General features: G+C 57.4%; 60 protein-coding genes, 1 tRNA gene and 1 pseudogene (2 of these 62 cut by a window edge). 34 read left to right on the plus strand and 28 right to left on the minus strand.

The window, feature by feature from the left end; genetic code table 11:
• Positions 1-267, minus strand: the 5' end (the start) of a protein-coding gene (locus PPTH39_RS20845; protein ID WP_095002045.1) for a cysteine hydrolase family protein. 324 nt of this gene lie to the left of the window's left edge; 267 of the gene's 591 nt are visible here — the first part of the coding sequence; it begins with the start codon at positions 265-267; its stop codon lies off the left edge, out of view.
• A 273-nt stretch (positions 268-540) separates the two neighbouring features.
• On the opposite strand from PPTH39_RS20845, the gene prmB reads away from it, so the two are divergent.
• Together prmB and PPTH39_RS20855 are read left to right on the plus strand one after the other, a co-directional pair.
• Positions 541-1,449, plus strand: a complete 909-nt coding sequence (gene prmB / locus PPTH39_RS20850; protein WP_095021341.1) for a 50S ribosomal protein L3 N(5)-glutamine methyltransferase — start codon at positions 541-543, stop codon at positions 1,447-1,449.
• Between the two features lie 167 nt (positions 1,450-1,616).
• The gene (locus PPTH39_RS20855; protein WP_095032290.1) at positions 1,617-3,497 is read left to right on the plus strand and encodes a glycoside hydrolase family 3 protein; all 1,881 of its coding nucleotides are present in this window, start codon (positions 1,617-1,619) and stop codon (positions 3,495-3,497) included.
• 33 nt (positions 3,498-3,530) lie between these two features.
• Here the strand turns inward: PPTH39_RS20855 and PPTH39_RS20860 are convergent, their stop codons facing one another.
• Both PPTH39_RS20860 and PPTH39_RS20865 read right to left on the minus strand, forming a co-directional pair.
• Positions 3,531-4,322: a hypothetical protein gene (locus PPTH39_RS20860; RefSeq protein WP_095021343.1), complete on the minus strand. Its 792-nt coding sequence runs from the start codon at positions 4,320-4,322 to the stop codon at positions 3,531-3,533.
• A gap of 53 nt (positions 4,323-4,375) precedes the next feature.
• Entirely contained in the window at positions 4,376-5,380 is a 1,005-nt protein-coding gene (locus tag PPTH39_RS20865; RefSeq protein ID WP_130872383.1) for an alpha/beta hydrolase, read from the minus strand.
• A gap of 192 nt (positions 5,381-5,572) precedes the next feature.
• Here PPTH39_RS20865 and aroC point away from each other — a divergent pair, with 192 nt between their 5' ends.
• The 5 genes and pseudogenes from aroC to mtnC all read left to right on the plus strand — a co-directional run bounded on the left by aroC (position 5,573) and on the right by mtnC (position 9,813).
• Positions 5,573-6,664 (plus strand): chorismate synthase, encoded by a 1,092-nt coding sequence (aroC, locus tag PPTH39_RS20870; RefSeq protein ID WP_095019567.1) that lies wholly within the window; start codon positions 5,573-5,575, stop codon positions 6,662-6,664.
• Between the two features lie 34 nt (positions 6,665-6,698).
• Positions 6,699-7,857: pseudogene (locus tag PPTH39_RS20875) on the plus strand (MFS transporter).
• Positions 7,854-8,474, plus strand: a complete 621-nt coding sequence (locus PPTH39_RS20880) for a methylthioribulose 1-phosphate dehydratase (protein ID WP_095027152.1) — start codon at positions 7,854-7,856, stop codon at positions 8,472-8,474. Before PPTH39_RS20875 ends, PPTH39_RS20880 begins: the two are co-directional and overlap by 4 nt.
• Positions 8,475-8,574: 100 nt before the next feature.
• On the plus strand, positions 8,575-9,120 hold the full coding sequence (locus tag PPTH39_RS20885; RefSeq protein ID WP_095002038.1) for a 1,2-dihydroxy-3-keto-5-methylthiopentene dioxygenase: 546 nt from the start codon (positions 8,575-8,577) through the stop codon (positions 9,118-9,120).
• Between the two features lie 9 nt (positions 9,121-9,129).
• Positions 9,130-9,813 carry an acireductone synthase gene (mtnC, locus tag PPTH39_RS20890; RefSeq protein WP_095021345.1) on the plus strand — a complete coding sequence of 228 codons (684 nt, stop codon included), beginning with the start codon at positions 9,130-9,132 and terminating at the stop codon, positions 9,811-9,813.
• A gap of 83 nt (positions 9,814-9,896) precedes the next feature.
• Here mtnC and PPTH39_RS20895 read toward each other — a convergent pair whose 3' ends face one another.
• Entirely contained in the window at positions 9,897-10,175 is a 279-nt protein-coding gene (locus PPTH39_RS20895; protein ID WP_095002036.1) for a DUF3509 domain-containing protein, read from the minus strand.
• Positions 10,176-10,467: 292 nt separating this feature from the next.
• On the opposite strand from PPTH39_RS20895, the gene PPTH39_RS20900 reads away from it, so the two are divergent.
• The 5 genes from PPTH39_RS20900 to PPTH39_RS20920 all read left to right on the plus strand — a co-directional run bounded on the left by PPTH39_RS20900 (position 10,468) and on the right by PPTH39_RS20920 (position 15,386).
• Entirely contained in the window at positions 10,468-11,001 is a 534-nt protein-coding gene (locus PPTH39_RS20900) for an ankyrin repeat domain-containing protein (protein ID WP_095002035.1), read from the plus strand.
• Between the two features lie 68 nt (positions 11,002-11,069).
• On the plus strand, positions 11,070-11,600 hold the full coding sequence (locus PPTH39_RS20905) for a hypothetical protein (protein ID WP_130872384.1): 531 nt from the start codon (positions 11,070-11,072) through the stop codon (positions 11,598-11,600).
• Positions 11,601-11,684: 84 nt separating this feature from the next.
• On the plus strand, positions 11,685-11,876 hold the full coding sequence (locus tag PPTH39_RS20910) for a PLDc N-terminal domain-containing protein (protein WP_016781476.1): 192 nt from the start codon (positions 11,685-11,687) through the stop codon (positions 11,874-11,876).
• Positions 11,877-12,079: 203 nt separating this feature from the next.
• Positions 12,080-12,955, plus strand: a complete 876-nt coding sequence (gene speE / locus PPTH39_RS20915; RefSeq protein ID WP_095019564.1) for a polyamine aminopropyltransferase — start codon at positions 12,080-12,082, stop codon at positions 12,953-12,955.
• Between the two features lie 352 nt (positions 12,956-13,307).
• Positions 13,308-15,386 carry an LTA synthase family protein gene (locus PPTH39_RS20920; RefSeq protein WP_095019563.1) on the plus strand — a complete coding sequence of 693 codons (2,079 nt, stop codon included), beginning with the start codon at positions 13,308-13,310 and terminating at the stop codon, positions 15,384-15,386.
• A 48-nt stretch (positions 15,387-15,434) separates the two neighbouring features.
• On the opposite strand, the gene PPTH39_RS20925 is transcribed toward PPTH39_RS20920, so the two are convergent.
• Positions 15,435-15,593, minus strand: coding sequence for a DUF3309 family protein (locus tag PPTH39_RS20925; protein ID WP_095002031.1), 159 nt, complete (start codon positions 15,591-15,593; stop codon positions 15,435-15,437).
• Between the two features lie 201 nt (positions 15,594-15,794).
• Here PPTH39_RS20925 and PPTH39_RS20930 point away from each other — a divergent pair, with 201 nt between their 5' ends.
• Positions 15,795-16,127, plus strand: a complete 333-nt coding sequence (locus PPTH39_RS20930) for a YnfA family protein (protein ID WP_095002030.1) — start codon at positions 15,795-15,797, stop codon at positions 16,125-16,127.
• 135 nt (positions 16,128-16,262) lie between these two features.
• Positions 16,263-16,466 (plus strand): carbon storage regulator CsrA, encoded by a 204-nt coding sequence (gene csrA / locus PPTH39_RS20935; RefSeq protein ID WP_095019562.1) that lies wholly within the window; start codon positions 16,263-16,265, stop codon positions 16,464-16,466.
• On the opposite strand, the gene PPTH39_RS20940 is transcribed toward csrA, so the two are convergent.
• The 7 genes from PPTH39_RS20940 to PPTH39_RS20970 all read right to left on the minus strand — a co-directional run bounded on the left by PPTH39_RS20940 (position 16,463) and on the right by PPTH39_RS20970 (position 19,891).
• Positions 16,463-16,690 carry a YheU family protein gene (locus tag PPTH39_RS20940; RefSeq protein WP_095002028.1) on the minus strand — a complete coding sequence of 76 codons (228 nt, stop codon included), beginning with the start codon at positions 16,688-16,690 and terminating at the stop codon, positions 16,463-16,465. The two genes, csrA and PPTH39_RS20940, sit on opposite strands and share 4 nt — an antisense overlap.
• A 45-nt stretch (positions 16,691-16,735) precedes the next feature.
• Positions 16,736-17,737, minus strand: coding sequence for a glycosyl transferase family protein (locus tag PPTH39_RS20945; protein WP_095021346.1), 1,002 nt, complete (start codon positions 17,735-17,737; stop codon positions 16,736-16,738).
• Positions 17,734-18,069 carry a TusE/DsrC/DsvC family sulfur relay protein gene (locus tag PPTH39_RS20950; protein ID WP_130872385.1) on the minus strand — a complete coding sequence of 112 codons (336 nt, stop codon included), beginning with the start codon at positions 18,067-18,069 and terminating at the stop codon, positions 17,734-17,736. Before PPTH39_RS20950 ends, PPTH39_RS20945 begins: the two co-directional genes overlap by 4 nt.
• Positions 18,066-18,353, minus strand: coding sequence for a sulfurtransferase complex subunit TusB (gene tusB, locus PPTH39_RS20955; RefSeq protein WP_095002025.1), 288 nt, complete (start codon positions 18,351-18,353; stop codon positions 18,066-18,068). The genes PPTH39_RS20950 and tusB overlap by 4 nt, the downstream gene beginning before the upstream one ends.
• Complete coding sequence (gene tusC, locus PPTH39_RS20960; protein WP_095002024.1) at positions 18,353-18,715, minus strand: sulfurtransferase complex subunit TusC; 363 nt, start codon at positions 18,713-18,715, stop codon at positions 18,353-18,355. The genes tusB and tusC overlap by 1 nt, the downstream gene beginning before the upstream one ends.
• Before the next feature lies 1 nt (position 18,716).
• On the minus strand, positions 18,717-19,109 hold the full coding sequence (gene tusD / locus PPTH39_RS20965; RefSeq protein WP_130872386.1) for a sulfurtransferase complex subunit TusD: 393 nt from the start codon (positions 19,107-19,109) through the stop codon (positions 18,717-18,719).
• 110 nt (positions 19,110-19,219) lie between these two features.
• Positions 19,220-19,891 carry a Bax inhibitor-1/YccA family protein gene (locus PPTH39_RS20970; RefSeq protein WP_095002022.1) on the minus strand — a complete coding sequence of 224 codons (672 nt, stop codon included), beginning with the start codon at positions 19,889-19,891 and terminating at the stop codon, positions 19,220-19,222.
• A gap of 124 nt (positions 19,892-20,015) precedes the next feature.
• Between PPTH39_RS20970 and PPTH39_RS20975 the strand changes: the two genes are divergently transcribed.
• From PPTH39_RS20975 to PPTH39_RS20985, 3 genes are all read left to right on the plus strand, one after another.
• A tRNA-Ser gene (locus tag PPTH39_RS20975) sits at positions 20,016-20,103 on the plus strand.
• Positions 20,104-20,594: 491 nt separating this feature from the next.
• Complete coding sequence (locus tag PPTH39_RS23760) at positions 20,595-21,596, plus strand: polymorphic toxin type 44 domain-containing protein (RefSeq protein ID WP_232527676.1); 1,002 nt, start codon at positions 20,595-20,597, stop codon at positions 21,594-21,596.
• Between the two features lie 55 nt (positions 21,597-21,651).
• Positions 21,652-22,002, plus strand: a complete 351-nt coding sequence (locus PPTH39_RS20985; protein WP_130872387.1) for a hypothetical protein — start codon at positions 21,652-21,654, stop codon at positions 22,000-22,002.
• Positions 22,003-22,200: 198 nt separating this feature from the next.
• Here the strand turns inward: PPTH39_RS20985 and PPTH39_RS20990 are convergent, their stop codons facing one another.
• Entirely contained in the window at positions 22,201-22,719 is a 519-nt protein-coding gene (locus PPTH39_RS20990; RefSeq protein ID WP_130872388.1) for a cysteine hydrolase family protein, read from the minus strand.
• 685 nt (positions 22,720-23,404) lie between these two features.
• On the opposite strand from PPTH39_RS20990, the gene PPTH39_RS20995 reads away from it, so the two are divergent.
• From PPTH39_RS20995 to PPTH39_RS21010, 4 genes are all read left to right on the plus strand, one after another.
• A complete protein-coding gene (locus PPTH39_RS20995) occupies positions 23,405-24,028 on the plus strand; it encodes a hypothetical protein (RefSeq protein WP_130872389.1) in 624 nt (207 codons plus the stop codon).
• Positions 24,029-24,174: 146 nt separating this feature from the next.
• Positions 24,175-24,528 carry a hypothetical protein gene (locus PPTH39_RS21000; RefSeq protein ID WP_130872390.1) on the plus strand — a complete coding sequence of 118 codons (354 nt, stop codon included), beginning with the start codon at positions 24,175-24,177 and terminating at the stop codon, positions 24,526-24,528.
• A gap of 720 nt (positions 24,529-25,248) precedes the next feature.
• Positions 25,249-26,850, plus strand: coding sequence for an ABC transporter substrate-binding protein (locus PPTH39_RS21005; protein WP_130872391.1), 1,602 nt, complete (start codon positions 25,249-25,251; stop codon positions 26,848-26,850).
• 277 nt (positions 26,851-27,127) lie between these two features.
• Positions 27,128-27,487: a hypothetical protein gene (locus PPTH39_RS21010; RefSeq protein WP_095019516.1), complete on the plus strand. Its 360-nt coding sequence runs from the start codon at positions 27,128-27,130 to the stop codon at positions 27,485-27,487.
• A gap of 152 nt (positions 27,488-27,639) precedes the next feature.
• Here the strand turns inward: PPTH39_RS21010 and PPTH39_RS21015 are convergent, their stop codons facing one another.
• On the minus strand, positions 27,640-28,032 hold the full coding sequence (locus PPTH39_RS21015) for a cupin domain-containing protein (RefSeq protein ID WP_095025816.1): 393 nt from the start codon (positions 28,030-28,032) through the stop codon (positions 27,640-27,642).
• A 623-nt stretch (positions 28,033-28,655) separates the two neighbouring features.
• On the opposite strand from PPTH39_RS21015, the gene PPTH39_RS21020 reads away from it, so the two are divergent.
• Entirely contained in the window at positions 28,656-29,744 is a 1,089-nt protein-coding gene (locus tag PPTH39_RS21020) for a YkvI family membrane protein (protein ID WP_095002014.1), read from the plus strand.
• Between the two features lie 39 nt (positions 29,745-29,783).
• On the opposite strand, the gene PPTH39_RS21025 is transcribed toward PPTH39_RS21020, so the two are convergent.
• Both PPTH39_RS21025 and PPTH39_RS21030 read right to left on the minus strand, forming a co-directional pair.
• A complete protein-coding gene (locus tag PPTH39_RS21025) occupies positions 29,784-30,347 on the minus strand; it encodes a cysteine hydrolase family protein (protein ID WP_095002013.1) in 564 nt (187 codons plus the stop codon).
• Positions 30,348-30,413: 66 nt separating this feature from the next.
• Positions 30,414-30,671 (minus strand): hypothetical protein, encoded by a 258-nt coding sequence (locus tag PPTH39_RS21030; protein WP_095002012.1) that lies wholly within the window; start codon positions 30,669-30,671, stop codon positions 30,414-30,416.
• 171 nt (positions 30,672-30,842) lie between these two features.
• On the opposite strand from PPTH39_RS21030, the gene PPTH39_RS21035 reads away from it, so the two are divergent.
• Both PPTH39_RS21035 and PPTH39_RS21040 read left to right on the plus strand, forming a co-directional pair.
• Complete coding sequence (locus tag PPTH39_RS21035; protein WP_095002098.1) at positions 30,843-31,553, plus strand: response regulator; 711 nt, start codon at positions 30,843-30,845, stop codon at positions 31,551-31,553.
• Positions 31,550-32,905 carry a sensor histidine kinase gene (locus tag PPTH39_RS21040; RefSeq protein ID WP_095024352.1) on the plus strand — a complete coding sequence of 452 codons (1,356 nt, stop codon included), beginning with the start codon at positions 31,550-31,552 and terminating at the stop codon, positions 32,903-32,905. The genes PPTH39_RS21035 and PPTH39_RS21040 overlap by 4 nt, the downstream gene beginning before the upstream one ends.
• 54 nt (positions 32,906-32,959) lie before the next feature.
• Here the strand turns inward: PPTH39_RS21040 and PPTH39_RS21045 are convergent, their stop codons facing one another.
• Both PPTH39_RS21045 and PPTH39_RS21050 read right to left on the minus strand, forming a co-directional pair.
• A complete protein-coding gene (locus PPTH39_RS21045; RefSeq protein ID WP_095002010.1) occupies positions 32,960-34,297 on the minus strand; it encodes an MFS transporter in 1,338 nt (445 codons plus the stop codon).
• A gap of 125 nt (positions 34,298-34,422) precedes the next feature.
• Positions 34,423-35,319 (minus strand): DMT family transporter, encoded by an 897-nt coding sequence (locus PPTH39_RS21050; RefSeq protein WP_130872392.1) that lies wholly within the window; start codon positions 35,317-35,319, stop codon positions 34,423-34,425.
• Between the two features lie 97 nt (positions 35,320-35,416).
• On the opposite strand from PPTH39_RS21050, the gene PPTH39_RS21055 reads away from it, so the two are divergent.
• Positions 35,417-36,748, plus strand: coding sequence for an aminotransferase-like domain-containing protein (locus tag PPTH39_RS21055; RefSeq protein WP_130872393.1), 1,332 nt, complete (start codon positions 35,417-35,419; stop codon positions 36,746-36,748).
• 12 nt (positions 36,749-36,760) lie between these two features.
• Here the strand turns inward: PPTH39_RS21055 and PPTH39_RS21060 are convergent, their stop codons facing one another.
• Positions 36,761-37,198 (minus strand): Lrp/AsnC family transcriptional regulator, encoded by a 438-nt coding sequence (locus PPTH39_RS21060; RefSeq protein ID WP_095002007.1) that lies wholly within the window; start codon positions 37,196-37,198, stop codon positions 36,761-36,763.
• A 130-nt stretch (positions 37,199-37,328) separates the two neighbouring features.
• On the opposite strand from PPTH39_RS21060, the gene PPTH39_RS21065 reads away from it, so the two are divergent.
• The gene (locus tag PPTH39_RS21065) at positions 37,329-38,225 is read left to right on the plus strand and encodes a DMT family transporter (protein ID WP_130872394.1); all 897 of its coding nucleotides are present in this window, start codon (positions 37,329-37,331) and stop codon (positions 38,223-38,225) included.
• A 63-nt stretch (positions 38,226-38,288) separates the two neighbouring features.
• On the opposite strand, the gene PPTH39_RS21070 is transcribed toward PPTH39_RS21065, so the two are convergent.
• Positions 38,289-38,780: a hypothetical protein gene (locus tag PPTH39_RS21070; protein WP_095002005.1), complete on the minus strand. Its 492-nt coding sequence runs from the start codon at positions 38,778-38,780 to the stop codon at positions 38,289-38,291.
• Positions 38,781-39,021: 241 nt separating this feature from the next.
• On the opposite strand from PPTH39_RS21070, the gene PPTH39_RS21075 reads away from it, so the two are divergent.
• Genes PPTH39_RS21075 through PPTH39_RS21095 form a run of 5 tightly spaced genes read left to right on the plus strand, consistent with a single transcriptional unit; the run spans position 39,022 to position 43,744 of the window.
• Positions 39,022-40,602: an ABC transporter substrate-binding protein gene (locus PPTH39_RS21075; RefSeq protein ID WP_095018563.1), complete on the plus strand. Its 1,581-nt coding sequence runs from the start codon at positions 39,022-39,024 to the stop codon at positions 40,600-40,602.
• The gene (locus PPTH39_RS21080; protein ID WP_232527677.1) at positions 40,599-41,570 is read left to right on the plus strand and encodes an ABC transporter permease; all 972 of its coding nucleotides are present in this window, start codon (positions 40,599-40,601) and stop codon (positions 41,568-41,570) included. Before PPTH39_RS21075 ends, PPTH39_RS21080 begins: the two co-directional genes overlap by 4 nt.
• Positions 41,567-42,373, plus strand: a complete 807-nt coding sequence (locus tag PPTH39_RS21085) for an ABC transporter permease (RefSeq protein ID WP_130872395.1) — start codon at positions 41,567-41,569, stop codon at positions 42,371-42,373. Before PPTH39_RS21080 ends, PPTH39_RS21085 begins: the two co-directional genes overlap by 4 nt.
• Complete coding sequence (locus PPTH39_RS21090; RefSeq protein ID WP_095002002.1) at positions 42,373-43,164, plus strand: ATP-binding cassette domain-containing protein; 792 nt, start codon at positions 42,373-42,375, stop codon at positions 43,162-43,164. Before PPTH39_RS21085 ends, PPTH39_RS21090 begins: the two co-directional genes overlap by 1 nt.
• Complete coding sequence (locus tag PPTH39_RS21095; protein ID WP_095002001.1) at positions 43,157-43,744, plus strand: ATP-binding cassette domain-containing protein; 588 nt, start codon at positions 43,157-43,159, stop codon at positions 43,742-43,744. Before PPTH39_RS21090 ends, PPTH39_RS21095 begins: the two co-directional genes overlap by 8 nt.
• 14 nt (positions 43,745-43,758) lie before the next feature.
• Here the strand turns inward: PPTH39_RS21095 and PPTH39_RS21100 are convergent, their stop codons facing one another.
• The 7 genes from PPTH39_RS21100 to PPTH39_RS21130 all read right to left on the minus strand — a co-directional run bounded on the left by PPTH39_RS21100 (position 43,759) and on the right by PPTH39_RS21130 (position 50,996).
• Positions 43,759-44,094, minus strand: a complete 336-nt coding sequence (locus PPTH39_RS21100) for a DUF6388 family protein (protein ID WP_130872396.1) — start codon at positions 44,092-44,094, stop codon at positions 43,759-43,761.
• The gene (locus PPTH39_RS21105) at positions 44,057-44,320 is read right to left on the minus strand and encodes a helix-turn-helix domain-containing protein (RefSeq protein WP_095001999.1); all 264 of its coding nucleotides are present in this window, start codon (positions 44,318-44,320) and stop codon (positions 44,057-44,059) included. The genes PPTH39_RS21100 and PPTH39_RS21105 overlap by 38 nt, the downstream gene beginning before the upstream one ends.
• A 142-nt stretch (positions 44,321-44,462) precedes the next feature.
• Positions 44,463-45,848, minus strand: coding sequence for a nucleobase:cation symporter-2 family protein (locus PPTH39_RS21110; protein ID WP_130872397.1), 1,386 nt, complete (start codon positions 45,846-45,848; stop codon positions 44,463-44,465).
• 183 nt (positions 45,849-46,031) lie between these two features.
• On the minus strand, positions 46,032-47,420 hold the full coding sequence (gene lpdA, locus PPTH39_RS21115; protein ID WP_130872398.1) for a dihydrolipoyl dehydrogenase: 1,389 nt from the start codon (positions 47,418-47,420) through the stop codon (positions 46,032-46,034).
• Positions 47,421-47,422: 2 nt separating this feature from the next.
• The gene (locus PPTH39_RS21120) at positions 47,423-48,703 is read right to left on the minus strand and encodes a dihydrolipoamide acetyltransferase family protein (RefSeq protein WP_130872399.1); all 1,281 of its coding nucleotides are present in this window, start codon (positions 48,701-48,703) and stop codon (positions 47,423-47,425) included.
• Complete coding sequence (locus PPTH39_RS21125; RefSeq protein ID WP_016781432.1) at positions 48,704-49,759, minus strand: alpha-ketoacid dehydrogenase subunit beta; 1,056 nt, start codon at positions 49,757-49,759, stop codon at positions 48,704-48,706.
• Between the two features lie 4 nt (positions 49,760-49,763).
• Entirely contained in the window at positions 49,764-50,996 is a 1,233-nt protein-coding gene (locus tag PPTH39_RS21130; RefSeq protein ID WP_095018567.1) for a 3-methyl-2-oxobutanoate dehydrogenase (2-methylpropanoyl-transferring) subunit alpha, read from the minus strand.
• A 205-nt stretch (positions 50,997-51,201) separates the two neighbouring features.
• Between PPTH39_RS21130 and bkdR the strand changes: the two genes are divergently transcribed.
• Positions 51,202-51,690 carry a Bkd operon transcriptional regulator BkdR gene (gene bkdR, locus PPTH39_RS21135; RefSeq protein ID WP_016781430.1) on the plus strand — a complete coding sequence of 163 codons (489 nt, stop codon included), beginning with the start codon at positions 51,202-51,204 and terminating at the stop codon, positions 51,688-51,690.
• Position 51,691: 1 nt separating this feature from the next.
• Here the strand turns inward: bkdR and PPTH39_RS21140 are convergent, their stop codons facing one another.
• Entirely contained in the window at positions 51,692-52,237 is a 546-nt protein-coding gene (locus PPTH39_RS21140) for a histidine phosphatase family protein (protein WP_130872400.1), read from the minus strand.
• 109 nt (positions 52,238-52,346) lie between these two features.
• Here PPTH39_RS21140 and copC point away from each other — a divergent pair, with 109 nt between their 5' ends.
• Both copC and copD read left to right on the plus strand, forming a co-directional pair.
• Positions 52,347-52,721, plus strand: coding sequence for a copper homeostasis periplasmic binding protein CopC (copC, locus tag PPTH39_RS21145; protein WP_095001993.1), 375 nt, complete (start codon positions 52,347-52,349; stop codon positions 52,719-52,721).
• Positions 52,722-52,725: 4 nt separating this feature from the next.
• Positions 52,726-53,537, plus strand: partial view of a copper homeostasis membrane protein CopD gene (copD, locus tag PPTH39_RS21150; protein ID WP_095018569.1) — the 5' portion only. It continues 37 nt past the right edge of the window; only the first 812 of its 849 coding nucleotides appear in the window; the start codon lies at positions 52,726-52,728; its stop codon lies beyond the right edge, outside the window.

Genomic DNA, 53,537 nt, shown 5'->3' on the forward strand with positions numbered 1-53,537 from the left:
CTTGATGAAGGCGCCACGCTCGCCCTGAGGGTCGAACATACCGCCAACGGTGCCCAGGTGACGGATATGGATGACCGGGCGCTTTGCCTTGCGGGCAGCTTCAAGCAGACGGGCAATGTTGGCGGTGGCCGCGTCCATGCCGGAAAGGGCCAATGGCCCGCTCAAGTACTCATTTTGCGCATCGATGATCAGCAGGCTGGCGTTGCTCAGATTGGCTGCGGCATAGCCACGTCCTGTGAGTTGAAACATCGTCTTTAAAGCGGGCATTCGGGGGCTCCTTTGAATGGGGCTTTTGCGACATTCTCCACTGGCGGAGCGTTTATGTGAATGACTAGTCGTGCAGGCCTTGTGGTTGCTGGCCTGTAGCGATGTCAAGCAAATATGTTGTAGCCATAAAATGTACAAAATGGAGCGATTTCAGTTTTTTATTGTACACGGTCTTACTTTTTGAAACGCCGTCACGTGTAGTCGTCCGGCTCACCTTTGGCGCGTTGGAGTTTGGCTGTTAGAATCGCCAATCGATTTTGAGGAGTAAGACCATTGATCACTTCCCGCCTGCGCACTTTGCGCGACCATATTCGCTGGGCCGTTAGCCACTTTCATGGGGAAGAGTTGTTCTTTGGTCATGGTACCGACAATGCCTGGGACGAAGCCCGTCAATTGGTGTTGGGTGCGCTGAACCTGCCGTGGGAAATTGCCGATAGTTATCTCGACTGCCGCCTTGAAGACGATGAGCTGGTGAACCTGCAGCATCTGCTCAAGCGCCGTATCGAAGAACGCGTGCCCACGGCCTATCTGTTGGGTGAGGCCTGGTTCTGCGGCATGTCGTTTATCGTTGATGAGCGCGTGCTGATCCCGCGTTCGCCGATTGGCGAGTTGATCGAAAAACGTTTTGAGCCGTGGCTGGCTGCCGAGCCCGCGCGCATTCTTGACCTGTGTACCGGTTCGGGCTGTATCGGCATTGCCTGTGCCTATGAGTTCCAGAGCGCTGAAGTGGTGCTGGCCGACCTGTCCTTCGAGGCCCTTGAAGTGGCCAACCAGAACATCGAGCGCCACGGTGTCGACGCACGGGTTTACACCGTGCAGGGCGACGGCTTTGATGGCTTGCCGGGGCAGCGTTTCGACCTGATTGTGTCCAACCCGCCGTATGTGGATGCCGAAGATTTCGCCGACATGCCGGCCGAGTATCAGCACGAGCCGGAATTGGGGCTGGCCTGCGGTGACGACGGCCTGAACCTGGTACGCCGGATGCTGGCCGAAGCGGCTGATCATCTGACCGAAAAAGGCTTGCTGATCGTTGAGGTAGGCAACAGCCAGATACACGTTGAGTCGCTGTACCCGGAAGTCGACTTCGCCTGGCTTGATTTTGAGCGCGGGGGGCACGGTGTATTCATGTTGACCGCCGAACAGTGCCGTGCCCATCAGGGGCTGTTTGCTTCTCGAATCTGATCAGGCAAGAGCATTACAAACGCTGCAATACCTCTTCGCTTTTTGTTCGTCCGCAACTCGATACATTCGACAACGGCTGGGCATCAAGCGAAGCGGTTTTGGCACGCATCTCCCTGAAGTGGCTGCCTGCTTGATGCCCGTATTGGTTTGTATACGAGGATCAAAGCATGACACAAGCGTCCCGGTTTCCTTTGGCTCCCAGCGACACTGATCTCGACACGCGCGCCCGATGCCTCCTTGAGGGCTTGACCCTGCGCGAAAAAATCGGGCAGAAGTTGCTCGTGGCCTTTCGTTATTGGTGTCCTGACGACCAGCCAGCGTGCACCCTGAGTACCACCCGGTTCAATTCCGCCATGGGCGATGCCCTGCGTAACAACGCCATTGGCGGGGTGATTTTGTTTGGTAACAATTTGAGTTCGCTTGAGCAGGGCAGAACCCTTCTGGATGATCTGCGCGCTGTGCCCCCGGTCGCGGGTGAACTCGGCCTGTTGCTGGGGGTGGACGAGGAGGGGGGGTCAGTGTTTCGCCTGCCGCGCAGGGCGGCCACGGTTTTCCCGGGCAACATGGCATTGGCTGCGGCCTGGCACGGCGGTGGTGACGAGCGGATGGCTTATGACCAGGGTGTGGTGTTGGCCGCCGAGATTGCGGCTCTGGGGTTTAACTTGAATTTTGCCCCGGTGGTGGACGTCAACAGCAACCCGTTCAACCCCGTCATCAATGTGCGCGCTTTTGGTGATGATGTACGCACGGTTAGCCTGTTGGCCCGACGCATGATGCAAGGTATGGCTGCACAGGGCGTGATCGCGGCGTACAAGCATTTCCCGGGGCATGGGGATACGGAAACGGACTCGCATATCGGGCTGCCGGTGGTGAACAAGTCCCGTGAAGATGCCTGGGCAATTGATCTGGCGCCCTATCGTTTGGCCATTGAAGCGGGTGAAGCGCCAGAAATGGTCATGACCGCCCATATTCAATATCCTGCGCTCGATAGCACCCTGGTTCAGACGCGCACCGGTGAACCGATTATTGCACCTGCGACCATGTCGCGGAAAATTCAGCACAATATTCTACGGGGTGAGCTTGGCTTTCAGGGCGTGAGCATCACGGATGCGATGGATATGAAGGCCATTGCCGGTTTTTTCGGTCAGGCCGACGCCGTGATAAAGGCTTTTCAGGCGGATGTGGATATCGCCCTGATGCCCATTGAATTTCGTACCGCTCGCCAGGCCGGGCTCCTGTCCGGGTTGGTTGATCAGGTGGTAGCGGCTGTCGAGGCGGGCGATATTGATCGACAGGAACTGGATCAGTCGGTATTGCGGATTGTGCGAATGAAGTTGCGCAACGGGATTACCGCCGAGCAGGGCGCCAGGCCTCGACCTGAGTTGAATATAATTGGCAGCCCGGCACATCGTGCGCTCGAGCAACGTATTACCGCGCAATCCATTACATTGATTCGTAATCAGTGCGCCGCGTTGCCTCTGAAGAACCAGTGCGCGCGGATCTTGATCCTGACCCCGAGGAATGAGCAGGCCGAAGCCTTGCGCCGCAGGTTCGAGGAGGCCGGCTATCCTGCGCTCCTGTTGACAGGCAAGGCGCTGAGAGGCGTTGGCTGGGTTGAGATAAAGCGGGCGATCAACGCCGCAGAAACGGTGATTCTCGGTACCTCTTCAATCGGTGTCAGTGCTGTCGTGCGAAATGCGCATGCCGATCAGTTGTTGTCAGGAGCAACCGTGCAGAGCAGTTTGCAATGGCTGCGCTGTGCCATGGAATACGCCACGTCCCGCGGCAAGCTGGCTATTCATCTGACGATGAACTCGCCCTACGATGTGGTGGAATTTGACGATATCGCCGGCGCCACATTGGCGACCTACTCGTCCAGGGGGTATGACCGAGGTCTGCTGGGGCCAGCCTTGCCGGCTGCTGTGGATGTCATGCTGGGGCGGAGCGTCCCCGTGGGGCGTTTGCCGGTTGATATTTTTGCCCTGGCCGATGGCAGCCAGCCGGGGGCGTTGCGCTACCCCAGGGGAACAGGTCTTGGCTATCCGTAACCCATAGTGACCCTGTGCAGCGGGTGGGTACCATCAGCGGTGCGTCGCAATCCAGATCAACAACCCTGCCTGGAACACCGAAAAGGCTACCAGGCAGGTGATGGTAAAGCGCAGGCCCATTTCTTCGCGCTGGTACCTGCCGAGTTTTTCTTCTTTTTCCCGCAGTTTTACCTCTTGTTCCTGCAAGTTCTGTTCGGCTTGCTGGAGCATTTGCGCAGTCTCAAGAATGTCGAGGAACTGAAGCTTTTCGCCATTCCAGCTGTCCAGCAACTCGCCCACTTGCACGTCTTCGATCCGTGCCTTGAGAAACTGGGCGTCGGCATACACCACATCAAAGCCCTGTACCCGCAAAACATGATCGCGGCGCAGGCGGCTGTCTTCATTCAGGGCGTCCCGGCTGGCCAGGTCGGTGCCGTCAACGCGGTAGTGCGACCATTTTTTCTGCGCCCACAACGCGGCCTGAGCCAGCAGAAAACGGCCGATCCCGCGGTTCGCCGGTTCAACTTGCAAACCGCGCTCAGGGCTGAAACGCACGCGGTGGGTGCTATGGTCGACCCACAGGTCAAGCTGGTTCTGTTCGCTGCGCACGCGCTGGCCCGGCAGGGTGATGGTCATGCGCAGCAGGCTGAGGTCTTTGCTGTGGCGTGTGGCGTGGCCAAACTGCACAAAGCGTAACGGCCGTGCCCCGGTGTTGCGGTCAGTGGGCAGGGGGGCGAGGCGCAGCATGCGCAAATGCTCGGGCTGCACATCGGCCCAAGGCAGCGGCGGGGCCTCGGGCACTTCCGGTGCCTCGGGCCCGGCGGGTTGTGTTGGGGTGTCGCTCATAACGGCTCGATCCTGTGCTGGATGTCAGCCAAGCAAAGACGGCCGACACCGGTTTATCGGCCGTTGTGCGCAGTACTGTAGGGCTGGCCCGCATTGACTTTCGTGATAAAGCGCACAGTTCGGTCGCCCAGTTCGCCTGCCAGACGCTGATTGGGGTCGTTATAGGACTGCACCTGGCGCTTCATGTCCATTGGCACGATGCGCATTACGTGGTTCATGCCATTGATCAGTGTCAGTACGGCATCGGGCTTGGCGGCCTTGAGCAGGCGGGCATCCTTGACCTCTACCTGAATGTCGTGGGTGCCCTGAATGATCATGGCCGGCATTTTCAGTGCGGCGAAAGCGGCTGCCGGGTCATGGCGCAGCAGGCTGGTCATGTACGGCTGCACGCTGGGGCGGAAGATCACTTGCAGATCCTTGGGCACCTTGTCGTCGGTCTTGCCGGCTTCCAGGCTGCTGATCAGCTCAAAACTGCGCTTGAGCAGGGCAGGTGGCAGGTGATTGCGTTGCAGTTGCTCGCGCAACAGCACGCCCACCGGGCGCCCTGTACCGGCAATCGAAACCACGCCGGCAGCACCGATTTGTGGGGCTGCCAGGCTGGCGATCATTGCGCCTTCACTGTGCCCGAGTACAAACACCTTGCCAAAGCGCGGGTCGCTTTTGAGTTTCTCGCCCCAGGCCACGGCGTCGGACACATACTGATCGAAGTTGAGCTTTTGCTCGTCAGGCCCGGCAGGCTGGCTCTGGGCGATGCCGCGTTTGTCGAAGCGGACGCTGGCAATATTGCTCTGGGCCAGGCGCCAGGCCAGTTTTTTCAGGGCGTCATTGCGCCCGCCGATAGGGTTGTTGCCGTCGCGGTCAGTCGGGCCGGAACCGGCAATAATCAGCACCACGGGTACGGGCTTGTCGCTCTTGGGCAAAACCAGCGAGCCATACAACGTGCCGGAGCCGGTATCGAGCTCAATGGGCCGCAGCAAGACATTGGAGGGCGGGGCCGCCAGGGCCTGGGTGCCAAAGCCAAACAGGGTCAGTGCTAATAAAAGTATTCGCAGCATCATAGCGCCATCATTGTCTAGTGTGCCGGTTGGACAAACCCGGATGAGTAAGGTTCGAGGATGAACTACAGAGGTAGCCTGCGTATACTGGCGCTTTTGGTTATCTGGGATCTGTTCAACATCTGTTGTGTTGCAACAAGACTTGAACTGATCCCGGGCTGAACTTTATCGGCTGATTTTCGCGGAGCGCCCTGCATGTCCGGCAATACCTACGGCAAGCTGTTCACTGTCACCACCGCTGGCGAAAGCCATGGTCCGGCGTTGGTCGCCATTGTTGATGGCTGCCCGCCAGGGCTGGAGCTGTCCCTTGAAGATTTGCAACGTGATCTGGATCGACGCAAGCCCGGCACCAGCCGCCACACCACCCAGCGTCAGGAGGCCGACGAAGTTGAAATCCTCTCCGGGGTGTTTGAAGGCCGCACCACTGGCTGCGCCATTGGCCTGCTGATCCGTAACACTGACCAGAAGTCCAAGGATTACTCGGCGATCAAGGATCTGTTCCGCCCGGCCCACGCTGATTACACCTATCACCACAAGTACGGCGAGCGCGATTATCGCGGCGGCGGGCGCAGTTCGGCGCGTGAAACGGCCATGCGTGTGGCCGCCGGTGCCATCGCGAAAAAGTACCTGGCCACCCAAGGCATCGTGATTCGCGGTTATATGAGCCAGCTGGGCCCGATTGAAATCCCGTTCAAGACCTGGGACTCGGTTGAACAAAACGCCTTTTTCAGCCCTGACCCGGACAAAGTGCCGGAGCTTGAGGCCTATATGGATCAACTGCGCCGTGACCAGGACTCGGTTGGCGCCAAAATCACCGTGGTCGCCGAAGGCGTGATCCCGGGGTTGGGCGAGCCGATTTTCGACCGTCTGGATGCCGAGCTGGCCCATGCGCTGATGAGCATTAATGCCGTAAAAGGTATTGAAATCGGCGCCGGTTTTGCCAGTGTTGCCCAGCGCGGCACCGAGCATCGCGACGAGATGACCCCTGAAGGTTTCCTGAGCAACAACGCCGGCGGCATCCTGGGCGGTATTTCGTCTGGCCAGCCGATCGTTGCCCACCTGGCGCTCAAGCCAACCTCGAGCATCACCACCCCGGGCCGCTCGATCGATGTGCATGGCAATCCGGTGGACGTGATTACCAAGGGTCGTCATGACCCGTGCGTGGGTATCCGTGCCACGCCGATTGCCGAAGCCATGATGGCCATTGTGCTGATGGATCACCTGTTGCGTCATCGCGGCCAGAACGCCGACGTACGCGTCAGCACGCCCGTACTGGGCCAGTTGTAATGCAAGGATTGTTGAGCGTCACGGTCTGACGGCCGTGGCGACACTTCCTTACTGGCGTCTGTCAGGCTTCTATCTTTTCTATTTCGCCTTGCTGGGTGCCACAGCGCCGTTTCTGGCGCTGTACTTCAATCACCTGGGGTTTTCCAGTGCGCGCATTGGCGAACTGGTGGCCATCCCGATGCTGATGCGCTGCGTTGCGCCCAACCTGTGGGGCTGGTTGGGGGACTACAGCGGTCAGCGTCTGCTGATCGTGCGTCTGGGTGCGCTCTGCACCTTGTGCAGTTTTGCCCTGATCTTTGTCAGCCAGAGCTATGCCTGGCTGGCGCTGGTGATGGCGCTGCATGCGTTCTTCTGGCATGCGGTGTTGCCGCAGTTTGAAGTCATTACCTTTGCCCACTTGCGTGAGCAGCCTGAACGTTACAGTCAGATTCGTTTGTGGGGCTCGATCGGTTTTATCCTTGCCGTGGTGATCCTGGGTCGCCTGTTCGAATGGCTGAGCCTGGATATCTACCCGGTGGCGCTGCTCGTGATCATGGCTGGCATTGTGCTGTGCAGCCTGTGGGTGCCCAATGCGCAGCCCTCCAGCCTGGGCCGCAAGCAGGTGGAAGGCGGGTTCTTGAAGCAACTGTTCAGCCCGGGCGTGCTGGCGTTCTATGCCTGTGTGGCGCTGATGCAAATGAGCCACGGCCCGTACTACACATTTCTGACTCTGCATCTGGAACACCTCGGCTATAGCCGTGGTGTGATCGGCTTGCTCTGGGCCCTGGGAGTGGTGGCCGAAGTGCTGATGTTTTTGGCCATGCGCCGTATCCTGCTGAAATTTTCTGTGCGCCGGGTGCTGATGTTCAGTTTTATCCTCGCTGCCTTGCGCTGCCTTGCGCTGGCTGTTGCTGGGGTCTTTTGCCGAGCACCTGTGGGTGTTGCTGTTGGCGCAGCTGCTGCACGCCGCCACCTTTGGCAGTTTTCATGCCTCGGCCATGGCCTTTGTGCAACGCAGTTTCGGTCCCGGCCAGCAAGGCCAGGGCCAGGCCCTGTACGCCACGCTGGCCGGTATCGGTGGCGCCGTGGGGGCGCTGTACTCCGGTTACAGCTGGAACACCCTGGGCCCCGCTTTCACCTTTAGTATGGCGAGCGTCGCAGCGCTGGCTGCAGCCGTTATCATTGCCACCCGACTGCAAGAGGACAGGCCATGAGCCTTACCCGTGAACACCTGAGCCTGGAAATCATTGAAGCCGGGCGCTTTTTATATGCGCGTGGCTGGTCACCGGCTACCAGCAGCAACTATTCCACCCGGCTGTCGGCCAGCCAGGCGCTGCTGACGGTGTCGGGCAAGCACAAGGGCCAGCTGGGACCTGATGATGTGCTTGCCACTGACCTGGCAGGCAACAGCCTGGAACCAGGCAAGAAACCCTCCGCTGAAACCCTGCTGCATACCCAGTTGTACAGCTGGCGCCCCGAAATTGGCGCGGTGCTGCACACCCATTCGGTCAATGCCACGGTGCTGTCGCGCCTGACGCCGGGCGACAGCATTGAATTTGAAGACTACGAACTGCAAAAGGCTTTCAGTGGCGTCTCGACCCATGAGTCCAGGGTGCTGGTGCCGATTTTTGACAATGATCAAGACATCGCGCGGCTGGCGGCCAAGGTTCAGCCATGGCTTGAAGCCCACCCGGACTGTGTGGGCTATCTGATTCGCGGGCATGGCCTTTACACGTGGGGCGCGCGCATGAGCGACGCCTTGCGCCAGATCGAAGCCTTCGAGTTTTTGTTTGAATGCGAACTGAAAGCTCGCGCAATACTCAATCGTTAACGCTGACTTCACCGTGAAGAAGCTCACACCCTGATTTGAACGGTCTGCCTGAACGGCCTGTAAAAGCCGAATGCGCGCCGAAGCCGAGGAACCACGCCCCATGAGCAGTTTGTCCGTTTATCACGTATCGAGCCCGGAACTCCCCAACAAGGTGCTCACCCATTTTGATGATATCGCTTCAACACTGGCCGAGCAGGGCGTGCGCTTTGACCGCTGGCAGGCCGCCACGCAGATCCAGCCGGGGGCCAGTCAGGATGAAGTGATCAACGCCTATCGCGTGCAGATTGACCGGCTGATGAGCGAGGGTGGTTATGTCACCGTGGACGTGATCAGTCTCAACAGCGATCACCCACAAAAAGCCGAATTGCGCGCCAAATTCCTCGACGAGCACCGCCATGGCGAAGATGAAGTGCGTTTTTTCGTCGCCGGTCGTGGCTTGTTTACGCTACATATTGGCGACTATGTGTATGCGGTGTTGTGCGAAAAGAACGATCTAATTTCTGTACCCGCAGGCACGCCGCACTGGTTCGACATGGGTGAGCATCCGCATTTTGTCGCCATCCGCCTGTTCAACAACCCGGAAGGCTGGGTTGCCAACTTTACCGGCGAAGACATCGCTGAACGCTTCCCGCGCCTCGAAGACTAAGGATCTCCCATGCCGATCAAAGCCATCCTGACCGATATCGAAGGCACCACCAGCGCTGTCAGCTTCGTATTTGACGTGTTGTTTCCGTATGCGGCCAAACATCTGCCCGGGTTTGTGCGCGAGCATGCCGAAGACCCTGAAGTGGCCATGCAGCTGGGCGCAGTACGCCTGGATAGCGGCGAGCCTGAGGCCGATGTCGAACGGGTCATCGAGATCCTCCAGCAATGGCTGGCCGAAGACCGCAAGGCCACACCACTCAAGGCCTTGCAAGGGATGATCTGGAAGCAGGGATACGCCGCGGGTGAGCTTAAGGGCCATGTTTACCCGGACGCGGTCGAAGCGCTGCGCGAGTGGCATGCCAAAGGGTATGACCTGTATGTCTACTCGTCAGGCTCGATACAGGCGCAAAAGCTGATTTTTGGCTGTTCCGAGGCGGGTGACCTGACGCCACTGTTCAGTGGCTACTTTGACACCACCTCCGGGCCCAAGCGTGAGGCGCAATCCTATCGCCACATTACCGAGGCCATAGGCTGCCCGGCCGGGAAGATCCTGTTTTTGTCGGATATCGTTGAAGAACTCGATGCTGCACAGGCGGCCGGCATGCTGACCTGCGGCCTGGCCCGTGAGGGTGGGGAACTGGCGGGACATAAAACCGTGAGCAGTTTTGCCGAGATTGACCCTGCCGCAATTTAAACAACACTGCTGTGGGAGTGAGCCTGCTCGCTCCCACAGTCATGCCGTTCTCTATCGCGGACTGCTTTGCACTACCCTTGGATTTAGCGGGTGTGATAGGTCGGCAGGGCAAAACGATGCTGGCTTTGCAGCAGCGAAATGGTCGGCAATTCACTGGCAGTGCCTGCCAGGTCACGACGAATCGCGCTGATGGCCCAGGTCAGTTCCTCGGCGGTATGCAGTTGGGTGTAAGAAAGTGTGCGCTGGGTCTGTTTGCCTTCGTTGTCACACAATGTCAGCAGCACGCCGCCATCCGGGCGGGGTTTAACGGTGACAGTGTGGTTGGAGAACAACGATGCGAATTTTTCCTGGATCAGGCTCATATGTTCAGCTCCATTAGCGCTTGAATGCTTGTATGGAGTAGAGATTGCAGTGATTGTGCCACTATTCTTTTTTTAAAAAATCCATATAAATCAACAGCTTATAATTTATGCAAAAAGCATTTGTCGTGCATTTTGCATGAGTGGCCATCGTGCATCCTGCATTTTGCCCAGTCGGTATCAGGCTCAGACAGCTGATTGATTGTTCCTATGGGTGCATTGAGCAAAAAAGGGGTGACACCGTGTCTGCGTCTCAGGAAACTAGGTTTTTTTTGTAGCCAGGGTGGAACCTTACATGTCAGAGAACAAGCCAGCAGACCAGAGCCGCCAGATGACCCCGGAAGAGGCCGCCGACTTTGCCGAGCAGGTGTTCAACAAGGCACGGGATGGTGATGCTGCAATGCTGGCAGCCTTGCTGAGCAAGGGCTTGCCGGCCAATTTGCGCAACCACAAGGGCGATACCCTGTTGATGCTGGCCAGCTATCACGGCCACGTTGAAGCGGTGAAGGTGCTGCTTGAGCACAATGCCGACCCCGAGATCCGCAATGACAATGGCCAGAGCCCGATTGCAGGTGCTGCCTTCAAGGGCGACCTGGAAATGGTCAAGACCCTGGTTGAAGGTGGCGCACAAGTTGAAGGCGCATCATTTGATGGCCGTACAGCGCTGATGATGGCCGCCATGTTCAATCGTGGGGAAATCATCGATTACCTGATCAGCAAGGGCGCCGATCCAAAAGCCAAGGACGCCAATGGCATCACCGCCCTGGATGCCGCCAGGACCATGGGCGCAGCCGAAACCGTGGCGCAACTTGAGAAGCTGTTGGGCTGATCGCCCCTTGAAGGGCGCAATTGATATATCCTGCGCGCCCTTAATTTTCCTTGTGACAGGCCTCGCCCATGAAAACCACTCTCGTTGAACTCATCAGCAAAATCAGCTCTGGGTGCATGGGCGACGACGAAATCGCCTCCATCGCGGACGAGGCGGCTCAAGCCTACGCCGATCAGGCAACATTTCTGCTTGCCAACCCGGACATCAACTACGACGACAGCTTCCCGATCCCGCTGGGTGAATGGGTTGTGGTGGGCAGCTTGCCGGAAACTGTGTTGTTCCAGGCCGATACCTGGATGGACCTGTTTGCCCAGATCGTCGCCTCTTTCGGTCCTGATGTAGCGTTCAATATCAAGCCAAAGCAATTGGCCAAGACCGAAGCGCTGACCGCGCTCAACCGCATCCAGATCCAGATGGGCAGCATGAGCCCGGAGCAGGGCGGTTATGTGCTGGTCAACCTGAGCCAGCCGCTGGACGACGAAATCCAGGTGGTGCTGGTTTACGGCAATGACGTGCCGCGCGTGCTGGAACTGTGTGCCGAAGTCGGCATCGCCGCTGCGCCATCGCTGGAAGCCCTCAAGGTTGCCGTCCACGTCTGAAACCCTGGCTGCTGCAATAAAAAACGGAACCCTGGCCGCGGGTGACTATCCTATGAGCACAAGTACTCAATCGGGAGCGTCATCATGGGTTCAACGTTTAATGGTCTGATCGGTCTGATTATTCTGGCCCTGGATATCTGGGCCATCATCAACGTAATCAAAAGCGGCGCCGGGACGGGCGCGAAAGTGCTTTGGGTGCTGCTGATTCTGTTCCTGCCGGTACTGGGGCTGGTGATTTGGGCCATCGCCGGGCCGCGGGGCAATGTGCGTATTTGAGCTGCTTGCCAGCGGGCAGCGACGGTAAATCGTGGTTGCCCGCTTAGATTGTCGGCGTCAAGGTTCGACCTGTCATGTTCCTCGACGTAGAATGCGCGCCTTTCTTGGGCAGTTGGACCCGTGTCGCGATAGCGGTATGAGGTTTGGCTGTCGATCATGGGCGGGTGACCGTCCGTTGCCACCAGCATTCAAGGGGACTACCCATGGCCGAATCGCTTGACAACCACTATCTCGAAACCCTTTACGAAGGCTATGGCCAACGCTTTCGCATGGACAAGCTGCTCCATGAAGTGCGAACCGATCACCAGCATCTGGTGATCTTCGAAAACCCGGTCATGGGCCGCGTAATGGCTCTGGACGGCGTGATCCAGACCACCGAAGCGGACGAGTTCATCTACCACGAAATGCTTACCCATGTGCCGATCCTGGCCCACGGTGCGGTCAAGCGCGTGCTGATCATTGGCGGTGGTGATGGCGGCATGTTGCGCGAAGTCACCAAGCACATTGGCATTGAGCACATCACCATGGTCGAGATCGACGGCACCGTGGTGGACATGTGCAAAGAGTTCCTGCCCAACCACTCCAAGGGTGCGTACGACGATCCACGCCTGAACCTGGTGATCGACGACGGCATGCGTTTTGTCGCCACCACCGAAGAAAAATTCGACGTGATCATCTCGGATTCCACCGACCCGATCGGGCCGGGCGAAGTGCTGTTCTCCGAGAACTTCTACCAGGCTTGCCATCGCTGCCTGAATGAAGGGGGTGTACTGGTCACCCAGAACGGCACGCCATTTATGCAGTTGCAGGAAGTGCAGACCACCGCCGGGCGCATGCGCAGCCTGTTTGCTGACTGGCATTTCTACCAGGCTGCCGTGCCTACCTATATCGGTGGCTCCATGACCTTCGCCTGGGGTTCGACTGATGCGAGCTATCGCAAGCTGCCGCTTGAGACCCTGCGTCAACGTTTTGCCGGTAGCGGTATCGTGACCCGCTACTACAATCCGGAAGTTCATATCGGTGCTTTCGCCTTGCCGCAATATGTTTTGCAGGCTATCAACAAGCCAAGCAACGACTGAGGCTGTGCAGTAGCAAGGCAGGGCGTCAGTTGTAGAACTGTGGGAGCGGGCTTGCCCGCGATGCAGGCGACGCGGTTTAAAGTTGGACCGCGTTGCTGCAATCGCTAACAAGCCGCTCCCTCAGGGAATGTGCGCCCTTTCTTATGTTTCAAGATGTGCTCTGCACGAAATTTTCACGGTATCTTTAAGACAATTCGCACGCAAAATTTTGCCTGTCTACTCGTAAACGCCTCAGTTCAGGCGTTTCTGGTGGGTCTCGGGCCAAAATCTGTGTGATTAAAGAGCGATGCACCCGTGGCAAGCCACCGGTGATAAAGCCACTTCAACTTGAACCAATGGGTCCTAAAACGACATGGCAAACCCGGACGCCCCAAGCCAACAGCACGCGGCCACGCGTGTGTTGCAACCGACCGTCAAATCGCATCTGGCGTTTACGCTGCTCTGTGCCTTGATCATGATGGTGATGTTCACCCTGTTGCGGGTGGCATTGCTGGTTTACAACCGGGAAATGATCCTCGACACCCCGGCATCGACGTTCCTTGAAGCCTTCGGCAACGGTCTGCGCTTTGACGCGCGGATTGTCGTGTACTTCAGTATTCCACTGCTGCTGGCGGTGCTCAGTGTCAAGGCCATGGCCATGCGCGGTGTGCTGCGTTTCTGGCTGACTGCAGCATCCAGCCTGGCGCTGTTTTTGGGCCTGATGGAGATGGACTTCTACCGTGAGTTCCATCAGCGTCTTAACGGTCTGGTTTTCCAGTATGTGAAGGAAGACCCGAAAACCGTGATGAGCATGCTTTGGTATGGCTTCCCGGTGGTGCGTTACCTGCTGTCCTGGGCTGTCGGCACTGTCATTTTGTACTTTGCCTTCCGCGGCGCCGACCGCGTGACCCGTTCCAGCGCTACCCGCGCGGCTGCTGGCACTTCGCGTGCGGTGGCGCCCTGGTACGGCCGTGCAGCGGTATTTGTCGTGCTGCTGCTGGTGTGTGTGGTCCTGGCCCGTGGCACATTGCGTCAGGGTCCTCCGCTGCGTTGGGGTGATGCCTACACAACCGACTCCAACTTCGCCAATCAGTTGGGGCTCAACGGCTCTCTGTCATTGATTGCCGCTGCGAAAAGCCGCTTCGGTGACGATCGCACCAATATCTGGAAGGCTACCCTTGAGCAGCCCGTAGCGACGCAGACCGTGCGCGACATGCTGCTGACTGAAAATGACAAGCTGGTTGATCCTGATACCGCTCCTGTGCGTCGCGACACCACGCCGCCTGCGGAAAAAACCCTGCCTATCAAGAACGTCGTCGTAATCCTGATGGAAAGCTTCGCCGGTCACTCGGTGGGTGCGCTGGGTCGTCCGGGCAATATCACCCCGTACTTCGATGAGCTGTCCAAGCAAGGCTTGCTGTTCGAGCGCTTCTTCTCCAATGGCACCCATACCCACCAGGGCATGTTTGCCACCATGGCGTGCTTCCCGAACCTGCCGGGTTTTGAATACCTGATGCAGACCCCGGAAGGCAGCCACAAGCTGTCCGGCTTGCCGGAACTGCTCAGCGCCCGCAAGTTCGATGACGTGTATGTCTACAATGGCGACTTTGCCTGGGACAACCAGTCTGGTTTCTTCAGTAACCAGGGCATGACCACTTTTGTAGGTCGTAACGATTTCGTTGACCCGGTGTTCTCTGATCCTACCTGGGGTGTGTCCGACCAGGACATGTTCAACCGCGGCCTGGAAGAGCTGAAAAAGCGTGAAGGCAAAGAGCCTTTCTATGCGCTGCTGCAAACCCTGTCCAACCACACGCCGTATGCCTTGCCTACGCCATTGCCGGTCGAGCCGGTAACCGATCGCGGTTCGCTCAACGAGCATTTGACGGCGATGCGTTATTCCGACTGGGCGCTGGGGCAGTTCTTCGAAAAAGCGCGCAAAGAACCCTACTTCAAGGAAACCCTGTTTGTGATCGTGGGCGACCACGGTTTCGGTAACGAGCAGCAGATTTCCGAGATGGACCTGGGGCGTTTCAACGTGCCGTTGCTGCTGATCGGCCCTGGTATCCAGGAGAAGTTTGGTACACGCACTGATATCGTGGGCACTCAGGTCGACATCGTGCCAACCATCATGGGGCGTCTGGGTGGTGAGTTCCGTCAGCAATGCTGGGGCCGTGACCTGCTGACTCTGCCTGAGGGTGACAAGGGCAGTGGTGTGATCAAGCCGTCTGGCAGTGACCAGACCGTGGCGATCATCAGTGACGACCACTTGCTGGTGCAGCCTAAAGACATGCCGGCCAAGGTTTGGCAGTACAAATTGGGTGCCAACCCTGAAGCGACAGTGGTCACTGACTCGCCTGAAGCGACCGAGCTGAAGAAAAAGCTCGAATCCTTCCTGCAGACCGCGACCAAGAGCCTGCTGGACAACACCGCAGGTGTGGCTGATCCGAAATAATCAGCCAGTTAAATAAAAAAGAGGCCTCAGGGCCTCTTTTTTATTGGGTCAAATCTTGCCGAGCAACAGTAATATCAACAGTACAACCAGTACGGTACCGATAATCCCTGAGGGGCCATAGCCCCAGCTTTTGGAGTGCGGAAACACAGGTAATCCGCCGATTAACAGCAAAATCAGGACGATAAGAAGAATTGTGGTCATGAGCATTTCCTTTTTGTGGTGTTCCGCCAACGTTCAGTTTTACGGGGCGCCGCTTCAGGAACAAGGATGGGCAGTGCTTATAAAATCCGACTCTCCTGCTCGATGAATAATTCAACTTTTTTCATGCCGTACTCAAAAACAGTTCTGCCTTGATCGGTGGCAGGTGCGCAGGTAGGGTGGCGCGCTGCCCACCTGGAAACACTGCACATGCTCAATTACGTTTGGTTTTTTTTGGCTGCCCTGTTTGAAATTGCAGGCTGCTACGGGTTCTGGATGTGGCTTCGTCAGGGCAAAAGTGCCTGGTGGGCTTTGCCCGCCATTCTGAGCCTGGTGCTGTTTGCCCTGCTGCTGACCAAGGTTGAGGCAGCCTATGCCGGGCGGGCCTATGCGGCCTATGGCGGGATTTACATCGTGACATCCATTGCCTGGCTGGCAGTGGTGGAACGTATCCGGCCACTGGGCTCAGATTGGCTCGGGGTAGGACTGTGCGTGATTGGCGCGACCATCATCTTGCTGGGACCGCGTTTTACCCCCTCGTAAAGGGAAAATTCCGTAGGGAGTACGTAGGAATAAGCCTTGTATGCAGTAGGTTGTAACTGAATTAACTTGTAAGTATTGAAGCCGGTTTTTATGCCGTGCAGTCTTTGTGGCTCCCCACCCTTGAGGATGAGAGCCATGCAGATACTGAGTCGAACCGTCGGAGAGCATTTTTCAATCGGGGAAGATATAACGCTGTTTGTCATCGCCGTTAACGGCAACAACGTGCGCCTGGGGATTGAAGCTCCCAGGCATATCAGCGTGCATCGCTCGGAAATTTATGAGCGGATAAAAAACCAGCCCGTCGGGCAGCAGGCAACCGGATCTTCGGCCAAGGTTTAATCAAAAAATTCCTTCGGTACCGCGTGCCTGGGCATCAGTTGGCATTGCTGGCTTTCCAGATCGAAGAAAATTACTGCCTGGCCTTTGCTCAATGCATGTCGAACCCGCAGTACACGGGTTTCCTGGGGAGTGTCATCGCCGTTGTCCGTGCCGTCGCGACTCACAAAGTCCTCGATCAGGCGGGTGAGGGTGTCGGGTTCAAGCTGGTCGTAGGGGATAAGCATCTTGGGCTCTCGTAAGCAAGCGTGTTGAGGTGGTTGGCCTTGGGCTTAAATCGCCTTGTTGCGGTTGTCCCAGTAATGCTGAGCCAGTTCAAAAGCTTGCGCCCGGGGTGTGCCCAGACCGCGCAATGCCAGGGCCATGGTCGACAGCAAGGCCAGTTGCGGGTAGCTGTCCTGGACTTCTCCACGCCACAATGCCTTGAGGTGTTCAGGGTCTAGTGACGCTGGTTTGACATGGCGCTGTGAAGACAGTGCTGGCCATTCTTCATCCCAGTCAACACCAGCTGTAGTGCCGTAAAGATGGCTTGCGCTATCGGGGTTGATTTCGACTTCGCCGCCATCACCCTTGACCACAATACTGGTGTCACCCAGCAAACCGCTGGCTTCGCGATGCACGCTTTGATAGCCCGGATGGAAGATGCTTTGCAGGCCGCAGCGCGCACCCAGCGGGTTGAGTATGCGAGCCAATGAATGAATCGGCGAGCGCAGCCCGAGGGTGTTGCGCAGATCGATCATGCGTTGCAATTGTGGCGCCCAGTCCTGCAGCGGCATAAAGGCCGGATTCCCCGCATCCAGGGCCTCGTTGACACTTTGCCAGTTGCGACACAGTGGAATGGCCAGCGCGTCGAGAAGCTGCTCGCTGTACATTCGGCCCGCGGTATGGGCGCCGCCGCCATGCATGAAAATGCGTACACCGTGCTGTGCCAGGCACTTGGCTGCCAGCAAGTACCAGGGCAGGTGGCGTTTTTTACCGGCGTAAGTCGGCCAGTCAATGTCGACCTTGATCGCGGGAGGTGTCAGTCGCTCCCTGACGGCCTCGGTAAAACCGGCCATTTCCTCTGCGCTTTCTTCTTTATGCCGCAGCAACATGAGGAAGGCGCCCAGTTGCGTGTCTTCTGCCTTGTCGTCAAGCAGCATGCCCATGGCTTCGCGGGCTTCTTCCCGAGTCAGGTTGCGGGCACCCCGTTTGCCTTTGCCCAGGATGCGTACAAATTGCGCAAAAGGGTGTTCGGCGGGAGTTTCAAGTGTCAGCGCAGCGGGAGTGTTCATAGGCAATTGGTCGGTTTGGGCAGGCCCGCCAGCTTGGCGGCGAGTTTGGCAGGGGGGCCGTTAAACAGTCGGTTGAGATGCAGGCTATTGCCCTTTTCTGGACCCAATTTGAGTGCCGTGTACTTGATCAGAGGGCGAGTGGCAGGCGATAGCTCGAACTCCTGATAAAAGCTGCGCAACAACTCGAGGATTTCCCAGTGTTCGGCGCTCAACTCAATACCTGCCTGCGCCGCCAGTGCCTGAGCAACATCAGCGGACCAGTCGTTGAGATCGAGCAGATAACCGTCCTTGTCCAGCTCGATATTTTTACCGTTGAGGGTGAGCGTATTCATAGCCAGCTGTTGACCTTGTCGTAACGAATCGACAGCTCGACGAAAGCCGGGTAATCAACGCAGGCCGCCCATGGCGGACATTCCAGGTTGCGTGCCTGCAAGTCCTCTTCAAGGATAAATACGGTTTTTCCAGTCAGGGCTGTGAGAGCAGTGCCTTGAAGCTGCAGGGCATACACCGCGTCGCCACAGAGCAAAAGGGCATCGTCGCTGCCTAACACGCGAAGACAGCTGCTCAGGCGTATGTCAGAAAATGGTGAGTGGCTCACAACATGTAGAGTCGACATCAGAGGGTGATCACTTGGTCATAACGGTCAATAAGAGCGCGGACAGCTTCAGTCGACAAGGGCTGCACATCAATTGCCGCAAGCCCCTCGGTTGAGATGCCGCGTTCGTCAAGGCTGTGGTTGCAGGCAAACAGATCGTCAACGCCGAACATGGACAGGGCCTGCAGATTGGCCGTTAGATTCTTCTGCTGGATGGCTGCGGCATTTTGAGTCGCCAGCAGCTGAAAAATACCGTCATCCATAAACAGCAGGGCAATCGGCAAATCAAATGCACCGCCTGCCAGCACGATATCCAGTGCTTCTTTGGCGCCGGGCCCCGACCACGGTGCCTGACGGCTGATAATCAATAGTGACTTGGGCATTTCAAGGTCCCCCGAAACAGATCAATCGATCGGCCGATTGAATGGCATCGTGCAATTGGCCTAGTCCGGACAACTCCCAGGGTGCATGAACATTGACCCCGGGGCGCTGATAGCGTGCGGACTCGTCTTCATTGAGTACACCGCGGCGCAAGGCAGCGGCAATACAGACCACACCATCGAGTTGGTGCTGGCTGACAAAAGTTGCCCATTGTTGCGCAAGGTCCTGCTCGTCTTGCGGCGTGACGATATAGCTCGAGGCAATATGAACACCGTCCTGATAGAAGAACAAACGGACAATTTCATGGCCGCCTGCCAGCGCTGCCTCGGCAAAGCGCAAGGCTCGACGGGAGGAGGGGGCATGGGCCGCTGAATAAAGGGCAATGGCGAATTTCATGGTGGGCTCTGTCGGCAAATCTGGGGCAATGATAAAGCCAGATGCCCAAAGATGCTTGTGGCAGACAACAAAAAGCCCGCCGAAGCGGGCTTTTATATAGCGGTTGTTGATCAGTCGTCGCGGCTCATGATGCCGAAAATTTGCAGCAGGCTGATAAACAGGTTGTAGATCGATACATACAGGCTGATGGTAGCCATGATGTAGTTGCGCTCGCCGCCATGAATGATTGCACTGGTCTGGAACAGAATGCAGACCGAAGAGAACAGTACAAAACCGGCGCTGATAGCCAGCTGCAGGCCGCTGATCTGGAAGAAGAAGCTCGCCAGCGTAGCGCCCAGCAGAACAAAGAAACCGGCAGTAATGAAACCGCCGAGGAAGCTCATGTCCTTGCGAGTGATCAATACATAGGCAGACAGGCCGCCAAATACCAGAGCCGTCATGGCAAAGGCAGAACTGACCACCTCGGCGCCGCCCTGCATGCCCAGGTAACGGTTGAGAATAGGGCCCAGCAAGAAGCCCATGAAACCGGTAAGGGCAAAGGCAGAAACCAGGCCCCACGCGGAGTCACGCAACTTGTTGGTCAGGAAAAACAGGCCGTAGAACCCGATCAGCACAACGAAAATATTGGGATAGCCGACCCGCAGCTGCTGCGAGACATAAGCCATCACACCGCTGAAAGCCAGGGTGAGGGCCAGCAAACCGTACGTATTGCGCAGGACGCGGCTAACCTCTAGCTGCTCGGCCTGCACGCTGCTATTAACTGCGTAATCCTGTTCGCGCATGGCGATACTCCTGTGTTTAGAAATGTTAAGTAGCAAAGATCATAGCAGAGGCTCTGAAACAAGCGATCAAGAGAGTTTGACAACGTGTTTCATTCAGGTATTATGGCGCCCGAAACAACGTATAGGAGGTGTGGCCGAGTGGTTTAAGGCAACGGTCTTGAAAACCGTCGACTGTAACAGGTCCATGAGTTCGAATCCCATCGCCTCCGCCATATTGCTACACCGCAGAGCCCGCCTTTTGGCGGGCTTTGTCGTTTCTGGGGGGTGGGGAAGGGCGCTGCACCGAGCTCGTCGTTTTCGCATAGCCTCAGACCGTGTCCGCATCTGGGGCAATTTTAGAGCCCGATCCAGCGTTTTTAACGCCTGTGTTTGAGTCGGAGGGAAAGTGCTTTTTAGCTGTGCACTTTTCGCCGATTTAACAGGTAGCTTTCACAATTTTCACAACCCGTATGTAAACAGTCGCCGCTACCTGCATACCCGTGTACCTCACCTGCTTTCGTTTTGCCTACGAAAGCAAAGTATTCAATATACTTGAGAGCCGTTATTGTCATGAACTCATGAAGGCGCCATTTCGTATTATGCGTACAAAAAAACTCGTCACTAAAATTTCGGGCTGAACATATGTTGTGACTTTATAAATTTGTATGAGTAGGGAGTTCGATGAATAATATAAAGTCTGGATTGATTCATAAGGAGTATGAATATGCCATTAGAGCTTGGTCCGATATCTGTTGTGGGGAGAATAATAGACTTCTCCATTCCTGGCACATCGAGAGAGTCTATGATGCCAGATTATATGCATGATATACTCGGTCTATTGATAAGGGCGCTTGAGAATGTAACTCAATGGATTTTTGATAATGCATATAGATTTGATATGCAGCACAAAGATAATATTGCGGCCATAGATTTTGAGATTGACCAGGAAATCAAGGGTGCAGGCGGGCTAAATATGCCTATGGATGTATCCACGTCAAGCAAAATAATCACAAGAGAGAAAAATATCCTGGTAACACTATATATGGCTAAAGAGAATGAGGCTGATAGAAAGGTTAAGGCTTCTAAAGGTTCTGGGGACGGCAGTGATGTACAAGCTTCAAAAAGACCAAGTGCGGGGAGTTTTACTCAGGCCGGGAAGATGAGGGTCATAGTTAATACACCTAAACTTCTTGATTGGGCACAGAGGTATGAATTTGCCAGATTGTCTGAGGTCTATTCAGAAACGGCCCGACGTTTGAAAGAAAAGCAGCAGAAATTGGCTCTCATAGAGGTGGCTAAAGCGACAAGTCTGCGCGATGCGAAAGAGCAAGCCAGACATAAACAGTATCCTAGCGCTCCACCCGGCGTCTCTTTAGATGAGAACCTAGAATTTGCGAAAAGCCAAAAAGCATACTTTAGTATTAAAGGTAGAGGTTTTTTGCTCAGCTGGTTTTACACCCAAGTCAGAAACAAGGGCGAGTGGGATTACAAAAAAGGCCAGCCTCAGTATGAGAGCTTCGGTAATTTTAATTATGGTGCTGTTGGTACGGCAGCTGGGATTTCTGAAGCGGTACTTTTAAGAGCAGCTGGTGCTGCACAGTCCTTAGCTGGGACTTCTCAGGCAGAATTCGATAAATGGTGGTCAGAGGCTCCTTACGGCGATGATCCTGTTGATCAAGTATGGATTAAAGCAGGAATAGATTATGCGAAGTCGAAGGGGTATTAAATGGATTTTTTGGAGTTTGTTTGCTGTTTGTCTTGTGCAGGCTTTGTACATATACATGTCTGCTCCAGGCAGGCCTGATCCTGTCAAGATTACTTCAGTTACAAATGTTGGCCATGGCGGGGCCATCTATGAGGTCTTATATGATTCTGGTGGCGCTACGGTGCCATTGGTCTATAGGTATTTCCTGATGAATCTTCAACCTGGCGATGAAGAAGCGCTTCAGAAAGCAAAGAAGATCGCCCCATTCCTTGTTACAAAAAGCTCTGCAGCTGTTCGCGAGGTTTTAGATGATCGGGTCAAACTAAAAGTTGATGGGGTTATTTATGAGTTTCACAATATGTCATTGTTTAAAGTTGATGGTGAGATCAATGTCGTGAAATTCGATCTTGATTCAACTGCCCCATAGATTTTTAGTTGAAAAAAACACCAGCCTAGAAGAAAAATACTCCCGCATAGCATGTGGCCTACAGGCCACGTGCTGTATTTCTCCATAGAGGTCTTGAAAGCAGCCGGCCTCGACAGGTATTAGCGCTCGATTTTTACCTCTGTGCCTCATTGTTTTAGCAACAGATCAGCCTGGATCAGCCTGATCTGTCGACCGAGACTAAAACCCCCAGTCCTCAGCGTTGATGACACGACAGAATGGCCCCGCCAGGGTTGCATTGTGATGAGCGATAATCTGCTGTGCCTTCAACGCAGGGGTGTCACTGCAGGTGTGGCCATCGGCAATCAGTACTGCGTCGAACCCAAGGTCTCGTGCAGCGCGGCAGGTGCTGTCGACACAATATTGGGTTTTCATGCCCGTGATGACCACACCCTCAACACCAAGAGCCTGTAGCTGGTCGGCCAGGTTTGTCTTGGCAAAGGCGTTGGGGCGGTTTTTCTCGAAAATCACTTCGCTGCCCTGTAGCACCAGTTCCGGTATCAGCTGGGTCAACGGGCTTCCCGGTTCAATCGGTGAACCGGTAGGGCCGACATGACGGGCGAGAAAGACCGGGGCACCTGCGCTCCGGGCTTTATCCAGCAACGTGTTCAATGTGTCCAACAGGGCCTCGCCAGCCCATGGCTTGTCCGGGCCATGCACCAATCCTACCTGCATATCAAGAATCAACAGTGCATACATGGGGCTTTTCCTTGCGTTTTGGCCAGTGACACAAGGGCAAAAGAAAAGGCCCTTACCATCACTGGCGGGCCTTTGAAGTTCGTGCGTTATGGACTCACGATACCTCTCACGACCCGCCTTCGGCGGTCGTGGTAGTCGTGGTCAAGGCAACTCGTAATTGATTCATGGAGCTGACAGTAGCTGCGTATCAGCGGGTTGGCAAGCAGGAGCAGGAAGCGTCATGACTTCGAGCTGGCCAGCCATATACCCATATGCTTCTTGGAAGCCGCGGCCAATCAAACTTAGACTAAAGGTCGTCCAGCGCAACCTACACGCGCTGTGGTGATACGAGATGTTGTTGGTGGGAGCCTCGTCTTCTTGGGCATGAGCACAAGGCAAAAGGGTAGTTTGCCGCGGTCATCGACGTACTGCGGTGTCTTGAGCTTGAGTTCCAGCACGCACAGTCTGTGCTTTAAATTAAATATTGAACGTAGCCCTGCTACTTTAACGAAACAGTCATAGAGATTCTGTACGCCGAGGTGCTGCGTGGGGGGTAATTAAAAGTATGGGGTCAGTCATGTAATATTTTGAGTTTATTATCGTTCTGTTGGCGCCCATAATGAATGGCGGGTAATTTGTTTTTCGGTAATATTAATTAAGTGCGTGTGCTTTGCAGGCATTTCTTTAATTATCGGGGGGCAGGATCATGAAGAAGCTGGGGGTTTTGCTATGGGTTTTTGTGGCAGTTACATTAAAGGCTCCTTATTCATGGGCCGAGTCGCCAGGTACGGTGTGGCGAATGGATACCCGGCCGGAACAGCTGATATTTCACGCTGGTTTCCAGGCCTGGGGTAGTAACTTTAATGTTCATGATCATGTGGCCGGCGAGTCATGCGTCAACAGGCAGCAGGGGCAGCGAGATTCAGGTTTTGTCTCAACCGCGGCGAACTTTCAGTTTATTCGCACTGCCGCAGCTGCCAGGGCTTTTGCCCAACCCGGTCAGCGTATTTATCTTTATCGCGTCAGGCCGGACAGCAACTTCTTCAATGCCGAGGCCTCATTGCGGACATTGCATGACAACAACCCGCAAGTCCCGATCACCCCCTTGAACTACCATCCCTCACGGGCAGCTAATGAATATATAACGCCGACCGTCATTCCCACTCAAAATATCAGGGACGTGGAATCCTATATTGTTGTCGACGGTGAGTTGCAAGTTTCAACTGCTCAGGTTAACCCCCGTATATGGCCGATAATACCCGAGCCACGAACAGGCCCTATTTCAACGGTGAAGCCCCACGAGAAAGAAGGCCGACCTGGTTGGGCATGATCCCGATGGTCGGGGCGTGCCTGGCTGCGTCGCGTTCGGATCTGAAGCAAGATATTCCAGCAATAATGTTTACCCTGGAGTCTGTTTATAACAGCAGTACCTCCATTATTAACCATGATGAGCTATAAACGTTGAGGAGTATGAGCATGCGTCTTGCAGCCTTGTTGTTGTTGTTGGTGTTGAGTGTCAATGCTTTTGCCGAAGAGCCTGGTTCAACGCGGATGAGTCGGGATGTAAAGTGCGCGCAGGGCACGGTGAAGCAAATACATATAGGGGCAGGTAACTACGACAGCGGCAATGGGATCAGCGTAATGTTAACTTCGACCGGAACGCGCTGGTGGGCAGTTCATGGGGAGCGCAATCTGAATGATCCCACAGGTTATGCACTGCTTAATATGCTGTCCCTGTCGAAGCTGACAGGCCAGCAAGTGTCTCTTCTGGATGAATCCGGCGGCGGATGTAATTACTTTACGGGTGTGGTCTTGACAAATATGTATTAAGTTTCGATGGGTCACTATTCAAGTGGGTGCGGCACACTTGCAGAATAAAGGTGTTTGTTGTCTGCACTTTGCCGCGCCCGCTGTTAATTGTGTCCTGTACGATTTGCGATACAGAACACTCAGCGCCATCGCTAAGCAGTGGCCTGTGCGGCGTCTGTTTAAAGTATGCAGGGGGATACAAGGGCTGGTATTGGCATGTTCAGGTCTAAGCGGTCATGAGGGTGTGCAGCCCGATGGTGGATTATTCAGAGGAATTCCTACGCTTGAAAGTGCACGACTGAAACAGTTCGAGGGGTTTATTTATTACAAGTCACCCGCCTCGCCGGCGGTGTGATTTAGGGTGTCCATAGAGCCCGACTTGACCAAGCGCATGCTCAACCAATGATCAGCCTGATCGCGCTGAAAGCCTGTGGCAAGGAAGCATCAGGCACGAAATAAAATACGGGGCCAAAAGCCGGGTGCGCCAACTTCCCGCCCACTCAAGGCTCCTGTGCTGTACATACAGCGAAATGAGCCTGGCCGCTGTTTTTTCGGGGCTGGAGGTGTCCAGGGCGCTGAGGCGACTCTATCGCCCTTGATTTCGAAGTTCTGCAGGCGTGTATGCCGTCCGTTCTCCAATAATTCAGGTTTCCGCTATCTGATGTTCGGCAACGACGTTAATCTCGGTGGGTGCCGGTTTCGTCTAGGCGCATATTTATGTCTGCAACTTCAAGGGTCTCCATGGATAGAATCGCCTTCAAACCGCTCCTTCTCGTCGCCGGCCTCCTGGCGTTCATGCCAATGGCCCACGCCGCCAGCACGCTGGTTTACTGCTCCGAAGCCAGCCCCGCCGGCTTTGACCCCAGCCAGTACACCAGCGGTACCGATTTTGATGCCTCCGCCGAAACCGTATTCAACCGCCTGATCCAGTTCAAACGGGGTAGTACTGAAGTCGAACCTGGCCTGGCCACCCGCTGGGATGTCTCCAATGACGGCCTGACCTACACCTTCCACCTTCGCGATGGCGTCAAGTTCCATACCACCGATTTCTTCACCCCGACCCGGAATTTCAACGCGGATGACGTGTTGTTTACTTTCGATCGCCTGCTGGATGCCCAGAGTCCGTTCCGCAAGGCTTACCCGTCCGAATCGCCCTATTTCACCGATATGGGCTTGAACACCACGATCAAGAGCGTCGACAAGCTCGACGACCGAACCGTGCGTTTCAACCTCAATAACGTTGATGCCGCCTTTGTGCAAAACCTGGCCATGAGCTTCGCCTCGGTGCAGTCCGCCGAATACGGAGCCCAACTGCTCAAGCAGGGCAAGGCTGAAGAGATCAATCAGAAACCGGTGGGCACCGGGCCGTTTGTGTTCAAGCGCTATCAGAAGGACTCGCAGATTCGTTACGTCGGCAACAAACAGTACTGGAAGCCCGAGGATGTGAAACTCGACAACCTGGTTTTTGCCATCACCCCTGACGCGGCGTCGCGCCTGCAGAAACTCAAAGCCGGGGAGTGCCAGGTCAGCGGTTACCCGCGACCGGCGGATATCGAAGTGATGAAGCAGGATCCCAACTTGCGAGTGCTGCAGCAAGCCGGGTTCAACCTGGGGTTTCTGGCTTACAACGTGACACATCCGCCGCTGGACCAACTCAAGGTGCGTCAGGCCCTGGACATGGCCATCGACAAGCCGGCAATCATCAAGGCCGTGTACCAGAGCGCAGGGCAATTGGCGCAGAACGCCTTGCCACCTGCGCAGTGGTCTTATGACCCGACAATCAAGGATGCCCCCTACGACCCGGTCAAGGCCCGGCAGCTTTTAAAAGAAGCAGGGGTTGCACCAGGGACCACTATCAACCTGTGGGCGATGACCGTTCAACGTGCCTCCAACCCGAACGCGCGTATGTCGGCACAAATCATCCAGCAGGATTGGGCCAAGGTCGGCATCAAGGCCAATATCGTTAGCTACGAGTGGGGCGAGTACATCAAGCGCGCCAAGAACGGCGAGCACGACGTGATGATTTACGGCTGGACGGGCGACAACGGCGACCCGGATAACTGGCTCGGCGTGCTCTACAGCTGCGCGGCGGTCAAGGGCAGCAACTACGCCAAATGGTGCAACCCAGACTATGACAAGCCGGTGCAGCAAGCCAAGCTCAGCAGCGACCGCGAACAACGCATCAAGTTGTATCAAGAGGCGCAGAAGATCCTCAAGGAGCAAGTTCCGATTACACCCATTGCGAACTCGACGGTTTTCCAGCCCCTGAGCAAGGAAGTGACTGATTTCAAAATCAGCCCCTTTGGGCTGACACCGTTCTACGGAGTGAGCCTGGATAAGTAACAGCAAGCCCCAACTGAGTGCACCAGAAGCCCGGGATGGTTTTTGGTGCGCTCGCGGCACCGAAATAACCTCGCTATAGACGTGAATAGGCCAAAGTCTTATGCAAGGTATGCACTGAAATAATGCGTTTGCTGCCGAATTTGAATATGCCGAACTTACAGGCGCTTCTTTAATAGAGGCCAAGGCGCATGTTGGTTTGCTATGCGTACAAAGTTTGCAAGGTTCTGTGGATAACCCCCGCCTTCAGGGTGACGAGCTGTCCCATCGAAACGTCATTATGGATGCGGCTGTTGTGTGTGAGCGGCTCTGGATGCAGTTTGGAACCTGGTTGAACCATGAGCGAAGCCTTTATTTATGTGCGTTGACTTTTAACCGGTTCGGGCAGTGGCAGAGTGCTCTGGATAGTGCTGGCAAGGCACTGGTCATTATCGAATCGAACGGGGTGGAGGAGGTGGACAGGGCATTCTTGCTGCTTCAAGTGTCTAAAGCTTGCCAAGGGCTGGGCAATAGGGGAAGCGCTGATGAGGCACTCCATGCTGCAGACCGGATTGCTCAGGGTTTCGATTCGCAACTGAGTCGTTGGTTTTTGGATGTGCGTTCCAAGTTAAAGGTCGCGGACTTTGTGCCTGCTGATTGAAACGGATTAAACATCAGGGGGGTCATCAATGAGAGTACGGATCCATTGTAATGTCTTCAGTGACCATGCCAAAAGAAGCAGTATATCCTCCCCCTGATTTACCTCATGTTAGCCATGCAAGATGCTGCCCGGTGTGATGCGCAGTCGCTGGATCAGGGTGCAGGGACAGAAAAGCTCTTGCCTTTTTCCACTACCCAGGTGGCAAGAACGGTAGCGCCCTGTGGGCCCGCTTTGCTGATGTGGGGTTCGTGCGCCAGGTGTTGAAAACTGTCACCGGCCTTTATTCGCTTTTCAGGCTGCCCATCCATTGTAATGATGACCTCGCCTTCAAGCACATAGGCGACTTCTGGTCCTGTATGTATGTGGCGAGCCTTGACTTCGTTCGGGGCGAGTACTGCTTTTTGCAAGCCCATTTGATAGTGGGTATCAGGCATGTCGATTCGTTGCAACACGTCAGACTTTGCGGGTGTTGGCATGTCTGCGATGGCAGCTCCCGCCCAGAGGACGGCACTCAACATAAATATGGCTGGGGGCGTGCCTTTCATTATTTGATTTCCGGTTTATGACGCTTGATTGGCTGTGCGAGTCAGACGTTTTTAGGTGTTCATGTTTTAAGTTTATCGCGTAAAAACAATAGATTTTTGGGCTCGCTAAGGTATGTAGTTTTTTTCTGTTACTTGCGTGGTTCATTTCTTTTCATATTTGTGCGAAATTTAATGTGTGTCATGTTTTTTTAGTGTGTCGTTATTATGTTGTTCGTTCATTCCATCATTTTCTTGTGGTCATTGGCTGTTCCCGGGGCTGTACGCGGGGGGCGTGCAAAAATGCGCAGAGGCCAACACAGAAATAAGCTAAGTGACTGATTTATAAAAACAAGCATGTATCTAAATGTTTCTGATGGTTTTGCGGTCAATAATGTCGCTTGCGAGATAATTGATAGGGTAAAACCTCTCCGGCATGACGTTTTAGCTGAATTTTGTTGTGTATATGGTGAAATTACCTGCGCAACACTTCCTATACTGCCCGCGGTGTCTACGTACCTGTACAGTTCAGCCAATCACGATGAGTGATCGAACTGCTATGGCGATAGCCACCCTGCGTAAATGAGGTGGTGTCCGCGTCGTCTTGTTTCCTGCACCTAATAAGTCTAAGAATGAGATAAAGTGTAATGAATAAACAGTCGATCCAGATTGCGCTTGCGTACATGTCCGTAGTTATCGGTGGTGGTTTTGCCTCCGGGCAGGAGGTGCTGCAGTTTTTCACCGGCTATGGGCTTATCGGTATCCTGGGCACCCTGGTAAGCGGTTTGATGTTTGCCTTCCTCGGTATGCAGATCGCCCGCATGAGTTCGAAGATGCAGGCCAACTCGCACAAGGAAGTACTCTACGCCCTGTTCGGCGCACGTCTGGGCTGGGTCGTCGATGTGGTGCTGTCATTCTTCCTCTATGGGGTTGGTGTGGTGATGCTGGCCGGTAGCGGTTCGATTTTTGCCCAGCAGTACGATCTGCCCCCATTGTTTGGCGGTGTATTGATGACCGTGCTGGTGATCGCCACGCTGTGCATGAACGTCAAGCGCATCATTGATCTGATCAGCGCAGTCATGCCTTTTCTGCTGGCGATGGTGCTAATCATCACGACCTACTCGATTTTCAGCTACAACGCTCCCATCGAGACCCTGGATGCTGTAGCGCGTGAAAACAACGAGACGGTCACTGGCAACTGGTTTGTCGGCGCCTTGCTCTACGCTTCGTTCAATATCGCGGTAGGTTTCCCGATGCTGGCAGTGATCGGTGGCATGACCAAACAACCCAAGGCGGCTGCTCTCGGCGGTGTGCTTGGCGGGCTTGGTTTGGGCGCCCTGATCCTGTTGTTGAACATCGGCCTGTTTGCCAACATCAACCAGCTGCAGGGTATTGAAATGCCGTCCCTGGCACTGGCCGGACGCATCTCGCCACTACTCTCGGTGGTGATGTCCATCGCACTGGTGTGCATGGTCTACAGCACTGCGGTTGGGATGTTCTTTGCCTTCAGTGCACGCTTTGCCAAGCCGGAATCGGGCCGTTTCAAGTTGTTTAGTGCAGTGACCGTTTGTGTCGGTCTGGCTTTGAGCCTGGGTGGTTTCAGCAAGTTGGTGGGCACCGTGTATCCGCTGCTGGGCTACGTAGGCTTTGCGCTGATCCTCGCCATTTGCTTCAGCTGGCTGCGCAGTCGCTCGCTGGCCAAGGCGGAAAAAACCGCGCTGGACGCGGTCTCCTGACCCCGGCTGCCGCCGAACGCAAGTTCGGCGGCTTCCTTCCTAACCCTGCTGTTCAAGTATCTGGTTGACGTCCCGGACCCTGGCGTAATCCATTGCCATGCTGGCAAGCGACAGTGCATGTACATCCTCGGCAGGCCACAGGCGTCCATTCAGGTCTATCTGATCGAATGTATAGCAGGCATCCGATCCCACAATCACATCGAACCCCAGGCAACCTGCTGAGCGAACCGTGCTCTCTACGGAATTATTGGTGATCACGCCGACGATGACCAACTGCTCAATCCCGCGCGTGCGCAACCAGCGTTCCAGGCCTGTGTTGGTAAATGCATCGGGTACGTTCTTTTCAACCACGTGCTCACTATCGAGCGGGGCCAGCCCCTCCTGAAACTCGCAGCCAGGCTGGCCGGGCCAGAATACCGAGGCAGGCGATCGGGATATATGCCGGACATGGACTACCGGACGCTGTACATGCCGCCAGGTTTCCAGCAGGCGCTGTACGTTGAGCTCGGTGTGCGGGTTGTTTCTGCGACCAAGCCCGGGAAGGCTTATCCCTTTTTGCATATCGATGATGATCAGTGCCGCATCGGATTTGATCAGGGGCATGGCCGTTCCTCTGGCTGGGGATAGGGAGCACCATGCTAAGTCTATTGCGCCGGGGTCACCAGATGGCTACAGGTCTTTATCCTGGCTCAGGGTTTGCGGTTCGCCGTGGCTGATCATCCATTTCAGCAAAGCCCTCACCGGCACTGTATGGGTGCTCTCGACCCACTGAACACCTTCATGGCTGTAATGCTCGATATAGCGGCTGAGTACCAGCGTGTCGCGATCGCTCGACAGGCGCAGGCTTGTTTCGCGACAGTGCAGGGCGGCGTTGGCACGCTTTACCAGTCGCTGCTCCAGGATCATGGCCGGGTTTTCGCAAGGCATGGGTACACGCGTTCTTGGCAGGAAAGAGGTCTGATCCTCGCATTCGCGGTTTGCCTGGATATGTCTGCTTTTTTGCCTGGCCGCAACTTTGTTACCAAGTTGAAATATATGACGCAGCGGGACGAATAGTTTTAGATGGAAGCCTTTACATACCTTAAGTGGAATGCGCCGGTGAGCAGCCTTTTGATCGTGGACGATGACCTGGAGGTCCTCGCGCTTCTGAAGAAGTTTTTTGTACAACACGGATATTCGGTGGAGGTGGCCACCGATGGCACGTCACTGTGGGCGGCGATGGCGCTGCAACCACCGGACCTGATTATTCTCGACTTGATGCTGCCTGGCGAAAACGGCCTGATGCTGTGTCAGCGTTTGCGTCAGCAATACCCCACGCCGGTCATCATGCTGACGGCCATGGGCGAGCTGAGTGATCGGGTCGTCGGTCTTGAAATGGGCGCCGATGATTATCTGAGCAAACCTTTTGATGCCCGGGAACTGTTGGCCAGGGTGCGTGCCGTGTTGCGCCGGGCAGGGCAGGGCCAGCCCTCGGTCGGGCAGGTGCCGCGGCCACTGATGAAGTTTGCGGGCTGGCAACTGGACCTGACCCGCCGCGAACTTCGTTCCCCGGATCAGGTGATGATTCCCTTGTCTGCCGGAGAGTTCGATTTGTTGTTGGTGTTTGTCGAACATCCCCAGCGCATTCTGACTCGCGAACTGTTGCTGGATCTGGCTCGTGGCGCTGGCCATGACGCGTTCGATCGCAGCATCGACGTACAGGTCAGCCGTTTGCGGCGCAAGCTGGAGTTCGACAGCAAAGGGGTCGAGATGATTCGCACCGTGCGCAATGTCGGTTACCTGTTCACGCCCGGGGTGACCTGTCAGTGACGGGCTGGATTTCAGGCTGGCGCCTGCGCTCACGCAACACCATCGCTCGCTGGATTGCCTTGACCACCATTGTCGCGATGCTGACTGCGCTGGCATTCAATGCGTTGTTTACTCAGTTGGCGGGTGTTTGGGCCTATCCGCCACTGAGTGAAATCGGGCTGCTGGAAAAGATTTCCCTGACGACCAAAATGATCGAAGCTTCGCCGGCGCCACAGCGCCAACGTCTGGCTGCGGCAGCCACTGACAGCGCCCTGAGCATCAGTTGGCATGCCAGCCGTGCCGGCCTGGATTTGCCGCAGGTGGCCGAAGCGGCCAGTCGCACGGCCACGCCGCTGGCGCAGCGACTGTTCAATAGCCCAGAGCGACGCCTCGAAGCCTATCAGCCTGATGACTGGCCACAGCACAACGGGCATTACGCCCTGCTGGTGCAACTGGAGGATGGCTCATGGCTTATGTTCAGCATCGCATCGCGCAGCTGGGGCCTGGGCCAATGGCAGCGAAACCTGATTTTGATCCTGCTGGTGTTGTTGTCCACGGTGCTGGTCGCACTGATTGCCACGCGCCATCTGGCCAGGCCTTTGCAGCAGTTCGCCGAGGGCGCCCGGCGTTTTGGTGTCGATTTTCGTGCGCCGCCCATTGAGCCGGTTGGCCCTCGGGAGATCCGACAGGCCATTCTTGCGTTCAACGCCATGCAGGCGCAGTTGCAACACTTCATAAAAGACCGTACCCAGATGCTCGCGGCCATTTCCCATGACTTGCGCACCCCGCTGACACGCATGCGACTGCGCGGTGAGTTTATTGACGACCCGGACCAACAACAGCGTCTGTTTCGCGATGTAGACGAGATGCAGGCCATGATCAACTCCAGCCTGGAGTTCTTTCGCGACGATGCCCGGCTGGAGCAGGCCACGCAATTTGACCTGGCAGGGTTGTTGCAAACCCTGATTGATGACTACCGCGACCAGTCCATTGACATTGCCTTCAACGGTCCTGAGCACCTGGTGTATTTGGGCCGGCCGCTTGGCCTGAAACGGGTGATGACCAACCTGCTGGATAACGCTATCAAGTACGCAGGCGAGCCGGCCATCGAGCTGAGTCGGGACGATGAGCAGGTCACTGTTTTCGTTCTTGACCGGGGGCCGGGCATTCCTGTCCAAAGTCATGAGCAGGTGTTTGTGCCTTTTTATCGGCTTGAAGAATCGCGCAACAAAAGCACCGGCGGAGTGGGGCTCGGACTGTCGGCAGCCAGAGCGATTGTGCTGGAACACGGCGGCTCGCTAACCCTGAGCAACCGCACGGGTGGCGGGTTGGCGGTGAGGGTTGTGTTGCCGGTGCTCAAGGGGGCAGGGTGAATGATCTTCTGCAGAGAGTGCCGGGCACCCCGGCACTCTCAGCCTCTTGGCCCCTCAGACCGCAGCAACGGCTTGCGCCGCATTTTCGGGTGTCGCCACATCATGCAAGGAAATCCGTGAGGTCTCAGGCAATGCCAGGCCGCCAGCCAGGGCGAGCAGTGCAACTGCAATCAGATAAAACGCGGGCGACATATTGCTGCCGGTGGTGCTGATCAGCCATGTCGCCACCAGCGGTGCGGTGCCGCCAAAAAGGGTGTAAGCCATGTTGTAGGTGATGGCCGAAGCGGTATAGCGAGTGCGGGTCGGAAACGTCTCCGAGAGCAAAGCTGCGGTCACCACGCCACACAACACCGCGCCAATTGCCAGCAGCATGACACCGACGATGGACGCTGCGAACCCGCCCGAGCTGGCCATCAGGAACGACGGATACACCGCGACCATCAGTAGAACGCACGCGGTCACCACGGTCGCCCGCCGCCCGACCCGGTCCGAATACAGCCCGGCCAGAGGGCAGATGGCGGCGGCGAAGAGCAGGGCGATCAGCGACACCAGCAAAGCGGTTGCCCGGCTCAAGCCGCCCGCGACCTGCAAGTAGGTCGCGAAGTAAGTGGTGAACATGTAGAAGGACAGTGCCGTCAGCGACACAAAGGCTCCCAGGCAGCAGATCGCCGCGCCATGGTTGCGCAAGGTGTCCTTGAGTGGGGAGTGGGCGACCGCATGCTCCTCCTTCACGGCCTGGAAGGCCGGGGTTTCATCCAGCTTCCAGCGCAAATAAAGCCCTACCAGGCCCAGTGGCGCAGCAATCAGGAACGGCAGGCGCCAGCCCCAACTGCCCATGCTTTCAGCGGATAACGAAGCCTCAAGGGCGTAGGCCACTACGGCCGCAGCGGCAAAAGCGGAAAATGTCGAAACCGGCACAAAGCTGCCGTACCAGGCTCTTTTATCGCTGGGGGCGTGCTCCATCAAATAGGCACAGGCCCCGGCGTATTCACCGCCTGCAGAAAAGCCCTGGGCGCAACGAATCAGGGTGAGCAGGATCGGCGCCATAACCCCGATTGCAGCATAAGTGGGCAATATTCCGATCAAGGTAGTGGCCCCGGCCATCAGCAAAATGGTCATGGCAAGGGTACGCTTGCGGCCTATCCTGTCCCCCAGCATGCCGAAAAAAATCCCGCCAAGGGGGCGAAAGGCAAAGGCCACCGCAAACACAGCAAAGGTCTTGAGCAATGCGGCACTGGCATCGCCACTGGGGAAAAACTGCTGAGCGATGGTGGTGGCCAGAAAACCGTAGACGGCGAAGTCGAACCATTCGACGAAATTACCGATGGCGGCGGCGACAATCACTTTTCTCAGCGTTTCAGGGCTGACCTGCTCTATGGATACGCTTGTCATGCTGCACCTCGACCTGTCCTCAGTAAGGAGTGATTATCGAGGCAGCGGCTGAAACGATTCGCTCTAAAAGTGTCATCGGCATAGTCAGTACCGACTTCTCAGAGGTCAAGCACGGGGGCTACAGGCTACCGGGCGAACTTTTTGGCCCCGGCAACGCACAGGATCACCGCCGCTGTAACACCAAACATGCCCATGCTGACAGTCTCGTGCAGCAAGGTGGCAGCCAGTGCCAGGCCAAAAAATGGTTGCAGCAGCTGCAACTGCCCAACGGCGGCAATCCCGCCCTGGGCCAGCCCCCGGTACCAGAATACAAAGCCTATCAGCATGCTGAAGATCGAGATGTAAGCCAGGCCGAGCCAGGCAGGTACGCTAATGCCTTTGAACGAAGCGGGGGCCCACAACCATGCCAGCGGAGCCATCAATGGCAGTGACAGCACCAGTGCCCATGAAATGACCTGCCAGCCGCCCAGCGTACGCGACAACCTGGCCCCTTCGGCATAGCCAAGACCGCAGATCAATACAGCCAGAAGCATCAGGATGTCACCCTCGGGCGCTGCGCTCAGGCCCTGCGCCAGGGCATAGGCCACGACGCACGCGCTGCCCAGGATCGAGAACAGCCAGAACGCTGGCCGTGGCCTTTCACCCCCGCGCACCACGGCGAAAATGGCGGTAGACAGCGGCAGCAGGCCAAGGAAGACAATGGTGTGGGCCGATGTCACATGCTGCAAAGCCAGCGCGGTCAGCAGCGGAAACCCCACCACCACCCCGGTTGCCACCAGCAGCAGGGGCACCAGCTGGTTGCGCTGCGGCCGCCGGGCCTTGAACAACCCGAGCATGGCCAGGGCCAGTACCCCGGCAATACTGGCGCGGGCCAGGGTGAGGAACACGGGATCGAACTCCAGCACCGCCACCTTGGTTGCGGGCAATGAGGCGCTGAAAATGACCACGCCGATAAAGCCGTTGATCCAGCCGCTGAGGTTTTTTTCGGTGGTGGGGTGTTGCAGGTGGGAAGTACGTTCCATCGAGTCTCAGGCTCCAGGCTAATCGCGGCTTGCATTCAATGCATCCTAGGGCTGATGATTAATGACAATCAAAAAATTGTCATGGATACAAAGCCCGATGCCCCGTTCCCGCTACAAGCTGCTGGTAGACGCGTTTGCCGACGATATCCGCTCAGGCCGTTTGCCGCCGGGCACGCGTTTGCCTACCCATCGCCAGCTCGCAGCCAGCGAAGGGCTGGCGCTGGTCACGGCCAGTCGCGTGTATGCCGAGCTTGAGGCCATGGGGCTGGTCAGTGGCGAAACCGGGCGTGGCACTTTTGTCCGGGAAACCTCGCTACCACCAGGCCACGGTATAGACCAGCCCGACGTGATCGCGGGGATGCTGGATCTCAATTACAACTATCCCTCCTTGCCGGGCCAGGCCGAACTGTTGCGTACTGCGCTGCGGCAGTTGGCGTTGTCTGGCGATCTGGAATCGTTGTTGCGCTACCAGCCCCATGGCGGGCGCCTGCATGAGCGCGCCTCGGTCGCGAGGCACCTGGGCAGGAGCGGGTTGAATGTGCCCGCCGAACAGGTGTTGATCGTCAACGGCGCACAACACGGGTTGAGCGTGGTGCTGATGGCACTGCTCCAGCCTGGTGACGTGATCGCGGTGGACGCCTTGACCTACCCGGGTTTCAAGGCACTGGCGCTGGCCCTGCACCTTGAATTGCTGCCCATCCCGAGCACGGAAAGCGGGCCGGATCTGGATGCCCTCGCCAGTCTGTGTCGCCGTCGCTCTGTGCGTGCTGTCTACAGCATGCCGACGTTGCACAATCCGTTGGGGTGGGTGATGAGCCTGGAGCAGCGCCAACACTTGGTCGCGATCGCCCGGGCACATGATCTGCATATCATCGAAGATGCGGCCTACGCTTTTCTGGTCGATAACCCGCCGACGTCTTTGGCTGACTTGGCGCCGGAAAGAACCGTTTACGTGTCTGGGTTTTCCAAAAGTGTCGCAGCGGGTTTACGCGTGGGCTTTATCGTCGCGCCCGCAGAAAAGGTCAGTGTCCTTGAGCGTATAATCCGAGTGACTGCCTGGAATGCTCCCGGTGTGATGACCGCTATCACCAGTGCCTGGCTCGACGATGGCACCGTGACCCGGCTGGAGTCGCAAAAGCGCAAAGACGCACAGGCAAGGCAGCTCATTGCTGATGAGCAGTTGGCGGGGTTGCACAGGATCCGCCATCCTTCGTCCTACTTTGTCTGGTTGCCTCTGTCAGAGGACGCCCGGGCGGACCAGGTTGTTGCGGCGTTGGCGCGTGAGCAGGTCTCGGTGTCGACCGCGCAGCCCTTTGCAACTTCGGCCCATGTGCCCCATGCGATAAGGCTGGCGCTGGGCTCGGTGGGCATGACGGCCCTGCGTGAGGGCCTGGCGAAAGTGAAGTGGGTGGTTCAGGCCCATGCCTAGGGGTGGCCGTACTCAGGCCATGGGCGGCAACCGGCGTTTGACCGGGCTTTTTTTGATGATCGACGTATTGGTTTCGGCGTAGGCATTGAGGCCATCAAGCAGGCTGTCCAATTGCTCGATTGAACGCACATGCAGACGGGCAATAAAACAGTCATCGCCCGTCACCTTGTCGCACTCGGTGAACTGGGGGATGTTCTGGATCTGGCGCTCCACTTCCTGCAACTGCCCCGGTAGCGGTCGAATGCGGATGATGGCCTGGAGTTGATAGCCAAAGGCTTTGGGATCGACTTCCACGGTGTAACCCTTGATCACTTCGCGCTCTTCGAGCTTGCGAATGCGCTCGGCGACGCTGGGTGACGACAGGCCGCTGAGGCTGGCCAGTGTTTTCAGGGAGCTGCGTGAGTCTTGCATCAGTGCGCTGATCAACAGCTGATCTATCTCGTCGCTCATCTTTGCTCCTTAGGCCAAATTGGCAGAATGCCTTAACACTAAAGGCAAAAATGACGAATTGCCTTTTCTGGATTATGGCGCTGCATGAATCGCGATTGCCATACTGTTTCCTACTTTGAGGGAGGCAAATATGGACAAAACCACGCAACGCGGTTCGCTGGAAATGGTCGCTGCCATGCTTATCTCCGGCACCATTGGCTGGCTTGTCCTGCTAAGCGGGCAAGCAGTGCTGGATGTGGTGTTCTGGCGCTGTGTGTTTGGCGCGGTGACGTTGCTGCTGATCTGTGCGCGGATGGGTTTTTTACGCCGCGGTCTGCTGAACCGCACTACCTTTGCGCTGGTTGTTTTGAGCGGCGTGGCCATCGTTGCCAACTGGGTGTTGTTGTTCGCGTCCTACTCCAGGGCCTCAATCGCCATTGGTACGGCGGTCTACAACGTTCAGCCGTTTATCCTGCTCGGTCTGGCAGCGTTGTTCCTGGGTGAAAGAATAACCCTGCACAAACTGGCCTGGCTGGCGGTGTCGTTTGTGGGCATGTTGGCGATCGTCAGCGCCCACCACGGGCAAGGGGAGAGCGGCAGTGAGTACTTGCTGGGGATTGCCCTGGCGCTGAGTGCGGCCTTGATGTACGCCGTGGCCGTGCTGATCATCAAACGCCTGCGCGGGATCCCCCCGCACCTGATCGCGCTGATCCAGGTCAGCACCGGCGCACTGCTGCTGGCACCCCTGGCCAACGTCACTGAGCTGCCTGCTGGCGCACAGGCGTGGGGCGCCTTACTGACGCTTGGCGTAGTCCATACCGGCTTGATGTATGTACTGCTCTACGGAGCAATCCAGAAACTGCCCACGGCATTGATCGGAGCACTGAGCTTTATCTACCCCATTGCCGCGATATTTGTGGACTGGTTTGCCTTTGGCCATCGCCTGGAACCGCTGCAATGGGTGGGTGTGGCGGCGATTTTAATCGCGGCAGCCGGGATTCAGCTGGGGTGGCGGGTGGGAGGGCGGCGGGTAGTGAGTGGAGGATAATGGCTGTTTAAATGCACTTGGTCACGGTGAGCGTTCATGGCCAAGTGCATTGATGGGCCTGGCTTAAATCCCCGACCGACTCATCGGGCTGATCATGCGCACGCCCAGACTCAGTGCCTGGGTTACCAGCGCTCTCATATCGGCGGTGTTTTCGTTGTTGACGCACTGCGCCAGTTTTTCGCCCAGGGTCGGCGCAGTGTCGGTGCCTTCCGGGTAAGCGCGCAGGATCAGCAGCCCGCTGTTGGTCAGAACCACTTCGTAAAAGGCTACGCCCGACATGCCGTCGAAGTGGATGTAGCCAATATCCGCCAGCCATTTGACCGTGGCCAGGAACAGGTTCTCTTCTTTTTCCAGCGCCTCGCGGTTGCTGTCCGCCAGGCCTTTGTAGTCGATAAAGCGCTCGGCAGTCAGGGTGATGGGCAAGGGGAAGTTACGGTACAGGTGGCCCAGGATCAAACCGGCATAGCAGTCGAACAATTCGATATTGTTGGACGGCAAGGTGTTGATCGAGTGAACGTTTTTTTCTGTGAGGTGACCGGCTAATCCTTTGAACATGCGAACCTCTGTCAGCTGTGTCTGTATGGCGTGACTGAATAAGCGTACCCATTGGTATAGCACAGTCATGCCCGGGGAACCTGACCTGTGGCAATTGTTACAAGGTAAGACGTATCGCCTGGAAAACCCCTAAAAAATCAGATGCATAACTGGCTATTTAAAATCAGCCTGCTATTACTGTGGGGCGCGATAACCTGCGTACGGCCCGTTTGGGCGAGGCCATTTCATATCAGGAGGATAGATGTCAAAACCCGCATGGATGCGTAACACCCTGGTGGCTGCGGCCTTGTTGAGTGTGTTGGCAGCGCCTGTTGTCTCAGCGCAGGATCGCACCCTGCAACTGGCCATTGGTGATGAGCCGACCGAAGGCTTTGATCCAATGCTGGGCTGGAGCCACGGCAGTTATCTGCTGTTGCACAGCCCTTTGCTCAAGCAAAACGAAGATTTGTCCTGGAGCGGTTTTCTCCTCAGCGATTATCAGGCCAGCGCGGATGGCAAGACCTGGACCCTCAAGCTCAAGCCCGACCTCAAGTTCTCCGACGGTTCGCCACTGACCGCCAAGGACGTGGCTTACACCTACAACAATGCGGCGGCCAGTGGTGGCAAGGTCGATATGGGCAACTTCCTCAAGGCCGAGGCGGTTGATCCGCTCACGGTGCGTATTGAGCTCAAGGCGCCGCAAAGCACGTTCGTCAATGTGCTCGGTTCGCTGGGGATTGTCTCGGCAGACCAATACGACGCCAAAACCTACGCGCAAAAGCCGATTGGCGCCGGGCCTTATCGGTTGGTCAGCTACCAGCCGGGTCAGCAGTTGATCGTTGAGGCCAACCCGTACTACGCAGGGCAGAAGAACGATTTCAACAAACTGGTGTTTGTGTTCCTGGATGAAGACAGCGCTTTCGCTGCCGCCCAAAGCAAGCAGCTGGGTATTGTGCGCATCGCCCCTGCGCTGGCCGTGACGCCTGCCGCGGGCATGAAACTGTGGGTTCGCCCCAGTGTGGAAAACCGTGGCATCGTGATGCCAACCCTCGCGTCCGGTAAAAAAGATGCCCAGGGCTACCCGATTGGCAATGATGTGACGGCTGATGTGGCCATCCGCAAAGCCATCAACTACGCCATCAATCGCCAACTGCTTGCCGATCAGATTCTCGAAGGCCACGCGATCCCGGCCTACACCGGCGTGCAGGGTTTACCGTGGGATAACCCGGATGCGCTGTTCAAGGATGGCGATACCGACAAAGCCCGGCAGATACTGGAAGACGCAGGCTGGATTGAAAACGCCCATGGCATCCGTGAAAAAAACGGCCTGCCGGCCAAAATCACCCTGTGGTACGCCAGTGGCGATGCCACTCGCCGGGATCTGGCCCAGGCCGTGCGCTCAATGCTCAAGCCCGTGGGCATCGACGTAGACCTGAAGTCCGGCAGTTGGGAAACCGTTGAGCGCAACATGCACGCCAACCCGACCCTGTTTGGCTGGGGCAGCCTCGACCCGATGGAGCTTTACCATCACTACAGCAGCAAGGCGGCAGGCGTGGAATACTACAACCCCGGTTATTACCAGAACCCGGTTGTCGATCAGCATCTGCAGCAAGCCCTCGATGCGCCGACCTGGCAGCAGGCGGTGCCGTTCTGGCAGCAAGTGGAGTGGGACGGCAAAACCGGCGTCGGCGTTAAAGGAGATGCCGCCTGGGCCTGGTTGCTCAATGTTCAGCACACTTACCTCACCGATGAGTGCATCGATCTGGGTAAGGGCGCCCCGGAAATCCACGGTTCCTGGTCGCTGCTCAACAGCGTTGATCACTGGAAGTGGACCTGCCGGTGATCCGCGGCCTATCGCTGTTTGTGCTGCGTTTGCTGGGCCTGCTGCTGGTAACGGCAGCGGGCACCTTTGCCTTGCTCAGTTTTTCTCCGGTAGACCCGATCCGGGCCTATATAGGTAACGATCTGTTGCACGTACCGCCCGAGCAATATCCATTGATTGCGGCGCGCTGGGGGCTCGATCTGCCGTTATGGGAGCGCTTTTTGCGCTGGTTCGGGCAAATGCTGCAAGGCGATTTCGGCTATTCAATGCTCTATAACGCGCCGGTCTCGCAGGTGATTGGAGAGCGTTTTGCCACCTCCTTTGCACTGCTGTTTTCGGCCTGGCTGTTTTCCGGCATCGTCGGCCTGGCCATGGGGCTGACGGCCGGGCGTTATTTGAACCGTTGGCCTGACCGCCTTATTTCGACGCTGTCCTATGTGCTGGCATCCATGCCGACGTTCTGGATTGGCCTGCTGTTGCTGTCACTGTTTGCCGTTACGCTCAACTGGGCGCCGATCTGCTGCGCCTGGACCCCCGGCAGCAATGCCGAAACCGCAACCTGGGGCGACAAGTTGCGACACTTGATCCTGCCCATGCTGGCCCTGGGTGTACTGGGCGTGGGCAATATCGCCCTGCATACCCGCTCGCGGGTGGCTGAAGTGATGAACAGCGAATTTATTCGTTTCGCCCATGCCCAGGGCGACAAAGGCTGGCCGCTGATCAACTTTCATATCCTGCGCCATGCCATCACCCCGGCCTTGTGCCTGCAATTTGCCTCGGTGGGGGAGTTGATCGGCGGTTCGTTGCTGGCTGAAAAAGTGTTCGCTTATCCAGGCCTGGGGCAGGCCACGATCGATGCCGGATTACGCGGCGATATTCCATTGTTGATGGGGATCGTGATGTTCTGTGCGGTGCTGGTATTCACCGGCAACAGCATTGCCAACGCGCTGTTACTGCGCCTTAACCGCGGGGCGGCGCGCCAGGTATGACCTACAACCCCAATCGCGCCTTGCTAAGGCTCTGCCTCTCGTTGCTGATGCTGCTGGGGTTGATCGCCTACGGTATCTCAATCATCAATATTGATGTCTCCATGGATCTGCTGGCACGGCGCCTGCCACCGTCTGCCGAGTACTGGTTTGGCACTGACAGCCTGGGCCGTGATCTGTGGCTGCGGTGTTTTCAGGGGATGACCACCAGCCTGCAGATCGGCCTGACCGCAGCGTTCAGCAGCGGTTTTCTGGCGATGCTGGCCGCCAGTCTGTGTGCGCTGAACAAAACCCTGGATTACCTGATTCGCGGGCTGATCGACAGCATGCTGGCGCTGCCGCATTTGTTGCTGCTGGTATTGATTTGCTTCACCTTGGGCGGTGGCAAGCAGGGGGTCATCCTGGCCGTGGCGCTGACCCACTGGCCACGCCTGGCCCTGATCCTGCGCGGCGAGATCCTGCGTATCCGCGAGACCGATTTTGTGATGCTCTCCCATCGCCTGGGCAACAGCAGCTTCTATCGCTGGCGTCATCACTTGTTGCCGTTGCTGATGCCGCAGTGGATCGTCGGTACCCTGTTGATGTTCCCCCACGCAGTTCTGCATTCGGCGGCGTTGAGTTTCCTGGGCTTCGGCCTGGCGCCCCATGATCCGTCATTGGGCCTGTTGCTGGCCGATGCGCTAAAGTACTTGAGCAGTGGCGCCTGGTGGCTGGCGTTTTTCCCGGGTTTGATTCTGGTGGGCCTGGTACTGGTTTTTGACCAGTTTGCACGGGCATTGCAGCAGCTCTGGATAAGGATTACCTGATGCTGAAATTCGACCGGTTTGCGATCGACGTTGCGCACTATCATTGGTTGGGCCATAAAACCTGGCATCCGCTGCTGAGCAATATCTCCCTTGAAGTACGCCCCGGAGAATTGACGGCGCTGGTGGGCTCCAGCGGCGAAGGCAAAAGCCTGCTGCTGCAAAGTGCCTTGGGCTTGCTCCCTGAAAACATGCGTTGTCGCGGCGAAATAGTGCTCGACGGGCAGGTGTTGGGGGAGGCCGGCAAGGTCAATCAGCGGGGCAAAGCCCTGTGCTATGTACCCCAGGGTGTCAACGCCCTGAACCCGCTGATCAAGGTCGGGCCGCAATTGCAGCGTGCTGCGCACTTGAGCGGGGTCAGGCTGGGGCTTGGCGATGTGGCCGAGCAGCTCACGCACTACAACCTCAAGCCAGAACTGGTGGACGAATTCCCGCGCATGTTGTCAGGGGGCATGGCCAAGCGCGTTCTGGCCAGTTGCGCGGCCTTGACTCCTGCGCGTTATATCCTCGCGGACGAGATCACCTCATGGCTGGATGACGAACATGCCTGCCAACTGTTGACCCATCTCAAGGGCTTTTGCCTGCAAGGTCGGGGGATTTTGTGGGTGACCCATGATCTGGCCCTGGCGGCGCGCTTTGCCGACAGGATCGCTGTGTTGCATCAGGGCGAGCTGCACGAAACCCTGAGTGCCCTGGAACTGCGCGAAAACGGCGGCAGCCCCTGGTTGCAGTCGTTGTGGGCAGCCTTGCCGGAACAACAGTTTTTTGCCCGGCGGGTGCCGGAATATGCTTGAGGTCCAGCAATTAAGCATTGTCCAGGATGGCCGGCAGCTCTGGGACTGTGTGTCGTTTCAGGTGCGGCCGGGGGAGCGTCAGGGCATCTCGGCGCCCAGCGGTTATGGCAAAACCACCCTGGGCCGGGTGCTGGCGCAATGGCAGTCAGCAACCTCGGGCAGCATCACCGTGGATGGCAAAGCGCTTGCGAAAAAGGGCTATTGCCCGGTACAGCTGGTGCCGCAGCATCCTGAACAGACCTTCAACCCTTATCGCACAACGGGCGAGAGCCTGCGTGATGCCTGGTCGCCAGATGCCGCCTGGCTGGCACGCCTGGCGGTGAACCCCGGGTGGTTGGCCCGTCGCCCGGACGAATTGTCTGGCGGAGAACTGGCGCGTATCGCTTTGCTCAGGGCGCTGGATCCGCGCACCCGCTACCTGATTGCCGATGAAGTGACGGCGCAACTGGATGCGCATGTACAGGCGCAGGTGTGGCAAGTCTTGCTCGAAGAGACCAGGCGTCGGGAGCTGGGGATGATTGTGTTCAGTCACAACAAGGCGTTGTTGCAGAAGGTATGTTCGAGTATCTGGCTGCCCTAGCCTCGCACGGCTCGTCAACTGCTACGGAGCGGGCCATGCAGTTCGCAGTATTCAACCCATTCCATGCCGGCCATTTGCGCCACTTCGCGATGCACTTCAAGGCGCTGGGCCTCGAATTCTTGCGGGCTGGCGCTGGTCAATTGCAGGGTCAGCTCCCAGGCAAAAAACCCCAGACGCTCAGCCTCGGCCTCAAAGGCTTCGTTCAAGCGTTCCTGGCAATATTCCTTTATCGATTGGCCGATAGCGCGGGCGGCCAATGGGTTCAATGTCTCAAGCGCCACGACCAGTTCAGGGTGGTCACTGAGAAAGCGATCAAGTGCTTTTTGATGTCGGGTGCCGGGTTCGGTCACAACTGATTTCCTCGTAAACAGGCAGGGTGTGCTTGCCGGTGATGATGAACACTACATCAATACCGAGCAGAGTAATGGCCGCCAGATAGTCGGCGCGGGGCAAGGTGATATCGCGCTCATAGTAGCTTTGTGCATGGCGCCCCACACCCCCCGCATCCGCCAGTTGTACCTGTGTCAGTTTCAGGCGCAAACGCTCATGTTTGAGTCGCTCACCGTATGTGTTCATAAACATCGCCTATGTCAGGCATTAAGGGTTTGAAAAAATAGTAGGCCAAATGAAGAAATTGGGAAAGATGGGCGGTGAATAACGACCCGTTTTTGTAAGCACAAGCAGGAGGGCAAAAGGCACTCCTGCCTGGCCGTGTCGCTTACAACGTCGGTTTTTTCTCTGTTTCTGGCAGGAACCAGTTCAACAGCAGGGCACAGATACCGCCTGTAGCCACACCTGACTCCAGTACGTTACGCAGAGCCGCAGGCATATGCGCCAGGAACTCTGGCACTTGCGATACGCCCAGGCCCAGCGCCAGGGACACGGCAATGATCAGCAGGGCGCGGCGGTCCAGGGTAATGCTGGCCAGAATATTGATGCCCGAAGCGGCAACGGCGCCGAACATCACCATGGCCGCACCGCCCAGTACCGGCTCAGGCACTGCCTGAATCGCACCGGCAACGCTGGGGAACAGGCCCAGCAGGATCAGCATGCCGGCAATCCACACACCGATATGGCGGCTGGTGATACCGGTGAGCTGAATGACACCGTTGTTCTGGGCAAACACCGAACTCGGGAAGGTGTTGAAGATACCCGCCAGAAACGAGTTGGCGCCGTTGACCAGCACACCGCCCTTGATGCGCTGCATCCACACCGGGCCTTCGACCGGCTGGCGCGATACTTTGCTGGTGGCTGTGACGTCACCGATGGCTTCCAGCGACGTGACCAGGTAGATCACCAGCATGGGAATAAACAGCGCCCAGGAAAACCCCAGGCCGAAATGCAAGGGCATTGGCACCTGGAACAGCTCGGCCTGGTGCATGCCGGTGAAGTCCAGGCGGCCCAGGTAGCCTGCCAGGGCGTAGCCCACGGCCAGGGCGATAACAATGGCGCAACTGCGCATCCACACCAGCGGGATGCGGTTAAGGATCACGATAATGGCCAGCACCACACCCGAGAGCATCAGGTTTTCGCCGTTGGCGAAGGTACCGTTGCCCATGGCCGTGAAGCCGCCGCCCATGCTGATCAGGCCGACCTTGATCAGGGTCAGGCCGATCATCAGCACCACGATGCCGGTGACCAGCGGGGTGATCATGCGTTTTACAAAAGGCAGGATGCGCGAGATACCCATTTCGACAAACGAGCCGGCAATCACCACGCCAAAGATCGCCGCCATCACGCCTTCAACCGGCGTGCCTTGCTTGACCATCAGTGCGCCGCCGGCAATCAGCGGGCCGACAAAGTTGAAACTGGTGCCCTGGACGATCAGCAGCCCGGCGCCAAAGGGGCCAAAGCGTTTGCACTGAACAAAGGTAGCGATACCGGAGATCACCAGCGACATGGAGACAATCAGGTTGGTATCACGGCTGGACACACCCAGGGCCTGGCAGATCAGCAGGCCGGGGGTGACGATCGGCACAATAATGGCCAGCAGGTGCTGCAGGGCGGCCAGAAAGGCGATCCACGGCTTGGGACGGTCTTCAAGACCTAAGACCAGCTCGCTGGTTTGGGACTCGGCTTCGAGCGGGGTTTTAAGAGAGGTCATGGCGAGCGCCCTGGAAAAAAGAGCGCGATTCTACTGGTGTTGAGCCATTACGCCCAGTGTTGGATTGCGCAGGGCCTGACTTGCTGTGGGAGCGGGCTTGCTCGCGATAGCAGCCACTCGGTCTATCAGATAAACCGCGTCGCCTGCATCGCGAGCAAGCCCGCTCCCACAGTAAGGGGGGGATTACAGGTGCAACGCATGCCCCAGCGCACGCAACGCTGCTTCCTGGACGGCTTCGCCCAGGGTCGGGTGCGCGTGGATGGTGCCGGCGATGTCTTCCAGGCAGGCGCCCATTTCCAATGACTGGCCAAAGGCCGTCGACAACTCCGAAACACCGGCCCCCACGGCCTGCCAACCGACAATCAGGTGATTGTCCCGGCGCGCCACAACCCGCACAAAGCCGGTTTTGGCTTCCAGGGTCATGGCCCGGCCATTGGCAGAGAACGGAAAGCTGGCGCTGATGCAGTCCAGACCGGCCTCTTGCGCCTCAACCGGGGTTTTGCCCACCACGACGATTTCGGGATCGGTAAAACACACCGCGGCAATCGCCGCAGGGCTGAACTCGCGCTGTTTGCCGGCAATGATTTCAGCAACCATCTCACCCTGGGCCATGGCCCGGTGGGCCAGCATCGGCTCGCCGGTCAGGTCACCAATCGCCCAGACATTGCGCATGCTGGTGTGGCAACGGTTGTCGACGCGAATCGCCGGGCCGTTCATGGTCAGCGCCAGCGCTTCAAGGTTGAAGCCTTGTGTACGCGGCCGACGACCCACCGCCACCAGCACCTGATCGGTTTCCAGGGTCTGGCTCTGGCCCATGCGGTCACGCATCGACAGGGTTTTGCTGCTGGCCTGGAAACCTTCGACGCTGTGCTCCAGATACAGGGTAATCCCCAGTGCCTTGAGGGATTCTGCCACGGGCAAGGTCAGGTCCTTGTCGTAAGTTGGCAGGATACGGTCACGGGCTTCAACCACCGTGACCTCGGCCCCCAGCTTGCGGTAGGCGATCCCCAGTTCCAGGCCGATATAGCCAGCGCCAACCACGGTCAGGCGTCGGGGAATGGTGGTGGGCTGCAAGGCTTCGGTGGACGAAATGATCGCCCCGCCAATGGGCAGGATCGGCAGGTCGACCGATTGCGAGCCGGTGGCCAGCAACAGATGTTCGCATTCGATGCGCTGGCCGCCGACTTCAACCGCCTTGCCGTCGAGGATTTTGGCCCAGCCGTGAATGACCTTGACGTTGTTCTTTTTCAGCAGAGCGCCGACGCCGCTGGTCAGGCGATCAACAATGGTGTTTTTCCATTGCACGCTCTGGCCGATGTCCAGGGTCGGGGCCTGGGTCTTGATCCCCAGCGGTGAAGTACCGGTGCTGTAGCGCTGGGTGGCATGGAACTGTTCGGCAACGTGGATCAGGGCCTTGGACGGGATGCAGCCGACGTTCAGGCAGGTACCGCCCAGCGACTGGCCTTCGATCAGGACCGTCGGAATGCCCAGCTGGCCGGCGCGGATCGCCGCCACATAGCCGCCGGGGCCGCCGCCGATAATCAGCAGCGTGGTGTGTTGGGTTGGCTGCATGTTCACTCCACAAACAGGGTGGCAGGTTGTTCGAGCAAGCCACGCATGGCCTGGATAAATTGCGCCGCGTCCATGCCGTCGACCACACGATGGTCGAAGGAGCTGGAGAGGTTCATCATTTTGCGCACCACGATCTGGCCTTTGACCACCACCGGGCGCTCGACGATGCGGTTGACGCCAATGATCGCCACTTCGGGCAGGTTGACCACCGGTGTGCTGACAATCCCGCCCAAGGCTCCCAGGCTGGTCAGGGTGATGGTCGAGCCGGTGAGTTCCTCGCGGGTAGCCTTGCCGGTGCGTACGGCGTTGGCCAGGCGGGCGATTTCATCGGCGGCGCCCCACAGGTTGAGGGTCTCGGCATGGCGCACCACAGGCACCATCAAACCACCGTCGCTTTGCGCGGCGACGCCGATATGGGCGGCGCCAAAGCGGGTGATGATTTGCGCTTCGTCGTCGTAGCGCACGTTGATCTGCGGGAAGTCGCGCAAGGCCACGACCATGGCCCGCAGTAGAAACGGCAACAGGGTCAGTTTGCCGCGGCTGTCCCCCCATTTTTGGTTGAGCTGGGCACGCAGTTCTTCCAGGGCGGTGACGTCCACTTCCTCGACATAGCTGAAGTGTGCGGCACGGCGCTTGGCGTCCTGCATGCGTTGGGCGATCTTGCGGCGCAGGCCGATCACCGGGATTTGTTGCTCGTCGTTGCGCAGGGCGTAACCGCTGGCCGGTGCCACGCTGGTTTCGGTGTCGCGGGCCAGGTATGCATCCAGGTCGTCATGCAGGACACGGCCCGCCGGGCCGCTGCCAACCACAAAGCGCAACTCGATACCGCTATCCCAGGCGCGCTTGCGCACGGCCGGGGAGGCCAGCGGGCGCTCGTTGGCTTCACGGGCCACAGGCGCCGATCGTTGTGCCGGTGCCGCCTTGATCGGTGGGGCGGCCACCACGGCCACTTCTACGCGAGCTTGAGGGGCGGCTTTTACTGCGGCGACCACAGGTTCCGCTGCAGGGCCAGCTTGCGCACTTTCACGCAGGTTGCCGGCGCCTTCGACTTCGATGCGGATCAGTTCGCTGCCCACGGCCATGACTTCGCCAGGCTGGCCACCCAGGGCCAGGACCCTGCCGGCCACGGGGGAGGGGACGTCTACCGTGGCCTTGTCGGTCATCACATCGGCGACCACCTGGTCTTCGCTGACCATGTCACCGACTTTGACAAACCATTCCACCAGTTCTACTTGCGCAATGCCTTCGCCAATGTCCGGCATCTTGATAACGTGCGTACCCATTCAGACCTCCATAACCCGTTGTAGTGCAGCACCCACTCGCGCCGGGCCGGGGAAATAGGCCCACTCCTGGGCATGGGGATAGGGGGTATCCCAGCCGGTTACGCGCTCGATCGGCGCTTCCAGGTAGTGGAAGCAGTGCTCTTGAACCAGTGCGATCAGCTCGGCGCCAAACCCGCAGGTACGGGTGGCTTCGTGAACAACAACGCAACGGCGGGTCTTTTTTACAGAGGTGACAATGGCGTCCAGGTCCAGCGGCCAGAGGCTGCGCAAGTCGATTACTTCAGCGTCGATGCCGGTTTCTTCGGCGGCGGCCTGGGCCACATAAACGGTGGTGCCGTAGGTCAGGATGGTGACTTCAGTACCGGGCCGCACAATGGCGGCGCAGTCCAGCGGGACGGTGTAGTAACCGTCGGGCACGGCGCTGGCCGGGTGCTTCATCCAGGGGGTTACCGGACGGTCGTGGTGGCCGTCGAACGGGCCGTTGTACAGGCGTTTTGGCTCGAGGAAGATCACCGGGTCATCGTTCTCGATGGCGGCAATCAGCAGGCCCTTGGCGTCGTAGGGGTTGGATGGCATCACGGTACGCAGGCCGCAGACCTGGGTAAACATGGCCTCGGGGCTCTGGCTGTGGGTCTGGCCACCGTAAATCCCGCCGCCGCAGGGCATGCGGATGGTCATTGGCGCGATAAACTCGCCGGCAGAGCGGTAACGCAGGCGCGCCGCTTCAGAAACAATCTGGTCGGACGCCGGGTAGAAATAGTCGGCAAACTGGATTTCGGCCACCGGGCGCAGGCCATAGGCGCCCATGCCCACGGCGGTACCGACGATGCCACTTTCCGAGATCGGTGCGTCGAACACCCGCGAACTGCCGTACTTGGCCTGCAGGCCTTCGGTGCAGCGGAACACACCGCCGAAGTAGCCCACGTCCTGGCCAAACACCACCACGTTATCGTCGCGCTCGAGCATCACATCCATGGCCGAGCGCAGGGCCTGGATCATCGTCATGGTGCTGGTACTCACGGCGTTCTCCATCTGAATTTTATTGTTGTCGTTCATCTGGTTATAACCCCAATTCCTGGCGTTGCCGGCGCAAATGCTCGGGCATTTCCTTGTACACGTCTTCGAACATGCTCGCGGCACTGGGTATCTGCCCGCCTGCCAGGGTGCCGAAACGCTCGGCTTCCTTTTGCGCGCCAATGATTTCCGCTTCCAGCTCGGCACTGACGGCTGCGTGCTCTTCTTCCGACCAGTTGCCGGTGGCAATCAGGTGCTGCTTGAGACGAAGAATCGGATCGCCCAGCGGGAAGTGGCTCCAGTCATCGGCCGGACGATACTTGGACGGGTCGTCGGAGGTGGAGTGCGGGCCAGCACGATAAGTGACCCATTCGATTAGGGTCGGCCCCAGGTTGCGGCGCGCGCGCTCTGCGGCCCAGGCCGAGGCGGCGTAAACGGCGATAAAGTCGTTGCCGTCGACCCGCAGCGAAGCAATGCCGCAGCCCACGCCGCGTCCGGCAAAGGTGGTGGACTCGCCACCGGCAATGGCCTGGAAGGTCGAAATGGCCCATTGGTTGTTGACCACGTTGAGGATCACCGGGGCGCGGTAAACGTGGGCAAAGGTGAGGGCAGTGTGGAAGTCCGATTCGGCGGTGGCGCCGTCACCGATCCAGGCCGAGGCGATTTTGGTGTCGCCCTTGATGGCCGAGGCCATGCCCCAACCAACCGCCTGTACGAATTGGGTGGCGAGGTTGCCGGAAATACTGAAAAAGCCGTAGTCGCGCACCGAGTACATGATCGGCAATTGCCGACCCTTAAGCGGGTCGCGTTCGTTGGACAGCAATTGGCAGATCAGGTCGACCAGCGGCACATCACGAGCCATCAGGATGCTTTGCTGGCGGTAGGTGGGGAAGCACATGTCGTCGATGTTCAAGGCCAGGGCCTGGGCGCTGCCGATGGCTTCTTCGCCCAGGCTTTGCATATAGAACGACATTTTTTTCTGGCGCTGGGCGACCACCATGCGCGTGTCGAAAATGCGCGTCTTGAGCATGGCGCGCATGCCTTCGCGCAACACTTCGCTCGATACGCCTTCGGCCCACGGGCCAAGGGCCTGGCCCTTGTCGTCGAGTACACGGATCAGGCCTTTGGCCAGGTCTGCGGTGTCGGCAGGTTCCACATCGATCGGGGGTTTGCGCACCAGACCGGCATCGGTCAGGCGCAGGTAGCTGAAGTCGGTCTTGCAGCCTGGGCGGCCGGACGGTTCGGGAACGTGCAGGCGCAGCGGTGCATATTCATTCATGGCTTTCTCTACGCTCGATCTTGTCGTGTTTATAGGCGCGGGAGCTAGGTAGTACTGTCGAAGATCTGTCTGATAAAAACCAAGATCTTGTCCTACAACAATCATATTCCTGACGCCGAAGAATATTTCTCTGTAGTTCATTGTGCTTTGCAGCGTTTAAGGATAAGAATTCTGCATAAACATAAAAAACAGGTGCTTTTGTCTCATGCGCAAGCTAGATCGAACTGATATCGGGATTCTCAATAGCCTTCAGCAGAATGCGCGCATCACCAATGCGGACCTTGCGCGTTCGGTCAACCTGTCGCCGACGCCCTGTTTCAACCGGGTCAAGGCCATGGAAGAGCGCGGCCTGATCCGCGAGCAGGTGACCCTGCTTGACGCCGATATGCTGGGGCTGCATGTCAATGTGTTTATCCATGTGAGCCTGGAAAAACAGGTCGAGGAAGCCCTGCAGCATTTTGAAGCGGCGATATCCGATCGCCATGAAGTCATGGAGTGCTACTTGATGGCCGGCGACCCGGATTACCTGATCCGGGTGCTGGTGCCCAGCATCCAGGCGCTGGAGCGTTTCATGATGGACTTTTTGACCAAGGTGCCCGGCGTGGCCAATATCCGCTCCAGCTTCGCCCTCAAACAGGTGCGCTACAAAACTGCGCTGCCATTGCCTCCTGGCGGGCTGACGCTGGAGGAGTGAATTACACCCGCAAGCGCCAGCGCTCGTTGAAGCGCAGGTCGACCACCGCCAGTGGCTCTACGTCAATCAGGTTGAAGGAGGCAGTGCTCGCTGCCAGGGCGTGCAATATGGCAGCACGGATCACAAAAGGATGAGTCACCACGGCAAAATGACCCTCTTCGCGAAACTCGTCGAGCCAGGCGCTGACCCGCAGGCACAGGGCCTGTATCGACTCACCGCCATGGGGCGCGGCATCGGGGTTGCTGATCCAGTTGGCTAGCGCCTGGGGCATGCTTTGTTGCAGGTCTGACAGGCGCTGGCCCTGCCAGTCGCCGATATCGTAGTCGCCCAGGGCCGGGACAATCTCGATTTCGCCACCCAGTGCCTGCGCGGTTTGCAGGGTGCGGGTTTCGGGCGCGCAGAGTATGCGTACCGGCTTTTTCAGCCTGGCACTCAATTCGGCGGCCAACAGCAGGCCTTTCGGGTCAGCCGCCTCATCCAGTGCAAAGCGGCCCAGACGCTGGGCTTCTGTGCGGACATGACAAATAAAGCTGAGGCGGGTGGGCATACCGGAATCCTTGCGGGGGAGACGTTGTGTTTGTGTTGTCTGCGCTCGCCCTTCAAATCAGTTTAGGCGAGTATTATGACCGTGTATTTCACTCTCAAGGTACTGTGCAATGGCTGCTGCTTTTTTGAAGAAAGTTCTTAATACGGCTGCGTTACTGACACTGATGACCGGGGCCGGCGCAGCGTTTGCCCATGCCCATCTGGAGCAGGCGACCCCCGCCGCCGACAGCACGGTGAACAGCGTCAACGAACTGCGCCTGGTGTTCAGTGAAGGCGTGGAGCAGGCGTTTACCCAGGTTGTGATCAGCCATGACCAGGCGCCGGTGCCGGTGAGCAGCATCAAGACCGAACCCGGCAACAAGAAAACCCTGATTGTGACACCGGCACAGCCGTTGCCGGCGGGTACCTATAACGTCAAATGGAACGCCGTGTCTGTCGATACCCACAAAAGTGCCGGCGATTACAGCTTTACGGTGAGCAACTGAGTTGATGCTCAGTGCAATGGTGATCTGCCGGTTTGTGCATTTCAGTGTGGTGTTGCTGATCTTCGGAGCCTGTGCATTCAGGCCTCTGTTGCGCGGGGCATGGCCATCCTTCGACATTGATGGCCAATTGCTCAAGGTCAACCGGGTGCTGGCCTGGGTGGCGCTGGCCAGCGGCCTTGCCTGGTTACTGTTGACCACCCACTCGATGGCAGGAAGCTGGCCTGAAACCCTGGCCCCGGCGACGTTGTGGCTGGTGTTGGGCAGTACCTTTTTCGGCCAGGTGTGGGCTTTTCATCTGCTGTTTTGCGTGCTGTTGTTGCTCGCCTTGTATGCCCGTAGCGGATTTAACCTTATCTGGTTGCTGGGTTTTCTGTTGTTGGGCACGTTGGCTCCGGTGGGTCACGGCGCGATGCTGGATGGCTGGCGTGGGCAATTGCTGATGCTTAACCAGTGGGTGCATCTGGCGTGTGTGGGGGCCTGGATCGGTGGTCTGTTGGGGTTGCAGCTTATCCTTGTGCGGCCTGTCGGTCAGGACGTGGGCGCTGTGTTGCAGCGCTTCAGCAATCTGGGGTTTATGTTGGTCGCCGGGATTATTCTTACCGGGCTGATCAATACCCGCGTGCTGACCGGTGCGCTCTGGCCTTCACCTTTGTTTGAAGGCTTCGCCCTGATTCTGTTGATCAAGGTGACCCTGGTGGGGGTGATGTTGCTGCTGGCGCTGTTCAATCTGCTGATGAGTCGTGCGGGCCGCTTCACCCTGTTGCGCAGAAGCGTTGCATTGGAATGGCTGTTTGGCTTGGCGGCAGTCGCCGCCGT

Origin of the sequence: Pseudomonas bubulae (assembly GCF_900618535.1) — a bacterium.
Taxonomy (GTDB): Bacteria; Pseudomonadota; Gammaproteobacteria; order Pseudomonadales; family Pseudomonadaceae; genus Aquipseudomonas; species Aquipseudomonas bubulae.

What these genes read in the sequence shown, in the direction of transcription:
- PPTH39_RS21055 (WP_130872393.1), top strand. Translation starts at nt 35,417, where the DNA reads ATGCCCCGTTCCCGCTACAAGCTGCTGGTAGACGCGTTTGCCGACGAT.
- PPTH39_RS21130 (WP_095018567.1), bottom strand. Translation starts at nt 50,996, where the DNA reads ATGAATGAATATGCACCGCTGCGCCTGCACGTTCCCGAACCGTCCGGC.
- copC (WP_095001993.1), top strand. Translation starts at nt 52,347, where the DNA reads ATGGCTGCTGCTTTTTTGAAGAAAGTTCTTAATACGGCTGCGTTACTG.
- PPTH39_RS20880 (WP_095027152.1), top strand. Translation starts at nt 7,854, where the DNA reads ATGAGCCTTACCCGTGAACACCTGAGCCTGGAAATCATTGAAGCCGGG.
- PPTH39_RS21065 (WP_130872394.1), top strand. Translation starts at nt 37,329, where the DNA reads ATGGACAAAACCACGCAACGCGGTTCGCTGGAAATGGTCGCTGCCATG.
- speE (WP_095019564.1), top strand. Translation starts at nt 12,080, where the DNA reads ATGGCCGAATCGCTTGACAACCACTATCTCGAAACCCTTTACGAAGGC.
- PPTH39_RS20930 (WP_095002030.1), top strand. Translation starts at nt 15,795, where the DNA reads ATGCTCAATTACGTTTGGTTTTTTTTGGCTGCCCTGTTTGAAATTGCA.
- PPTH39_RS21045 (WP_095002010.1), bottom strand. Translation starts at nt 34,297, where the DNA reads ATGACAAGCGTATCCATAGAGCAGGTCAGCCCTGAAACGCTGAGAAAA.
- PPTH39_RS21030 (WP_095002012.1), bottom strand. Translation starts at nt 30,671, where the DNA reads ATGCCTTGCGAAAACCCGGCCATGATCCTGGAGCAGCGACTGGTAAAG.
- PPTH39_RS20885 (WP_095002038.1), top strand. Translation starts at nt 8,575, where the DNA reads ATGAGCAGTTTGTCCGTTTATCACGTATCGAGCCCGGAACTCCCCAAC.
- PPTH39_RS20990 (WP_130872388.1), bottom strand. Translation starts at nt 22,719, where the DNA reads ATGTATGCACTGTTGATTCTTGATATGCAGGTAGGATTGGTGCATGGC.
- PPTH39_RS20905 (WP_130872384.1), top strand. Translation starts at nt 11,070, where the DNA reads ATGAAAACCACTCTCGTTGAACTCATCAGCAAAATCAGCTCTGGGTGC.
- PPTH39_RS23760 (WP_232527676.1), top strand. Translation starts at nt 20,595, where the DNA reads ATGCCATTAGAGCTTGGTCCGATATCTGTTGTGGGGAGAATAATAGAC.
- PPTH39_RS21110 (WP_130872397.1), bottom strand. Translation starts at nt 45,848, where the DNA reads ATGACCTCTCTTAAAACCCCGCTCGAAGCCGAGTCCCAAACCAGCGAG.
- PPTH39_RS21105 (WP_095001999.1), bottom strand. Translation starts at nt 44,320, where the DNA reads ATGAACACATACGGTGAGCGACTCAAACATGAGCGTTTGCGCCTGAAA.
- PPTH39_RS21005 (WP_130872391.1), top strand. Translation starts at nt 25,249, where the DNA reads ATGGATAGAATCGCCTTCAAACCGCTCCTTCTCGTCGCCGGCCTCCTG.
- PPTH39_RS21120 (WP_130872399.1), bottom strand. Translation starts at nt 48,703, where the DNA reads ATGGGTACGCACGTTATCAAGATGCCGGACATTGGCGAAGGCATTGCG.
- PPTH39_RS20855 (WP_095032290.1), top strand. Translation starts at nt 1,617, where the DNA reads ATGACACAAGCGTCCCGGTTTCCTTTGGCTCCCAGCGACACTGATCTC.
- tusB (WP_095002025.1), bottom strand. Translation starts at nt 18,353, where the DNA reads ATGTCGACTCTACATGTTGTGAGCCACTCACCATTTTCTGACATACGC.
- PPTH39_RS21095 (WP_095002001.1), top strand. Translation starts at nt 43,157, where the DNA reads ATGCTTGAGGTCCAGCAATTAAGCATTGTCCAGGATGGCCGGCAGCTC.
- PPTH39_RS20900 (WP_095002035.1), top strand. Translation starts at nt 10,468, where the DNA reads ATGTCAGAGAACAAGCCAGCAGACCAGAGCCGCCAGATGACCCCGGAA.
- PPTH39_RS21075 (WP_095018563.1), top strand. Translation starts at nt 39,022, where the DNA reads ATGTCAAAACCCGCATGGATGCGTAACACCCTGGTGGCTGCGGCCTTG.
- tusD (WP_130872386.1), bottom strand. Translation starts at nt 19,109, where the DNA reads ATGAAATTCGCCATTGCCCTTTATTCAGCGGCCCATGCCCCCTCCTCC.
- bkdR (WP_016781430.1), top strand. Translation starts at nt 51,202, where the DNA reads ATGCGCAAGCTAGATCGAACTGATATCGGGATTCTCAATAGCCTTCAG.
- PPTH39_RS21025 (WP_095002013.1), bottom strand. Translation starts at nt 30,347, where the DNA reads ATGCCCCTGATCAAATCCGATGCGGCACTGATCATCATCGATATGCAA.
- PPTH39_RS21020 (WP_095002014.1), top strand. Translation starts at nt 28,656, where the DNA reads ATGAATAAACAGTCGATCCAGATTGCGCTTGCGTACATGTCCGTAGTT.
- PPTH39_RS20985 (WP_130872387.1), top strand. Translation starts at nt 21,652, where the DNA reads ATGTCTGCTCCAGGCAGGCCTGATCCTGTCAAGATTACTTCAGTTACA.
- PPTH39_RS21015 (WP_095025816.1), bottom strand. Translation starts at nt 28,032, where the DNA reads ATGAAAGGCACGCCCCCAGCCATATTTATGTTGAGTGCCGTCCTCTGG.
- PPTH39_RS20950 (WP_130872385.1), bottom strand. Translation starts at nt 18,069, where the DNA reads ATGAATACGCTCACCCTCAACGGTAAAAATATCGAGCTGGACAAGGAC.
- PPTH39_RS21050 (WP_130872392.1), bottom strand. Translation starts at nt 35,319, where the DNA reads ATGGAACGTACTTCCCACCTGCAACACCCCACCACCGAAAAAAACCTC.
- PPTH39_RS21125 (WP_016781432.1), bottom strand. Translation starts at nt 49,759, where the DNA reads ATGAACGACAACAATAAAATTCAGATGGAGAACGCCGTGAGTACCAGC.
- mtnC (WP_095021345.1), top strand. Translation starts at nt 9,130, where the DNA reads ATGCCGATCAAAGCCATCCTGACCGATATCGAAGGCACCACCAGCGCT.
- PPTH39_RS21010 (WP_095019516.1), top strand. Translation starts at nt 27,128, where the DNA reads ATGGATGCGGCTGTTGTGTGTGAGCGGCTCTGGATGCAGTTTGGAACC.
- lpdA (WP_130872398.1), bottom strand. Translation starts at nt 47,420, where the DNA reads ATGCAGCCAACCCAACACACCACGCTGCTGATTATCGGCGGCGGCCCC.
- PPTH39_RS20865 (WP_130872383.1), bottom strand. Translation starts at nt 5,380, where the DNA reads ATGATGCTGCGAATACTTTTATTAGCACTGACCCTGTTTGGCTTTGGC.
- PPTH39_RS21070 (WP_095002005.1), bottom strand. Translation starts at nt 38,780, where the DNA reads ATGTTCAAAGGATTAGCCGGTCACCTCACAGAAAAAAACGTTCACTCG.
- PPTH39_RS20995 (WP_130872389.1), top strand. Translation starts at nt 23,405, where the DNA reads ATGAAGAAGCTGGGGGTTTTGCTATGGGTTTTTGTGGCAGTTACATTA.
- PPTH39_RS20945 (WP_095021346.1), bottom strand. Translation starts at nt 17,737, where the DNA reads ATGAACACTCCCGCTGCGCTGACACTTGAAACTCCCGCCGAACACCCT.
- PPTH39_RS21140 (WP_130872400.1), bottom strand. Translation starts at nt 52,237, where the DNA reads ATGCCCACCCGCCTCAGCTTTATTTGTCATGTCCGCACAGAAGCCCAG.
- PPTH39_RS20940 (WP_095002028.1), bottom strand. Translation starts at nt 16,690, where the DNA reads ATGCTTATCCCCTACGACCAGCTTGAACCCGACACCCTCACCCGCCTG.
- PPTH39_RS21000 (WP_130872390.1), top strand. Translation starts at nt 24,175, where the DNA reads ATGCGTCTTGCAGCCTTGTTGTTGTTGTTGGTGTTGAGTGTCAATGCT.
- csrA (WP_095019562.1), top strand. Translation starts at nt 16,263, where the DNA reads ATGCAGATACTGAGTCGAACCGTCGGAGAGCATTTTTCAATCGGGGAA.
- PPTH39_RS20920 (WP_095019563.1), top strand. Translation starts at nt 13,308, where the DNA reads ATGGCAAACCCGGACGCCCCAAGCCAACAGCACGCGGCCACGCGTGTG.
- PPTH39_RS21085 (WP_130872395.1), top strand. Translation starts at nt 41,567, where the DNA reads ATGACCTACAACCCCAATCGCGCCTTGCTAAGGCTCTGCCTCTCGTTG.
- tusC (WP_095002024.1), bottom strand. Translation starts at nt 18,715, where the DNA reads ATGCCCAAGTCACTATTGATTATCAGCCGTCAGGCACCGTGGTCGGGG.
- PPTH39_RS20925 (WP_095002031.1), bottom strand. Translation starts at nt 15,593, where the DNA reads ATGCTCATGACCACAATTCTTCTTATCGTCCTGATTTTGCTGTTAATC.
- PPTH39_RS20910 (WP_016781476.1), top strand. Translation starts at nt 11,685, where the DNA reads ATGGGTTCAACGTTTAATGGTCTGATCGGTCTGATTATTCTGGCCCTG.
- PPTH39_RS21060 (WP_095002007.1), bottom strand. Translation starts at nt 37,198, where the DNA reads ATGAGCGACGAGATAGATCAGCTGTTGATCAGCGCACTGATGCAAGAC.
- PPTH39_RS20860 (WP_095021343.1), bottom strand. Translation starts at nt 4,322, where the DNA reads ATGAGCGACACCCCAACACAACCCGCCGGGCCCGAGGCACCGGAAGTG.
- PPTH39_RS20895 (WP_095002036.1), bottom strand. Translation starts at nt 10,175, where the DNA reads ATGAGCCTGATCCAGGAAAAATTCGCATCGTTGTTCTCCAACCACACT.
- PPTH39_RS21090 (WP_095002002.1), top strand. Translation starts at nt 42,373, where the DNA reads ATGCTGAAATTCGACCGGTTTGCGATCGACGTTGCGCACTATCATTGG.
- PPTH39_RS20970 (WP_095002022.1), bottom strand. Translation starts at nt 19,891, where the DNA reads ATGCGCGAACAGGATTACGCAGTTAATAGCAGCGTGCAGGCCGAGCAG.
- aroC (WP_095019567.1), top strand. Translation starts at nt 5,573, where the DNA reads ATGTCCGGCAATACCTACGGCAAGCTGTTCACTGTCACCACCGCTGGC.